General features: G+C 60.3%; 52 protein-coding genes, 2 tRNA genes and 1 pseudogene (2 of these 55 only partly in view). 40 read left to right on the forward strand and 15 right to left on the reverse strand.

All coding sequences use genetic code 11. The annotated features are described in order from the left end of the window. Window positions 1–220, reverse strand: the 5' end (the start) of a protein-coding gene (locus tag ACST81_RS00295; protein ID WP_438750815.1) for an MFS transporter. It extends 1,409 nt beyond the left edge of the window; the window shows 220 of its 1,629 coding nt (coding positions 1–220); it begins with the start codon at window positions 218–220; the stop codon falls past the left edge of the window. A gap of 259 nt (window positions 221–479) precedes the next feature. Between ACST81_RS00295 and rimP the strand changes: the two genes are divergently transcribed. The 4 genes from rimP (at window position 480) to infB (ending at window position 6,312) form a co-directional block, all read left to right on the forward strand. Next, window positions 480–1,097 carry a ribosome maturation factor RimP gene (gene rimP, locus ACST81_RS00300; RefSeq protein ID WP_438750817.1) on the forward strand — a complete coding sequence of 206 codons (618 nt, stop codon included), beginning with the start codon at window positions 480–482 and terminating at the stop codon, window positions 1,095–1,097. Between the two features lie 57 nt (window positions 1,098–1,154). Beyond that, window positions 1,155–2,762: a transcription termination factor NusA gene (nusA, locus tag ACST81_RS00305; RefSeq protein WP_438750818.1), complete on the forward strand. Its 1,608-nt coding sequence runs from the start codon at window positions 1,155–1,157 to the stop codon at window positions 2,760–2,762. Between the two features lie 50 nt (window positions 2,763–2,812). Further along, window positions 2,813–3,499, forward strand: a complete 687-nt coding sequence (locus ACST81_RS00310; RefSeq protein WP_438750820.1) for an RNA-binding protein — start codon at window positions 2,813–2,815, stop codon at window positions 3,497–3,499. 104 nt (window positions 3,500–3,603) lie between these two features. Next, entirely contained in the window at window positions 3,604–6,312 is a 2,709-nt protein-coding gene (infB, locus tag ACST81_RS00315) for a translation initiation factor IF-2 (RefSeq protein ID WP_438750821.1), read from the forward strand. A gap of 218 nt (window positions 6,313–6,530) precedes the next feature. On the opposite strand, the gene ACST81_RS00320 is transcribed toward infB, so the two are convergent. Beyond that, window positions 6,531–6,947, reverse strand: a complete 417-nt coding sequence (locus ACST81_RS00320) for a DoxX family protein (protein WP_438753306.1) — start codon at window positions 6,945–6,947, stop codon at window positions 6,531–6,533. Between the two features lie 209 nt (window positions 6,948–7,156). Between ACST81_RS00320 and ACST81_RS00325 the strand changes: the two genes are divergently transcribed. Continuing rightward, entirely contained in the window at window positions 7,157–7,438 is a 282-nt protein-coding gene (locus tag ACST81_RS00325) for a SelT/SelW/SelH family protein (RefSeq protein ID WP_438750822.1), read from the forward strand. Between the two features lie 4 nt (window positions 7,439–7,442). Beyond that, window positions 7,443–7,880: a YqaA family protein gene (locus tag ACST81_RS00330; RefSeq protein ID WP_438750823.1), complete on the forward strand. Its 438-nt coding sequence runs from the start codon at window positions 7,443–7,445 to the stop codon at window positions 7,878–7,880. A gap of 42 nt (window positions 7,881–7,922) precedes the next feature. Here ACST81_RS00330 and ACST81_RS00335 read toward each other — a convergent pair whose 3' ends face one another. Beyond that, window positions 7,923–8,441, reverse strand: coding sequence for a BA14K family protein (locus tag ACST81_RS00335; RefSeq protein WP_438750824.1), 519 nt, complete (start codon window positions 8,439–8,441; stop codon window positions 7,923–7,925). Between the two features lie 212 nt (window positions 8,442–8,653). On the opposite strand from ACST81_RS00335, the gene ACST81_RS00340 reads away from it, so the two are divergent. From ACST81_RS00340 to ACST81_RS00350, 3 genes are all read left to right on the forward strand, one after another. Beyond that, window positions 8,654–10,087, forward strand: a complete 1,434-nt coding sequence (locus ACST81_RS00340) for a phosphomannomutase (protein WP_438750825.1) — start codon at window positions 8,654–8,656, stop codon at window positions 10,085–10,087. Between the two features lie 146 nt (window positions 10,088–10,233). Further along, window positions 10,234–10,320 (forward strand) — tRNA-Leu (locus tag ACST81_RS00345). A gap of 381 nt (window positions 10,321–10,701) precedes the next feature. Continuing rightward, window positions 10,702–11,217 (forward strand): RrF2 family transcriptional regulator, encoded by a 516-nt coding sequence (locus ACST81_RS00350; protein ID WP_438750826.1) that lies wholly within the window; start codon window positions 10,702–10,704, stop codon window positions 11,215–11,217. Between the two features lie 151 nt (window positions 11,218–11,368). Here the strand turns inward: ACST81_RS00350 and ACST81_RS00355 are convergent, their stop codons facing one another. The 3 genes from ACST81_RS00355 to ACST81_RS00365 form a co-directional block, all read right to left on the reverse strand. After that, a complete protein-coding gene (locus tag ACST81_RS00355) occupies window positions 11,369–12,394 on the reverse strand; it encodes a porin (RefSeq protein ID WP_438750827.1) in 1,026 nt (341 codons plus the stop codon). Window positions 12,395–13,708: 1,314 nt separating this feature from the next. Then, window positions 13,709–16,096, reverse strand: a complete 2,388-nt coding sequence (locus ACST81_RS00360) for a glycosyltransferase family 29 protein (RefSeq protein WP_438750828.1) — start codon at window positions 16,094–16,096, stop codon at window positions 13,709–13,711. 1,042 nt (window positions 16,097–17,138) lie between these two features. Beyond that, window positions 17,139–17,357, reverse strand: a complete 219-nt coding sequence (locus ACST81_RS00365; RefSeq protein ID WP_438750829.1) for a hypothetical protein — start codon at window positions 17,355–17,357, stop codon at window positions 17,139–17,141. Window positions 17,358–17,395: 38 nt separating this feature from the next. On the opposite strand from ACST81_RS00365, the gene pseF reads away from it, so the two are divergent. The 10 genes from pseF (at window position 17,396) to pseC (ending at window position 29,889) form a co-directional block, all read left to right on the forward strand. Further along, window positions 17,396–18,103, forward strand: coding sequence for a pseudaminic acid cytidylyltransferase (pseF, locus tag ACST81_RS00370; protein ID WP_438750830.1), 708 nt, complete (start codon window positions 17,396–17,398; stop codon window positions 18,101–18,103). 56 nt (window positions 18,104–18,159) lie between these two features. Continuing rightward, window positions 18,160–19,149, forward strand: coding sequence for a PseG/SpsG family protein (locus ACST81_RS00375; RefSeq protein ID WP_438750831.1), 990 nt, complete (start codon window positions 18,160–18,162; stop codon window positions 19,147–19,149). Next, window positions 19,146–20,261 (forward strand): ATP-grasp domain-containing protein, encoded by a 1,116-nt coding sequence (locus ACST81_RS00380; protein WP_438750832.1) that lies wholly within the window; start codon window positions 19,146–19,148, stop codon window positions 20,259–20,261. The genes ACST81_RS00375 and ACST81_RS00380 overlap by 4 nt, the downstream gene beginning before the upstream one ends. After that, window positions 20,258–21,160, forward strand: coding sequence for an NAD-dependent epimerase/dehydratase family protein (locus ACST81_RS00385; protein ID WP_438750833.1), 903 nt, complete (start codon window positions 20,258–20,260; stop codon window positions 21,158–21,160). The genes ACST81_RS00380 and ACST81_RS00385 overlap by 4 nt, the downstream gene beginning before the upstream one ends. Before the next feature lie 43 nt (window positions 21,161–21,203). Then, window positions 21,204–22,277: a pseudaminic acid synthase gene (gene pseI, locus ACST81_RS00390; protein WP_438750834.1), complete on the forward strand. Its 1,074-nt coding sequence runs from the start codon at window positions 21,204–21,206 to the stop codon at window positions 22,275–22,277. Next, complete coding sequence (locus tag ACST81_RS00395) at window positions 22,274–25,435, forward strand: hypothetical protein (RefSeq protein WP_438750835.1); 3,162 nt, start codon at window positions 22,274–22,276, stop codon at window positions 25,433–25,435. Before pseI ends, ACST81_RS00395 begins: the two co-directional genes overlap by 4 nt. Before the next feature lie 24 nt (window positions 25,436–25,459). Next, window positions 25,460–26,791 carry a DUF4910 domain-containing protein gene (locus tag ACST81_RS00400; RefSeq protein ID WP_438750836.1) on the forward strand — a complete coding sequence of 444 codons (1,332 nt, stop codon included), beginning with the start codon at window positions 25,460–25,462 and terminating at the stop codon, window positions 26,789–26,791. Between the two features lie 21 nt (window positions 26,792–26,812). Beyond that, window positions 26,813–27,571, forward strand: coding sequence for an AAC(3) family N-acetyltransferase (locus ACST81_RS00405; RefSeq protein WP_438750837.1), 759 nt, complete (start codon window positions 26,813–26,815; stop codon window positions 27,569–27,571). A gap of 165 nt (window positions 27,572–27,736) precedes the next feature. Beyond that, a complete protein-coding gene (gene pseB, locus ACST81_RS00410) occupies window positions 27,737–28,738 on the forward strand; it encodes a UDP-N-acetylglucosamine 4,6-dehydratase (inverting) (RefSeq protein ID WP_438750838.1) in 1,002 nt (333 codons plus the stop codon). Then, window positions 28,735–29,889 carry a UDP-4-amino-4,6-dideoxy-N-acetyl-beta-L-altrosamine transaminase gene (gene pseC / locus ACST81_RS00415; RefSeq protein ID WP_438750839.1) on the forward strand — a complete coding sequence of 385 codons (1,155 nt, stop codon included), beginning with the start codon at window positions 28,735–28,737 and terminating at the stop codon, window positions 29,887–29,889. Before pseB ends, pseC begins: the two co-directional genes overlap by 4 nt. Before the next feature lie 8 nt (window positions 29,890–29,897). Here pseC and ACST81_RS00420 read toward each other — a convergent pair whose 3' ends face one another. Beyond that, entirely contained in the window at window positions 29,898–30,968 is a 1,071-nt protein-coding gene (locus ACST81_RS00420; protein WP_438750840.1) for a LacI family DNA-binding transcriptional regulator, read from the reverse strand. Between the two features lie 105 nt (window positions 30,969–31,073). Here ACST81_RS00420 and ACST81_RS00425 point away from each other — a divergent pair, with 105 nt between their 5' ends. The 10 genes from ACST81_RS00425 (at window position 31,074) to ACST81_RS00470 (ending at window position 40,877) form a co-directional block, all read left to right on the forward strand. Next, window positions 31,074–31,910, forward strand: a complete 837-nt coding sequence (locus ACST81_RS00425) for a phytanoyl-CoA dioxygenase family protein (RefSeq protein ID WP_438750842.1) — start codon at window positions 31,074–31,076, stop codon at window positions 31,908–31,910. Between the two features lie 156 nt (window positions 31,911–32,066). Then, window positions 32,067–33,599: an acyl-CoA carboxylase subunit beta gene (locus ACST81_RS00430; protein ID WP_438750843.1), complete on the forward strand. Its 1,533-nt coding sequence runs from the start codon at window positions 32,067–32,069 to the stop codon at window positions 33,597–33,599. 9 nt (window positions 33,600–33,608) lie between these two features. Then, on the forward strand, window positions 33,609–33,845 hold the full coding sequence (locus ACST81_RS00435) for a DUF4160 domain-containing protein (RefSeq protein WP_438750844.1): 237 nt from the start codon (window positions 33,609–33,611) through the stop codon (window positions 33,843–33,845). Further along, window positions 33,826–34,104 (forward strand): DUF2442 domain-containing protein, encoded by a 279-nt coding sequence (locus ACST81_RS00440; RefSeq protein ID WP_438750845.1) that lies wholly within the window; start codon window positions 33,826–33,828, stop codon window positions 34,102–34,104. The genes ACST81_RS00435 and ACST81_RS00440 overlap by 20 nt, the downstream gene beginning before the upstream one ends. 69 nt (window positions 34,105–34,173) lie before the next feature. Further along, window positions 34,174–35,094, forward strand: a complete 921-nt coding sequence (yghU, locus tag ACST81_RS00445) for a glutathione-dependent disulfide-bond oxidoreductase (protein WP_438750846.1) — start codon at window positions 34,174–34,176, stop codon at window positions 35,092–35,094. 10 nt (window positions 35,095–35,104) lie between these two features. Beyond that, on the forward strand, window positions 35,105–35,482 hold the full coding sequence (locus ACST81_RS00450) for a hypothetical protein (RefSeq protein WP_438750847.1): 378 nt from the start codon (window positions 35,105–35,107) through the stop codon (window positions 35,480–35,482). Between the two features lie 300 nt (window positions 35,483–35,782). Beyond that, a complete protein-coding gene (locus ACST81_RS00455; protein WP_438753308.1) occupies window positions 35,783–37,786 on the forward strand; it encodes an acetyl-CoA carboxylase biotin carboxylase subunit in 2,004 nt (667 codons plus the stop codon). Between the two features lie 243 nt (window positions 37,787–38,029). Next, on the forward strand, window positions 38,030–40,171 hold the full coding sequence (scpA, locus tag ACST81_RS00460; protein ID WP_438750848.1) for a methylmalonyl-CoA mutase: 2,142 nt from the start codon (window positions 38,030–38,032) through the stop codon (window positions 40,169–40,171). A 171-nt stretch (window positions 40,172–40,342) separates the two neighbouring features. Then, a complete protein-coding gene (locus ACST81_RS00465; RefSeq protein ID WP_438750849.1) occupies window positions 40,343–40,531 on the forward strand; it encodes a hypothetical protein in 189 nt (62 codons plus the stop codon). A gap of 139 nt (window positions 40,532–40,670) precedes the next feature. Continuing rightward, window positions 40,671–40,877: a hypothetical protein gene (locus ACST81_RS00470; protein ID WP_438750850.1), complete on the forward strand. Its 207-nt coding sequence runs from the start codon at window positions 40,671–40,673 to the stop codon at window positions 40,875–40,877. 191 nt (window positions 40,878–41,068) lie between these two features. Here ACST81_RS00470 and ACST81_RS00475 read toward each other — a convergent pair whose 3' ends face one another. Continuing rightward, the gene (locus ACST81_RS00475) at window positions 41,069–42,100 is read right to left on the reverse strand and encodes a hydroxyacid dehydrogenase (RefSeq protein WP_438750851.1); all 1,032 of its coding nucleotides are present in this window, start codon (window positions 42,098–42,100) and stop codon (window positions 41,069–41,071) included. 87 nt (window positions 42,101–42,187) lie between these two features. Continuing rightward, window positions 42,188–42,511, reverse strand: a complete 324-nt coding sequence (locus ACST81_RS00480; protein WP_438750852.1) for a hypothetical protein — start codon at window positions 42,509–42,511, stop codon at window positions 42,188–42,190. A 134-nt stretch (window positions 42,512–42,645) separates the two neighbouring features. On the opposite strand from ACST81_RS00480, the gene ACST81_RS00485 reads away from it, so the two are divergent. After that, window positions 42,646–43,272, forward strand: a complete 627-nt coding sequence (locus ACST81_RS00485) for a ribonuclease D (protein WP_438750853.1) — start codon at window positions 42,646–42,648, stop codon at window positions 43,270–43,272. A 109-nt stretch (window positions 43,273–43,381) separates the two neighbouring features. Further along, complete coding sequence (locus ACST81_RS00490; protein ID WP_438750854.1) at window positions 43,382–44,668, forward strand: hypothetical protein; 1,287 nt, start codon at window positions 43,382–43,384, stop codon at window positions 44,666–44,668. On the opposite strand, the gene ACST81_RS00495 is transcribed toward ACST81_RS00490, so the two are convergent. Both ACST81_RS00495 and ACST81_RS00500 read right to left on the reverse strand, forming a co-directional pair. Continuing rightward, a complete protein-coding gene (locus ACST81_RS00495) occupies window positions 44,669–45,004 on the reverse strand; it encodes a DUF6665 family protein (RefSeq protein ID WP_438750855.1) in 336 nt (111 codons plus the stop codon). Between the two features lie 59 nt (window positions 45,005–45,063). Further along, window positions 45,064–46,446: a nicotinate phosphoribosyltransferase gene (locus ACST81_RS00500; protein ID WP_438750856.1), complete on the reverse strand. Its 1,383-nt coding sequence runs from the start codon at window positions 46,444–46,446 to the stop codon at window positions 45,064–45,066. 381 nt (window positions 46,447–46,827) lie between these two features. On the opposite strand from ACST81_RS00500, the gene ACST81_RS00505 reads away from it, so the two are divergent. After that, a complete protein-coding gene (locus tag ACST81_RS00505; RefSeq protein ID WP_438750857.1) occupies window positions 46,828–48,909 on the forward strand; it encodes a hypothetical protein in 2,082 nt (693 codons plus the stop codon). Window positions 48,910–48,990: 81 nt separating this feature from the next. Here ACST81_RS00505 and rpsA read toward each other — a convergent pair whose 3' ends face one another. Both rpsA and cmk read right to left on the reverse strand, forming a co-directional pair. Further along, window positions 48,991–50,694, reverse strand: a complete 1,704-nt coding sequence (gene rpsA, locus ACST81_RS00510; RefSeq protein WP_438750858.1) for a 30S ribosomal protein S1 — start codon at window positions 50,692–50,694, stop codon at window positions 48,991–48,993. A gap of 115 nt (window positions 50,695–50,809) precedes the next feature. Beyond that, entirely contained in the window at window positions 50,810–51,442 is a 633-nt protein-coding gene (cmk, locus tag ACST81_RS00515) for a (d)CMP kinase (RefSeq protein WP_438750859.1), read from the reverse strand. 322 nt (window positions 51,443–51,764) lie between these two features. On the opposite strand from cmk, the gene ACST81_RS00520 reads away from it, so the two are divergent. The 5 genes and pseudogenes from ACST81_RS00520 (at window position 51,765) to ACST81_RS00540 (ending at window position 54,105) form a co-directional block, all read left to right on the forward strand. Next, the gene (locus ACST81_RS00520) at window positions 51,765–52,154 is read left to right on the forward strand and encodes a TIGR02300 family protein (RefSeq protein ID WP_438750860.1); all 390 of its coding nucleotides are present in this window, start codon (window positions 51,765–51,767) and stop codon (window positions 52,152–52,154) included. Between the two features lie 201 nt (window positions 52,155–52,355). Beyond that, a tRNA-Ala gene (locus tag ACST81_RS00525) sits at window positions 52,356–52,431 on the forward strand. 244 nt (window positions 52,432–52,675) lie between these two features. Continuing rightward, a pseudogene (locus ACST81_RS00530) lies at window positions 52,676–52,837 on the forward strand (type II toxin-antitoxin system RelE/ParE family toxin); the annotation flags it as partial. A gap of 71 nt (window positions 52,838–52,908) precedes the next feature. Next, a complete protein-coding gene (locus tag ACST81_RS00535; protein WP_438750861.1) occupies window positions 52,909–53,187 on the forward strand; it encodes a helix-turn-helix domain-containing protein in 279 nt (92 codons plus the stop codon). Between the two features lie 138 nt (window positions 53,188–53,325). After that, complete coding sequence (locus tag ACST81_RS00540) at window positions 53,326–54,105, forward strand: SDR family oxidoreductase (protein ID WP_438750862.1); 780 nt, start codon at window positions 53,326–53,328, stop codon at window positions 54,103–54,105. A 61-nt stretch (window positions 54,106–54,166) separates the two neighbouring features. Here the strand turns inward: ACST81_RS00540 and ACST81_RS00545 are convergent, their stop codons facing one another. Then, window positions 54,167–54,496 (reverse strand): DUF6894 family protein, encoded by a 330-nt coding sequence (locus ACST81_RS00545; protein WP_438750863.1) that lies wholly within the window; start codon window positions 54,494–54,496, stop codon window positions 54,167–54,169. A 76-nt stretch (window positions 54,497–54,572) separates the two neighbouring features. Between ACST81_RS00545 and ACST81_RS00550 the strand changes: the two genes are divergently transcribed. Both ACST81_RS00550 and ACST81_RS00555 read left to right on the forward strand, forming a co-directional pair. Continuing rightward, window positions 54,573–55,292 (forward strand): Crp/Fnr family transcriptional regulator, encoded by a 720-nt coding sequence (locus ACST81_RS00550; RefSeq protein ID WP_438750864.1) that lies wholly within the window; start codon window positions 54,573–54,575, stop codon window positions 55,290–55,292. A gap of 61 nt (window positions 55,293–55,353) precedes the next feature. Beyond that, window positions 55,354–55,779: an OsmC family protein gene (locus tag ACST81_RS00555; RefSeq protein WP_438750865.1), complete on the forward strand. Its 426-nt coding sequence runs from the start codon at window positions 55,354–55,356 to the stop codon at window positions 55,777–55,779. 4 nt (window positions 55,780–55,783) lie between these two features. On the opposite strand, the gene ACST81_RS00560 is transcribed toward ACST81_RS00555, so the two are convergent. Beyond that, on the reverse strand, window positions 55,784–56,365 hold the full coding sequence (locus tag ACST81_RS00560) for a DUF1349 domain-containing protein (protein ID WP_438750866.1): 582 nt from the start codon (window positions 56,363–56,365) through the stop codon (window positions 55,784–55,786). Window positions 56,366–56,564: 199 nt separating this feature from the next. Between ACST81_RS00560 and ACST81_RS00565 the strand changes: the two genes are divergently transcribed. Next, a protein-coding gene (locus tag ACST81_RS00565) for a UDP-glucose dehydrogenase family protein (protein WP_438750867.1) crosses the window boundary here: on the forward strand, window positions 56,565–57,671 show its 5' portion. 201 nt of this gene lie beyond the right edge of the window; only the first 1,107 of its 1,308 coding nucleotides appear in the window; the start codon lies at window positions 56,565–56,567; its stop codon lies off the right edge, out of view.

The raw sequence follows: 57,671 nt of genomic DNA on the forward strand, positions 1-57,671 counted from the left end.
CGGCGAGCGCGCCGGACACCAGCGAAAAAAGCATGATCGGCAGCGAGGTGGAAGCCTGCACCAGCGCCACCATGTTGGCCGAGGACGTGATAGACGTCATCATCCAGGCCGCACCGACCGCCTGGATAAGGCCGCCGAAATTGGACGCGAGGCTTGCCACCCAGATGACGCGGAATGTGTCATGCTTGAACGGCGCCAATGGCGATAGTCGATGCGGCAACGCTGTCCCACCCTGTCTGTGTTGGATTGTTCTTGTCGGTCCAATCTAGGCCAGATGATCCGCCGGGCAAGCAAAAGCGACCGCCCGGCGGGATTTTGCCAATTGGCCGCATCGTTCGCCATTTTGAATGCCAAGCGGTGATATCTTGCATTTGCGGATAATCGAGCGTATATGACCCTCAAATTCTTGATCGGTTGATGAAGAGTGGGCCCGTCAGGACCCGCTCTTTTTTATTACCGATGTTTTGGGAGAGCATCGTTTGTCCGATACGACAACGGCAGAAAATACGCAGGAACCGCGCCTGGTCACCGAGACGGGGATTGACCAGCGTATCGCCGACATCATCGAGCCTGTGCTCGTTCCGATGGGATATCAGCTGGTTCGCGTCCGCCTGTCCTCGCAGAATGGCGCCACGCTGCAGATCATGGCGGAACGCCTTGACGGGACGATGACCGTCGAAGATTGCGAGACGATCTCGACGGCCATTTCGCCGGTTCTCGATGTGGAAGATCCGGTCGATCGGGAGTATCATCTCGAAGTATCGTCGCCCGGCATCGACCGTCCGATGGTGCGAAAGTCGGATTTCAGCCGCTGGGCCGGTCATCTTATCAAGTGCGAGACGTCGGTTCTGGTCGATGGTCGCAAGCGGTTTCGCGGCAAGATCCTGTCGGCCGACGGCGAAGGTTTCACGATCGAGCGCGATCAGCCGGCCTATGGCGAAGAGCCCCGCGTGGTTATCCCGTTCACGGCATTCGCCGAAGGCAGGCTGATCCTGACGGACGACCTGATCCGCGATGCGCTGACGGCAGACAAGAAGGCGAAGGCAGCCCAAGCTGCCAACGAAAACTTCGAAGACGAAGATTCGCCGATCAATTGAGTTCATGGGCGCGGGAAGCCTCGATGAAGGCCCCGGCAATCAGACGGAGACTTTAATATGGCAGTGAGTGCTAACCGGCTCGAACTTCTGCAGATCGCGGATGCCGTCGCGCGCGAAAAGGTGATCGACCGCGAAATCGTTCTGGCCGCCATGGCCGATGCGATCCAGAAGGCGGCCCGCTCGCGCTACGGTTCGGAAAGCAATATCCGCGCCGACATCAATTCCAAGACCGGCGAAATCCGGCTGCAGCGCCTTCTCGAAGTGGTCGAGCACGCCGAGGATTACTCGACGCAGATCCCACTCGAACTGGCCCGTGACCGCAACCCCGACGCTGTGCTCGGCGACTTCATCGCCGATCCGCTGCCGCCGATGGATTTCGGCCGCATCGCCGCCCAGTCGGCCAAGCAGGTCATCGTCCAGAAGGTTCGCGAAGCCGAGCGTGACCGCCAGTTCGACGAGTTCAAGGATCGCATCGGCGAAATCGTCAACGGCACGGTCAAGCGTGTCGAATACGGTAACGTCATCGTCGACCTCGGCCGTGGCGAAGGCATCATCCGCCGCGACGAAATGATCCCGCGCGAGAACATGCGCTACGGCGATCGCGTCCGCTCGTATGTCTATGACGTCCGTCGCGAACAGCGCGGCCCGCAGATTTTCCTGTCGCGTACCCATCCGCAGTTCATGGTGAAGCTGTTCACCATGGAAGTCCCGGAAATCTACGATGGCATCATCCAGATCCGCTCGGTTGCCCGTGATCCGGGTTCGCGCGCCAAGATCGCCGTGATCTCGAACGATAGTTCAATCGATCCGGTCGGCGCCTGTGTCGGCATGCGCGGCTCGCGCGTCCAGGCCGTTGTCGGCGAGTTGCAGGGCGAGAAGATCGACATCATTCCCTGGAACGAGAACCCGGCGTCGTTCATCGTCAACGCGCTGCAGCCGGCTGAGGTCACCAAGGTGGTTCTCGACGAGGATGCCGAGCGCATCGAAGTCGTGGTTCCCGACGAACAGCTGTCGCTGGCCATCGGCCGCCGCGGCCAGAACGTCCGCCTCGCGTCACAGCTGACCGGCTGGGACATCGACATCATGACGGAAGCCGAGGAATCGGAACGCCGCCAGAAGGAATTCAACGAGCGCACCAACCTGTTCATGGAAGCGCTCGACGTCGACGAAATGGTCGGTCAGGTTCTCGCATCGGAAGGCTTTGCCGCGGTCGAAGAGCTTGCCTATGTCGAACTCGACGAAATCGCCTCGATCGAAGGCTTCGATGAGGACACCGCCAACGAACTGCAGACTCGCGCGCGCGAATATCTTGAGCGCCTGGAAGCGGAAATGGATGCCAAGCGCGTCGCGCTCGGCGTTTCCGACGAGCTGCGTTCGATCAACGGCATGACCGGCCAGATGCTGGTTGCGCTGGGTGAAGACGGCATCAAGACGATGGAAGACTTCGCGGGCTGCGCCGCCGACGATCTGGTCGGCTGGTCGGAGCGCAAGGACGGCGAAACCAAGAAATTCGAAGGCCTGTTTTCCAAGCTTGAGGTTTCGCGCGTCGAAGCCGAACGCATGGTCCTGCAGGCGCGCCTTGCCGCCGGCTGGATTACCGAAGAGGATCTGGCGCGCGAGGAAGAGGCTCTCGAAGTCGTGGAAGGCGCGGAACAGGACGCCTGAAAAGGCGTTGCTGACCGTGATCGGGCTGATGATGCTGCTTGAAAACCGCCATGCTGGTTGAGGACAAGGACCCTGTCGGGGACATCGATGGTGAAGCAGTGAACGGCCGCATGTGCATCGTGACACGGCAGGGCGGGACGCCGGAAACGCTGATCCGCTTTGTCGCCGGGCCTGATGGGCGGGTGGTCGCAGACCTGAAAAAGCAATTGCCGGGTCGCGGTTGCTGGGTGAGCGCCGAAAGGACGGTGCTGGAAAAGGCGATCGCCAAGAAGCTGTTCACGCGCGGCCTGAAGAGGGCCGACGTGACAGCGGGACCGGAGCTTGCCGACGAGGTCGACCGTCTGCTGGCGATGCAACTCGCCGGCATGATGAACATGGCGCGCAAGGCGGCCCAGTTCGTCAGCGGTGCCTCGAAAGTGGAACAGGCCGTACGGGGAATGGCAGCACTTGCCACCTTCCACGCGGTGGATGCCGCCCCCGACGGGGTGCGGAAAATAGACCAGGCGCGCAAGGCCATGAGCTTTGTCGCCGATGATGGACAGGAAATACCCTCCTTCCGCTTCTTCACCGAGGCTGAAATGGAAGGGCTTTTGGGCCAGAATGCTTTTATCCATGCTTGCGCGCTTGCAGGGCAGGCGGGTGAGGGTGTAGTGAAGCGCGCAAACATGCTCGAACGATATCGGGGAACCGTCCCCGCTCGAGCCGTTGGCGCCGAATCTGGCTTGCCGACACAATGACGCGGGTCACCGGCGCAGGCCGGCAATACCGCGATTGCAGAAAAGAAATCGAACGGCGGGGTCTGGTGATACGCATCCGGCCCTGATCTTAGGAACGGAACGGAATGACCGACAACAACGACGACAAGACATTCGGCGGAGCCAAGAAGACGCTGACCCTGAAGCCCTCCGGGGTCAGTCAGGGAACTGTTCGGCAGGACATGGGTCGCGGCCGGACGAAGGCAGTCGTGGTCGAAACACGCAAACGGCGCCCGATGCGGCCGGAAGACGAAAAGCCGGTCACACCGATCGCCGCAACGCCTGCGCCCGTCGCACGCGCTCCCGAGCCTCGGCCGGCGCCCGCGCAGCAGCATCAGCCGTCGCGCCCTGCTCCGCAGCAGCAACAGCCGCGCCAGCAGGACAACCGCCAGGACAACAGCAATCGCCCGCGTGTCGGCGTGGTTCTCAACCAGCTTTCGGCCGGTGAGATCGACGCCCGCCGCCGTGCGCTGGCCGAAGCCCAGATCCGCGATGCTGAAGACGCCAAGCGCCGCGCCGCCGAAGAAGCACGCCGCCAGGCCGAAGAGGCCGAGCGCCTGAAGGCCGAGCAGGCAGAGGCCGCACGCCTCGCAGCCGAGGAAGCAGCCCGTACGCCGGCTGAACGCGAAGCCGAAAAGGCCGCAGCGGAAGCAGCACAGGCCGCTGAAGCACAGGCTGCCGCCGTCGCGGCCCGCAAGGCCGAAGATCAGGCCCGCGCACAGCAGACTGCAAAGCCTGCGACCACGACGACCGCGGTACCGCCGGCTGGTGTCCGCCGCAAGTCGGAAACGGAAGATGACGACGCGCGTCCAAACCGTGGTGGCGCCGCGGCTCCGGCACGTGGCAAGGTCGTTCGTCCGGAACCGGCCAAGGTTCCGGCACGTCCGAAGACGGAAGAGGAACGCCGCAAGGGCAAGCTGACATTGACGGCTGCCCTCGACGATGACGGCAATCCGCGTGGCCGCTCCATGGCTGCCATGCGTCGCCGGCAAGAAAAGTTTCGGCGCAGCCAGATGCAGGAAACCCGTGAAAAGGTTGTCCGCGAAGTCATCCTGCCGGAAACCATCACCATTCAGGAACTGTCGCAGCGCATGGCCGAACGGGCCGTCGATGTGATCAAGTACCTGATGAAGGAAGGCCAGATGATGAAGCCGGGCGACGTCATCGACGCCGACCTCGCGGAACTCATCGCCAGCGAATTCGGCCACACGGTCAAGCGCGTTTCGGAATCGGATGTTGAAGAAGGTCTCTTCAACAATGCCGACAACGACAACGCTATGGTATCGCGTCCGCCGATCGTCACGATCATGGGTCACGTCGACCACGGCAAGACCTCGCTGCTCGACGCCATCCGCCAGACGAGCGTCGTCTCGGGCGAGGCCGGCGGCATCACGCAGCATATCGGCGCCTACCAGGTCGAGCAGAACGGCAACAAGATCACCTTCATCGACACCCCCGGCCACGCGGCGTTTACCGCGATGCGTGCCCGTGGTGCGCAGGCGACCGACATTGCCGTCCTCGTCGTCGCGGCCGACGACAGCGTCATGCCGCAGACGATCGAATCCATCAGCCACGCCAAGGCTGCCGGCGTTCCGATCATCGTCGCGATCAACAAGATCGACAAGCACGAAGCAAACCCGGACAAGGTGCGCCAGCAGCTGCTCCAGCACGAAGTCTTCGTGGAATCCATGGGCGGTGAAGTGCTCGACGTCGAAGTTTCGGCCAAGACCCGCATGAACCTCGACAAACTGCTCGAGGCCATCCTGCTGCAGGCGGAAATTCTTGATCTCAAGGCCGATCCGGACCGCTCCGCCGAAGGCACCGTCGTCGAAGCCCAGCTCGACCGCGGTCGCGGCTCGGTCGCAACCGTACTCGTCCAGAAGGGCACGCTGTCTCCCGGACAGATCATCGTTGCCGGCGACCAGTGGGGCCGCGTGCGTGCGCTGGTCAACGATAAGGGCGAGCATGTGAAATCCGCCGGTCCTGCGACCCCGGTCGAGATCCTCGGTCTTTCCGGAACGCCGCAGGCGGGTGACCGGTTCACTGTCGTCGAGAACGAAAGCCGTGCCCGCGAAATCTCGGAATATCGTCAGCGCCTGACCCGCGACAAGGCCGTTGCCCGTGCATCGGGCCAGCGCGGTTCGCTCGAACAGATGATGATGACGCTGCAGAATACCGGCCTCAAGGAATTCCCGCTGGTGATCAAGGGCGACGTGCAGGGCTCGATCGAAGCCATTGCCGGCGCACTCGACAAGCTGGGAACCGACGAAGTTCGGGCCCGCATCGTGCATTCGGGCGCCGGTGGCATCACCGAATCCGACATCTCGCTGGCGGAAGCCTCGAATGCGGCGATCATCGGCTTCAACGTCCGCGCAAACGTGCAGGCGCGCACAGCGGCCGAACGCGCTGGCATCGAGATCCGCTACTACAACATCATCTACGATCTGGTGGATGACGTGAAGGCGGCGATGTCGGGCCTGCTCTCCCCAGAGCGTCGCGAAACCTTCCTCGGCAATGCCGAAATCCTGGAAGTGTTCAACATCACCAAGACCGGCAAGGTCGCGGGTTGCCGCGTCATCGAAGGCAAGGTCGAGCGTGGCGCGGGCGTTCGCCTCGTGCGCGACAACGTCGTCATTCACGAAGGCAAGCTCAAGACCCTCAAGCGCTTCAAGGACGAAGTCTCCGAAGTGCCGATGGGCCAGGAATGCGGTATGGCCTTCGAGAACTACGAAGACATCCGCGCCGGCGACACGATCGAGTGCTTCCGCGTCGAGCATATCACCCGCACGCTGTAATGGCCTCCGGGTTGAAACTCACAATTTTCAGAATGGCGGCTTCGGCCGCCATTTTGCTATGTGGTGTTCGGACGGCCTCGGCCGAGGTTTGCGACAAGTTCTATGGCTTTGAGTATGGCGATCTCGCGCCGGTCAACGCCGCGACGGAATTGTTGTTACAAGCCGTTGAAACTCTCGATCGGCAATAGCGAAGCGACATCGCCGCGGCGCCGAAAAACTCAGATCTGCCGGCCGAGCTTGGCGTCCACCGACTGCGAATTCGAGCCGCGAATGGCGAAGAACAGGAAGATCGCCGCCCAGAGGATGGATTTTTCGGCGCCGCCGAGACCCTCGCCCTGCACGATGCCGTGGAAATAGACGGTCACCAGCAGCACGATCATCGCTGCGAAGGATGCGGGGCGGGTGAACAGGCCGATGGCGACGAGGATGCCGCCGAAGAACTCCGTGGCCGCCAGCAGCGGCGACCAGAAGACGCCGGGATAGAAGCCGAGACCTTCCACCATGCCGACCGCGCCGAACGGATTGACGATCTTGCCATAGCCATGCGTGACGAGCAGGGCGCCGGCGATCACGCGCAGCAGTGTCTCGGCGGTCGTGTCGAACGGCAGATAGAGCCGTTGCAGGGCGGGAATCATCGCCGGCGGGCGGGTGGATGTAATGTCGGTCATGGTGCGTCCTCTGAGCGTTTGCAATGCAGCGTTCTTGCCGCGAAACCAGCGAGGGACAAGGCACGGCGGGCTGGAACCCGATAAACTTAATTGACATTCTCGTGAGGGATTCGTGGGGTTGCGGCTCCTTTCCCCGGTCGTTAACGTCCGCCCGTTCGAAACCACGGAAACAGACCATGAGCGAAAAGCCGCGCATCACGATCCTCTACTGCACCCAGTGCAACTGGCTGCTGCGCGCCGCCTGGATGGCCCAGGAACTGCTCTCGACATTTGGTGATAGCCTCGGCGAAGTGGCGCTCATTCCCGGTACCGGTGGCAATTTCGAGATCCATGTGGATGCCACGTTGATCTGGGAGCGCAAGCGCGACGGCGGCTTCCCCGGGCCGAAGGAACTGAAGCAGCGCGTACGCGACATCATTGAGCCGGATCGCGATCTCGGCCACACGGACCGGACCTGACGCCTTGACCCCAAGCCTGTTGTTCGGCGTCTTCAGCGCCGCCTTCCTGTCGGCAACCCTGCTCGTCGGCGTATCGGAGGCCGCCCTACTTGCAGCCGCCAGCCTTCCGGACGCGCCTCTCCTGGCCTTGTTCCTCGCAGCCACGGCCGGCAATGTGCTCGGCGCCGTCGTCAACTACGCGCTCGGCCGTTCCCTCACCCGCTTCGAAAACCGTCGCTGGTTTCCGGTCAGCCCTGCGAACAGGCGAAAGGCGCAAACGCTGTTTGCACGCTTCGGCCGGCCCGTGCTGCTGTTCTCCTGGCTCCCTGTGGTCGGCGACCCGCTGACACTGGCGGCGGGTCTCCTGCGCACGCCCTTTGCCGTTTTTCTGCTCTTTGTAACAGCCGGCAAAGCGGCGCGTTACGCCGTGATACTCTGGATCTGGGATACCGCATTTACATGACAAACAGCGGGGAAGCCCCGCCGTTTGCACGTGGCGCACGGTTCAGCGATACGGCGAAATGCAGACTTTCGCGACACCGCCATAGGTAACGAAGCGGTCGGTCGCCGGATTGTAGGAGCGGTACCGGGCAAGGCACCAGTCCACATGTGAATTGCCGTAGGATTGATCGGCATAATAGGTGTCATCGTAGTAGCGCCGTGGCGTGACATAAACATTGACGCCCGGACGATAATACGGGCGGTAGCCATAATACGGTCGATAGGGCCGATACCCGCCATAATAGGGGCGGTTGTAGTAGGGCCGATATCCATGGCCTGGACGATAGCCGTAATAAGGCCGGTTGCTCGGCCGATAATTATAACCGGGTCGATAGTGGCGATTGTATCCGCCGCGATATTCGGGAACCCCGCCACCGCGACGGGCAACCGTCTGAACATCCGCTTGCCGCTCGATCTTCACGCCGGCGGCGGCAAGTGGCACCGCGTGGCTCTGCACCACAGGCATCATGATGGAGGCCGCGCTGAGCACGCAACCAATAACGAAACCTCTGAATCCCGCCATTTGTGTCCTCATTTCTCCCAAAAGGGTTTGCTTCGGCTGCTGTCCCTGCTTCATATGACGATCAGTGTTTTTGTTTTATTCGTGATTTTTCCCGACTGCGCATTTTCGCGTCTGATGACGTCCAATCCTTGCTGAAAATCCAGAATGCTCCACTATTTCGATTGAGTCACGCAAATCCACACCTAAAAACTGTCAGCCTGACGGAGAATCCATTGAGCTTGAAATTCGGAACAAGCGGCCTGCGCGGCCTGTCCACGGACCTGAATGGTCCGGCCGCCGCCCTCTACGCAACCGCCTTCGCGCAATATCTTTTGTCCTCCGGCCAAGCCAGCCCCGGCGATCCCATTCTGCTCGGCCGCGACTTTCGTGATTCCAGCCCATCGATCTCGGCAATCTGCGCCGGTGCGCTCGCCCGCGCCGGCCTGACGGTTCTGGATTGCGGCACAGTTCCGACCCCGGCGTTGGCGCTCTATGGTCTTGAAAAAGGGGCGGCCGGCCTGATGATCACCGGCTCGCACATCCCCGCCGACCGCAACGGCATAAAATTCTACCGCCCAGACGGCGAGATCGCCAAGATCGACGAACAAGCGATCGGCGCTGCCGCCGACGCGCTCAAGGCGCAGGCATCCGCGATCGATGCGACGCCGGGAGAGGCCGAGGATCATGCGGCGCAGGCCGAAAGCCTGTTCCTTGCCCGCAACAAGGCGATCCTGGCGGAAGGCGCCCTGTCCGGCCTCAAGGTCGGCGTCTACCAGCATAGCACGGTGGCCCGCGACATGTTCGTCGAGGTTCTCGCCCATTACGGCGCCGACGTCGTTCCGCTCGGGCGCTCCGCAGAGTTCATCCCCGTCGACACGGAAGCGGTCTCGCCCGCGACCATCGACCTGCTCAAGGGCTGGGCCAGCGAATACAAGCTCGACGCGATCGTTTCGGCCGATGGTGACGGTGACCGGCCGCTCGTCAGCGACGAGACCGGCCTGCCCCTGCGCGGCGACCTGCTCGGACTGATCGCCGCGCAATTCGTCGGAGCAATGGTGGCCGTGACGCCGATCACCTCCAATTCCGGCCTGGAGCGCCAGGAGGGGCTTTCGGTGCTGCGCACCCGTGTTGGTTCCCCGTTCGTCATCGAGGCGATGCAGGAGGCCGTACGCGACGGCAAGACGGGTGTCGTCGGGTTCGAGGCCAATGGCGGCACGCTGACGGCGACGGACTTCATACTCAACGGTACGATGCTGAAGGCCCTGCCGACGCGCGACAGCTTCCTGCCGGTGCTGGCGGTGCTTTCGCGCGCCGCACATCGCCAGCGACCTCTCTCGTCAATCGTGGCAGACATTGCCCTGCCGGTGGCGCTCAGCGACCGTATCGAAAATTTCCCGCTGGAAACGAGCGCAGCGTTGATGGCCCATCTGCGTGCAGGCATGGACAATCTTTCCGCTTTCCTGAAGCCGATCGGTACGCCGCAATCGGTGAGCGACATCGACGGATTGCGCGTGACGCTGTCGGATCTCAGCATCATCCACTTCCGACCGTCCGGCAACGCGCCGGAAATGCGTTGCTATGTGGAGGCCGAAACCGCCGGCAAGGCCGAGTCATTGCTTGAGCAAGGCCTCGCCCGGATCCGCGCATTCGAATCGCAGCGGGGATAACAGTGTACAGGGCCTTTCCAGCGGAAATGATTTCTTGAAAATATCCTTTCCATACAGTGCTTAACGCCACTTTCGACGGCATCTTCAAGAAAAGTTCGAAAACCCTGTTGACACCTGCGCGTGAGCCCCGTACATCCCCCTCCGTCGCCCAGATGGCGGAATTGGTAGACGCGCCAGCTTCAGGTGCTGGTACTCGAAAGGGTGTGGAGGTTCGAGTCCTCTTCTGGGCACCAAATTCCTAAAAAGCTCTGCAATCCCAAAAGGATGCGGAGCTTTTTCGTTTCTGGTCCCGACGTGGCGTTCGGCCCAGACGGCGCGCCTGAGGCAGCGTAGCGCGATCTTCATTCGCTTTCGATTCTGAGCCGCACAGCAGCTTTTCTCCCATACCACATAGTCCGGCACCAATTTCAGTCGATATCGTCAACTGAGAAACATAAAATTACAAACGGGCCCTCAATATGAGGATTTGCCTTATTGAAACAGGACGTGGAAACCCTCATATTCGGATCAGTTTCGCCGCGATGCAATGCAGCAAAACCTGGTCAGCGAATAAAGTGGACCTTGCTCTATCGACGATTGTCATCTCTGGCGGAAAAATGCTGGAGAGTTTCGTCATGTCTGCATTGACCATCTGGTGTTTTCAAAAGTCTGCATTAGTATGTCCTATCATGATGGACACGCGCTTCTCGTCGGCCCTGCAAATTATTATTACAGTGGCCGTCAATGAAAGGAACAATACTCGCTCGACGAGTGATGCGCTGGCAGCGAAGCTCGATGCCAGGCCCAGCCTCGTGCGCAAATTGGTTGCGCCGCTGATGCAGAAGAACATCCTCGTCTCGTCGGAAGGATATCAGGGCGGATACAGGCTTGGCCGGCCCGCCAAGGCGATCTATCTGAGCGAAATCTATCTTGCGGTGATGCCGGACAAGAAGATCTGGGCGACGCGCGGGGATATTCCCGCCGAATGCTTCATCTCCAGCAATATGAGCGAATGGTCGACGAAGCTCGGCAAGGAGGCAGAGCAGGCTCTGCTTGGCCTGCTGGGCGAAAAATCCGTCGAGGACGCAATCTCGGAATTGGTGACCATCGATGGCGGCAAATGTCCGGTAGGAAGGACAATGGCGTCCTGACGCCGTTTCCGGGCTGATCCGGCTTGCCTGTCGTGTGGGACGGCCGGTGGGAAACGGCCGCCCCCGTCACTGATCGGAGGTCAATCAAATCCGTGACGAACCTTTGGCCGGCCGCGCATGTCCGCGGCCAGCCGGCGCATTGCGACGTGACTTAGAAATCGCGCTGCAGACGGAGGAAGCCGAAGACTTCGTCGTCGGAACCGTCTTCGTCGTGGTACTGGACGCTCAGCTTGCTCCTGAGACCTTCCGTGATGGCGTAGTCAACGGTCACGCCGGCGGTCCAGGCATCGCCTCCGCCAAAGCCTTCGCCATTACGGCTGAGCGCGATGTTGTCGAAATACTGGGCACCGGGAGTGATCGCCCACTTGTCATTGATCTTCAGTTCGTACTGAGCGCCAACAGTCCATTCGGACTCTTCATAATAGTAGTTGGCACCAGAAGCGTAGGCGCCATAAACGCCGAGCTGACCCGGGCCGAGATCGGCATAGACGATGGCGCGGACAGCGCCTTCTTCCGTATCGACGTCATAGCCGCCGAGCAGATAGGCGGAGAACACGCCAGCCGTGCCGGAAATCTGGCCGGTGATGCCGACATTGTTCGCGTGCTCGCCCGGCTTCGTGGCATAGGCGTCTTCCAGCTCTTCGACAGCGATGCCGGCCTTGAAGGTATCGGCTTCATACTGGTAGCGGATCGCGTTGTGACGGGTCTCGTTGCTGGCGATCGCATCGGTTTCGCCGCTCAGATCGTCATCCCACCAGCTGTACTGCATGCCGACGCGGAAGCCGGCGATGTCGAAATAGCCTTCGTCGAGGAATGTCTTGTTGCCGACATCATCGGACGAATCATCGGCATTCGTCCGCAGAGAGATCTTGCTCGACAGCGTGCCGAATTCAGTGTCGTTCTTCGCTTCGAACTCGAGCTGCGCACGGGTGTGGAAGTTCCAATCCGACGTACCGGACAGATCGCGGCCGAAACGGTATTCGGTGCGGATATAACCGCCGATCTTCAGGCAGGTTTCCGTGCCCGGGATGTAGAAGTAGCCGGTACCGAACGCGTCGCAGACGCGCACATATTCCATCGGCTCCGGCTCTGCGGCGACGATGGCATCGGCGGCAAATGCGCCGCTTGCCGTGCTCAAGGCCGCGGCAGATGCAAAAAGAAAAGCTTTGATAGTCATTTCGGATCCAATCAAGTTTCGACTGGGCACAGGTTCGCGTGGCTGTCTCGTCAGCATTCCAAGCCCAAAATGTCGATTCAAGCCCCAATGGCAGCGGTCGAAACCGCATCCCGAAATGACACGCGAACCAAACTGTAACAATCAAAATTACAGTTCTCATTGTCGATTTTTGAGGTTGGGATTTTGACTGTTGCTGAAACGCAACGACGGGGGGGTGCAGGGTTGCGGCCCATCGGGCCGCCTCAACCACGTCATCGAACCGTCAGATACGGGGACAGGGTGTGACCGGTAACATAGGACGTTGAAATAGGGAGAACGCGAACGAAGCGCAAGATGGGCGCGCGCAAGTTTTTGTGACGCGATCCGGCTGGCTGGGATCACTTAAGGAGAAAGGACCCAGCGGCCAACGTGAACATGGCCGCGCGAATGCTGTTTGGATTACAGCGTGCATACATCCAACACATCCTTGGAGACTCGTGCATTGGCAGAAGGCCAGCGCGTGTCGTCACCGCCTCGTCGGCAAAGCAGTCCTCAAAACAAATGTGGCCCCGTCATCGCTCGCAATAGCCTCGGCTGCGATCTTACGGACCGAATGCACGAGGTGATTGATGCTTGGACAAACGCTGCCGTGACCGCCGCACGAGGAAAGTGACGAGCAGCACCGGCCACAAGAGACAGCCGGCAAGGCCGGCAAAACGAGCGGAATTCCACGGACTGCGATAACCTTCGATACAGGTTGCGGTCAGAAAACCTATCGTTATCGAAACGTATATTATTTCAAAAAAGTAAAAGGGCGTCACGTCATCAGTCCCGATAGCTGTGTCCGTGCAAATCTTGAGGCAGGTTTCGGAAGAAATCAACAATTCCCGGCCTTCCGGCGTGCTTAATTACCGATATCCTTAATGTGGCTCGGCGAGATACAGTCAAAACTTTAGCGTGAACAAGGCCGGCGTCACGGTGGTATCAGTATCCAAGCCCGGAAGACGCTTTTCAGCATCGCGATACACAGCAGGTCGAGGTAAAATCACCCGCCGCCAGCTGACTGTCCTGACGGACGGTGGCTAGATATTTCGGCATGTCGAAGTTTTCATCGAGGATCGTCGAACCGGACACGATCTCCAGAACCGGTTCGAGATTACCGATAAGGAACGGTCCTGCCCGCCAGCAAAACCCTGCTTCTGTCGCCCCGCCATAACCGCAGCCCGAACGCACCTCACCATTGACCATTCGAATGGCGAGGAACGCGCGGCGGAATGGTCGGGGCCGCCACGCGCCAGCATATCCGTCGCCCGCAGCTCTCGCCAACCTCGCGCCTCAGGCGGCCGCGCTGGCCATCTCACTATCGGTCCGAAAGAGTTTTTCGAACTCCATGGCTTCCCGCTGCCAGTCATGAATGAAGGACGGGCGCTCGTCGCTGAAATAATGCGCCTTCTGACTGCCGGACAACTGATCGACGAAGGAAAAGCCGAAAAAGTCGGAACGATCGAGGAAACCGCGCAGATGTTTCATGTAATTGGCAACCGCAAATCCCGCACTCGGCGTCGCCTCCAGAATCTTTGCCGCGAGAATATAGGCGTCACGCGGGAAATAAGCGAAGCGCTGCCCCGCCTCCGCCATTTTCAGGACCGGCTCCCAATCCCGCGATTCGAACACGTGAAACGCATGGCGTTGAACCAGAAGGCCATTGTTCGCCTGAATTTGGTCGTTGGATTCGGACGAAATCGCATAGGTCTGGAACAGGATATCCGTCCTTGATCCGTAATCCTCGTCGAACGGCGGATCGACGACGAAATCGTTGAAGCGGATCACGATATCATGCGTGTCGATCTGTTCTCCATTCCGGCTGCCCAGTTCGACCGGTGAATTGCCGACGACAGCGACACTCTTGCTGGTATCGGCGAGAAGCTCCGCCAACTCCTTGCGCCCGCGCTGGAACGCCGTGAACAGGTTGGCGCGCGCCTTGAGCCTGGGCGATGTCGACAGGCCGTTGCGCACCAGAAAATACGCCAGCGGCAGAAGCCCGAGCGCATCGCGCTCGATCATGGCCTTTTCCTTGGCAAAGCGCTTCTTGACGAAATCCAGTTTGCCGAGTTCACCGGCAACGGAATAGAACAGTTCCCGCAATTCCGCGTGCTTGGGGAACTCCCGGCAGTGCTGGTTCAGTTCCCGCACCAGCTCGATGGTCGGGCCGGAAAAAAGCGTACGATAGCGGATGACGATGGCGCGGAAAGCCGGATCGCTCCAGCATTCCTGGGCCTGCACCGCATCGAGAAGTCGCAAGGCATCTTGGTCGAACTGGCGGCAGAGCGCGTTGAGGAGGACATCTTCCTGATCCCGAATCCAGTCCGGAACCCCTTCGATCGCATTCCGATCACGAAATTCGAAGGCATGGCTATGATGATTGAGATGGACGAGCTTGCAGGCGAAGAAGAAGCTGACGCTCGAGGCCATCACCGGACCATGGTCCTCCAGCACTTTTTGCAAGGCGTGCGCGGCAAGGGTGTGAGAGGTTTCCATCTCTCCCCACTGAGCCTGGTAGGCGGCTTCCTTCAGCCATGGCCACCAGCCTTCGGTTTCCTCGCGCCCGCTCCAGATATGCTGCTGGCGCGCAACCTGCATCAGGAGCTTGGCAAAGATGATGGAAGCAGGCTTGTTCAACCGCGTCCTGGCAAGGATTTCCATGCCGACCTCGACATCGCCATTTCCGAAAAAGGCGATGCAGGCATTGCGGGCATAAGGCAGGCGGTCGCCGTGCTGAGCAAGCAGTTCCTTCCAGAGAAGGGAGGCCTCGGCACAATTGCGCCGTGTCGTTGCATCGTTCGCACGCTGCAGCAAAGTACGACGCGGCGGAATGGTGTACGTCGAGGCCGGCGGCATGACGTCCGTATCGTTGAAAGTCCAGTGCGGCTGCTCGTCCATCCAGGCGAACAGTTTCTCATACTCGCCCCGATTGGTCAGTGCCCATTTGACGAGCGTGTTCACGTCGGCCAGATCCTGCGCGATCGGGATTTCCACCCCGGCGCTTTCCAAGAGGTCCTCGAATTTGTGGCAATTTCCGGCGATGGGAACAAAGGGGATGCGGGCGCGGCAGGCCGCATACATTCCGTGGTGCCGCCCGGTAACCAGCAGCTTTGCCGTACGCAGGCTGCGGACGAATGACGACCACGAATGCTTGCGCATGTCGATATTGATCCAGCCCTTGGTCTTCGACTTGGGAAGCCACACGAAGCCGAACTGCGGCGCATAGACATCGGTCACGACAATGGACTGCTTGAGATCGGCGGCGGCGACCGACTCGTCGATCTCGGCGAAATAGCTCAAGTCGATGAAATGGGGGACCTCGAGATTGTGCCGCTCCAGGAGATCGCGCGAACTTGCCACGCCGCGTACCCAGAAGCCGTCGAGATTGGCGAGGCAATCATCGTAACCACGCGGATTGGTATCCCAGACCGCATTGATCAGATAAGTCTGCTTGCCGCGTTCCTGCGCCAAGCGGATTTCATGCATCTTGCTGAGGAAGGTCTTGCGGCCATGATGCATCGAGCCTTCGCCGTTGACGACGAGCGCATCGAAGTCATCCTTCGGGCCGACGATGACACCCCGCTCGGCGATGAGGGTCTGGATGACATCCGTGACAGCCTCGCAGCCGCAATGTTCCTCGCTGTGGTCGCCCAAAAAACGAATTCGCGTCGGAACCTTCATCAACCAAACTTGCCTTTACTTGGGTCTTCCCGTCCTGACTGTCCGACCGCCGCGCTGCTTCGACCAATCACACCAAAGCACCGGTAAATCAGGCCTGTGTCACGTTCAATTGAAATCATATGTTCCGGCACGCCGCTTGAACATGCCGGGGGGTTATACAACACACTTTTGAGCTGATTGTTCCCCAGAAATAAATCGCCTGCCTTACATTTACTGCATCTTTGCCAGGTCGCACGGACGAAATTGGACTGATCGACCCCGGGAGAACCAGCCCGAGCAGATGGCAAGGCGGCGCAGATGAGGCGTCGGGGCGCGCGGTGACACCGTGCAGCGGATGATGGGCGCTGAGCATGACCACGAATGTATTGGTGCGCACTTGATCAGGCCCACCTGCTCGGCATCGTTCTGATCCGCCTTGGCGATCCATGGGGTCCGGCGCTGCCCCGTCCTTCCAGCGATAGGTGGCAAGGTCACCACCTTGCGAATCGTCACCGGGATGCCGAACATTAGAGAACGCCGCCTTAGGCCTTGCGCGGCGAATCCACATGCGGGCCGCGAACGCTGATTTGCTCCGTCACCGGCGTGTTGACCAAGCGTCACACGCCCGACAATATCCGCATCGGCAACGGGTCCGGCGAGGCCAAGCTTTTCGACAAGGCCCTTGCCATAAACTTCGGTGCGCAGCCAGCGGGTATCCTCATCGGAGCCCGGACCGCGGTGTCCGCCATTTCATCTCTCCCGTGCAATCCATGGCAGCATACCGAGCGGCACTCTAGAGCATCGTTGCCTTAATACGACCCATTCTGCTGGAAGGAATTTTGGCCAGAACCAAGGCGGCTGGCGAAAAGCGCAGCAAAAGCTGCGGTTGAGACGGCCACCGCCGGTAGTGGCCAAAATTCATCCAGCCCTTTGGGTTGGCTGAAAACGGTCGCCCACTGCGGCGGATGGCTGGACCGATGGATGTCGCATCGCTCTGCGCCATCCTTCTTGTGGATCGGCCGTTTTGAGCCAACAGAATGGATCGTATTAAGGCAACGATGCTCTAGTCGTTGGCCTTCTGGCGAGCAAGCATGCGGCGTCGGTCGGTGATAGCCGTTTTTTTGGTGCATTCCGGCCAATTTTCAGGCAGCTCACCTTCAGTCTTCAGCCGGTTTTTCCGGGGCAGAAAATCCTGAAACAGCCTTTGCCGAGGGACGGAAATACCTTCCGCATCGAGGATTTTTACAACGCAAGACTTTACAGCGCGATTCTTTTCTATCATTAACCACGCTCCGGCAGGAGGCCAGGGCGGACGATTGCATGCAGATAGCTATCATTCCGGCGCGTGGTGGAAGCAAACGCATCCCGCGAAAAAACATCAAGCTGTTCGGCGATCAACCGATGATCGCCTGGCCCATTCGCGCCGCCTTGTCGAGCCGGCTCTTCGACCATGTCATCGTCTCGACCGATGATGACGAGATCGCGGAAGTTGCAGTCGCCGCAGGCGCAAGCGTACCTTTCCGGCGCCCGGCCGAGTTCTCCAACGATCACAGTCCTGCCCGCGACGCGATCAACGACACGATTTCGCAAGCCGAATCGTTCTACGGTAAACGGGTCGTCTCGGCTTGCTGCATCTACGCCACCAGCCCGCTGATCGAGGCTGAAGACCTGGTCGCGGCCCGCGCCCTTCTCGACGAGCCGCCGGTCCCGAATTTCGTCTTTGCCGCCGCGACCTATCCACATCCGGTACAGCGCGCCATGCTGCGCGATGGCGCGCTGGGTGTCACCATGCTGCACCCTGAGCACCAGAAGACCCGCAGCCAGGATCTGCCCGAGGCGTTTCACGATGCCGGTCAGTTCTATTGGGGCTGGCGCGATGCCTTCATGGACCGGCACCCGATGTTTTCGCCGCTATCGCGCCCCTACCTCCTGCCGCGCAGCCGCGTTCAGGATATCGATACGCCAGAGGATTGGGAGTTCGCCGAACTGCTGTTTGCCGTCAAGAATGGGGCAGCGCACACCGGATGACCTTGCCTGTCGTATTTCGTTGCAACGCCAGTTCGCGTGTTGGTCTGGGGCATCTGATGCGATGCCGGGAAATGGCGCGCCTTTTGACGGAAGCGGGCCATGCCTGCACCATCGTCGGACCGTCCGAGGATCTGCGTGAACCCAACGACGACCTTCTTTTCGTGCGCTGGATCCCGATGTCGGGCGAGCAAGGCCCCGAGCAGGACGCCAGGGATTTCCTCGCCATCTGCCGTGAGGCCGGCGCCGTGCACGCGGTCATGGACGACTACAGAGTCGATCCCGGCTACCAGGCCAGCCTGAAGGCGCACGGCATCCGCTTCATGCAGCAGTTCGACGCGAGCAAGCCCTGGGACTTTCATGCCGACATCATCGTCAATTCGAGCCCCTACGAGCGGGCCGAGGACTATGCCGGCTATGTCAAGAATCCGAACGCGCAACTGCTTCTCGGGCCGAAATACGCAGTCCTGCGTCCTGAATTCAGCGAACTGGACATCCGTCCTGCCGGCCGGCCGGTGCGGCGTATCCTCGTCTCCTTCGGCGGTGGCGATGACCTCGGCGCAATTCGACTGACGCTGGATGCGATCGCCGAAACGCCGGGCGCCGAGGGCGTGACCGCCGTGATCGTTTCCGGCAACAGCAATCCCCGCAATGCAGAGCACGCGGCACATATCGCGACGCTGCCGCCGGGCAGAGCGGAATTTCATATCCACCCAAAAAATGTCGCCGAGCTCATGAATTGTTGCGATCTTGTCATAATTGCGGGCGGAACCATGAGCTATGAGGCCGCTCTGTGCACCTTGCCGATGGTGTTGATCGCGCTGGCGCCCAACCAGTTGCGCCCATGCCGCGGCTGGGCGGAGCAGGCCGGAGCCGAGATGCTCGGCACGGTCGATACGGTTACGGTGGAGATGATTCGCGACACCCTGGAGCCCTTGCTGTCCGACACGGCGCGGCGGACGGACATGGCGCTTCGCGGGCAGGCGATGGTAGATAAGTCCGGCGGGTTGCGCCTGGTCTCGGCCCTCCTTGAGAGAGATGGAATATGACGAAGACGGCTCTTGTTCTCGGTACCAATGCAGGTCAGGCGGATCTGATCCGCCATCTGAAGTCGATCGGCTGGACGGTGATCGGCTGCTCGCCGATCATCGGCGAAGTCGGCCAGCGGTTCTGTGACGTCGTCGAACACGTCAATATCGTCGATATCGATGCGCTCGAGGCCGTGGCGCGCAAGCACAAGGTCGATATCATCTATTCGATCTCCTCCGACGTGGCGATCAAGTCGGTCGTGGCGCTGAGCGAACGTTTGGGCCTGCCGCACTTCTTCGATAGCGCCTTTATCGACCTGCTCGACAACAAGGCAGCCCTTCGCGCGTTCCTGAAACAGCATGACCTGAGCCCTGTCCCCTTCATGCAGGTGTCGTCGGTCGAGGAAGCCGCCGGCTGGACCGATTTCCCTTGCGTCGTCAAACCCGTCGACGGCCAAGGTCAGCGCGGCGTCCTCAAGGTTTCCAATGCGGCCGAACTCAATGCTGCCATCGCCCAGGGACTGGAAATTTCCCGGTCGAAGAAGGCGATCGTCGAAGCCTATCTGGACGGCGTCGAAGTCTCCTGCAACGTGTTGATCAACAACGGCAAGACCGAAATGAAGGTCCTGTCGGAGCGTCTCGTGCACAAGGATCTGGCGCTCGGCCTGCCGGCCGGCCATCTCATCCCACCGATCCACATCACCGAAAAGCAGCAGCGGGAAGCGCTGGCGCTGGTCGACGCGATCCTGGCCAGGATGAACCACAAGGCCGGCGTGCTCTATTTCCAGATGATCATCACCAGGGAAGGCCCGCGTGTCGTCGAAATCGCGCCTCGCCTCGACGGCTGCCATATGTGGCGACTGATTAAGGCTTCCTATGGCGCCGATCTGATTGAAATGGCCGTGGACACCCTGACGGGCAAGCCCGTCCACCATGTCTCGCCCGAATATTCCGGCCCGAACATGGAACTGATGTTCCAGCAGATGCCGCCGGGCGGTGGTCTGGACAGAGGCAGGTTCCCCAAGCCTGCCAACGCGGTCTATCACGAGTATCGCTACGATGACGGCGAGGCCGTGCGCGCCGTAAACGGCACGCTGGAAGTCGTCGGCTATTATGTGCGGGAGTCCGCATGAAGATCGAAACCGGCACCATCGCGGTCACCGGCGGTTCAGGCTTCATCGGCCGATATCTCGTCGATGACCTGAAGGCGGCCGGTTACAAGCCCATTGTGCTGGGCCGCGATGGAGTGGACGGTGGCGACCGTCGCCAGACGGATTACAGCCGCGACAGCCTGAAGGCAGCACTTCAGGGTGTCGATGCCGTCGTGCATCTCGCCGGCCGCCGCATGACCCGCGAGGACGACCCGAACGACGTCACGCCGTTTCTCAGTCCCAATGTCGAGGCCGTTGCCGATCTGATGACCACCTGCAGGGCGGTGGGCGTCAAGAAGGTCGTCTACGCCTCGACGATCGCCGTCTATTCTCCGTCGAGCGGCCTGCCCTATCGCGAGACTTCGCCCACGCGGCCGATCAATGCCTATGCCCTGTCGAAACTGATGGGCGAATCCTGCGTCGAGATGATGGGACGGATTCATGGCCTCGCCGCCCTGTCGCTGCGCTTTGCCGCCGTTTACGGCCACGGCGAAAAAGGCACGCCCGCGCTGATGAAATTCGTCGATCAGGCGAGCCGGCGCGAAACTCTCGTGCTCAAGGGCAATATGGACTACCGCATCGATCAGGTTTACATCCGTGATGCGACTGCCGCAATTTTGTCATCCCTACGTGCACCTTGCGCGGCGGGAGTTTTCAATATCGGCGGCGGCCGGGCTATGCCGGTGCTGGAAATCGCTGAAACCGTCAATACCGTCTTCGACAATGCCGGCAATCTTTCTGTCGAAGATGAAGTGAACAAACAGGCGCCCCGAACCGTCATGGATCTGGAAGCTGCCCGCGCAGAACTGGGATGGGAACCGCGCTACTCCTTGCGCAGTGGTCTCGAAGATTTTCGCAATACGCGCCATCGCGCGGCCTGACAGGCTGAAAAGCCGCGATATTTCATTTGAAAGGTATTTTCGCATGCTCACATTGAAGGACGAACTTGGCGCTGCGCATGGCTTCAAGGTGGATGGATCACCCTTCATCATCGCCGAAATGTCGGGCAATCATAACGCTTCCCTGCAGCGCGCCCTGGAGATCGTCGATGCGGCAGCCGCCACCGGGGCGCATGCGCTGAAGATCCAGACCTTCACAGCCGACAGCATGACGCTCGACATGGACGAGGGCGAATTCTCCATCAAGGATCCGAAGTCGCTCTGGGCCGGACGCCGTCTCTATGACCTCTATGAGGAAGCCAAGACGCCTGCAGAATGGCACAAGCCGATCTTCGATCGCGCAAAGGAAAAGGGCATTCTCTGCTTCTCGACCCCTTTCAGCGATGATGCGGTCGAACTGCTCGAATCCCTCGATGCACCCTGCTACAAGATTGCATCCTTCGAATTGACCGACATTCCGCTGATCAAGACCGTCGCGCGTACCAAGAAGCCGATGATCATGTCCACCGGCATGGCGACGATCGCCGAAATCGAGGAAGCTGTCGAAGCGGCGCTTTCCAATGGCTGCACCAACCTGACGCTGCTCAAGTGTACCTCGAGCTATCCGGCATCACCCGAGAACACCAACCTCGTGACGATCCCGCAGATCCAGAAGACGTTCGGCGTCAATGTCGGCCTCTCGGATCATACGCTCGGCATCGGCGCGTCGGTTGCCGCGATCGCGCTCGGCGCCAGCGTCATCGAGAAGCATTTCATCATCGACCGCAGCGAAGGCGGCGTCGATTCCGCCTTCTCGCTGGAGCCGGACGAATTCAAGAGCCTGGTCGACGAAACCGAACGTGCCTACCTGGCGCTCGGCCACATCCATTTCGGCGGCACCGCGTCCGAAATGGCCGGTCGCAAGAAACGCCGCTCGCTCTATATCGGCGAGGACCTGAAGGCCGGCGACGTCCTGACGGAGACGTCGCTGCGCCGTATCCGCCCGGGCTCGGGCCTTGCGCCGAAATACTACGAAATGCTGCTCGGCCGCCGCATCGGCCGTGATGTCAGCCGTGGTACGCCGATGAGCTGGGACCTGCTGGAGAGGAACGACGTTTGACACAGAAAATAGCACACGCCAAAACCGGCCTCCTTTCGCGCATCACACACGATCTTCTCTACCACACGCCCCGCGTGGTGGGTGGGTGGCTTGCCGACCTGAAAATGTCTCGCCTTGCCCTACCCGCGCTCAAGATCGCGGACAAGAACGGCCCGGCTACACTTCGGATGCTCCGCCAACTTGAAAGGATGAGCCGGATCACCGGAAATTTTGACGCGGCTGAAGATTACAAGGTGCGGCTGGCCAACGGCAAACTGCTGAAGCGTATCAGGCTCAAGGACTTTCACAGGATTTTCGTCCGTCTCGCTCAACTGGAGAAAATGGAAAAGACCGCGCCATTCGAAGTGGGTCGGCTGATCTCCCGGGAAATCGTACAGGAAAGCGGACGGCGCCGGCTGCTGAAGGCCGCGCTGGCGGTTCGGAAAAAATATCCGCGCAGCGTCTATCTCATTCACATCGTCACCATGTGTGAGGCGATGAAAGGGGAATACCGCAAGGCAAGCCAGACGGTTGCCCGTGAATTGAAGAGACCTCATCTGGCGGATAACCCGAAAGAAAAGCGCCGTTTCACCGCCCTGCGCAACTGCTGGCGAACCGTCGATCAGATCGCACGCGATCAAATGGATTTCGTCGATGATTCAATGAATTACGGCAATATCGTCGATAAGGGCGAGCTCAAGGCGGAACAATTAACCGCCGATTCCGTCGAGAACGGCCAGCAGCTCGATTCCACGAATTACAAAGAAGCGCTCGTCGACAAGGAGGTGCTCGAACAGGAGGCCGCGACGACGCAGGATGTCGAGCAGCAGGCGCTTCCAGAAGTGACCCAACAGCTCCTTCGGTTCAAGGAGCATTATCTCCAGGGACGTCTGCACGCAGAATATCTCGATGCGTGTGACCGCGACTTCCATGAAGCGCCGACATTGCAGGCGAAGCTGAACGTGATCGGAGAAATGCTCCGTCAAGGCGTGCGACGCGTCGCCAGCTATGCCGACGCATATGATCTTGCGAGAAAGCGGGTGCTTGAGCTTATCGAGGAAAACCCCGACATTTTCCAGCGTAGCGACAAGAAAGCCGGCGGGCCGAGACAGGTTGTTTCCGAACTCTGCGCGATGCTCAATCTCACCCGGAAGCTGGGGCTCACGCACGAGAGCGAGCAGATTATCCGCAGATGCGTCAGCCTCTCCCGCAAAGTCATGTATCAGCCATCGATCTGGGCTGCCGCCGCGGAAATTTCGTCCGAAATGGCTGATATCAAGCATGCCAACACGATCATCGCTCATGTGGCTCACCTGCAGCCGACCAGGGCGCTGGACGTGAAAAGCTACTTCCGCTGGGCAAAAAGCTCAGGCCGCTACAAGGACGCGGTCGCGATGTTCAACGCATTGCCCCAGCGGTTCCGACTGATGCCGTGCTCGCTCGAATACGTCAATATCGTCGAGCGGCAGGGCAGGTTCAAGGACGCCGTCAAGATCGTTTATAACATCTATGGCCAGTTGCTGTCCGAACCTGGCCGTTTCTCGCCGACATTGAGCTATCAGCTCATCAATCGTATCGGCGAACTGAAATTCCTCGAGAAGACGGCGACGATCTTTTCAAGCGTCCCGCAGCCCAGGAACCCCAAGGGCGTCGTTCTGGTATCGCCCCGCAATATCAGCCAGTTGCGGCTTTATCCTATCCAAGTCCTGATGGAGATGAAGCGGCAGGGCTGGGCCGTCGTCCCGACGGTCGAGGGGCTTCTTCCAATCGAAAAGACCGGGATTGCCGCGATCGACGCCATGAACGGCGCCGTCATGCGCATGAGTTCCATTCACCCCAGCCGTGCGAAAATCCTGCCGGATGTCGCCGACTTTACGTTCGAGCCGGCGACTGGCCGCCTGCGGTGGGGTGATCTGGATCTGTCGCATCCGATCTGGGAGGACGCGGCGATCAACCGTCGTTGCTACAATGTCGATTACGGCTGCCCATCCCTGCAGCGCTATATCAGCGGACTGGCGAGCTGGACACGATGTACGGCCCGGGTTCTGGACTATGCTCTGGGCGTCCAGCAGCAGACGGGCCTGCGTTTTGCGACCATGTCCCTTTACAACAATCGCCTGCCGGACTCCCTGCATCGTTTCTTCTGCGACCGGAGGGGCAATTCCGAGACCTTCTTCTTCCTGCATGCCGCCAATGGTTATCAGAACTACTTCACGAACTTTTCCACCAACGTGTCCCAGCGCCTCGTGCTGCGAAACATGACGCGCTACAAAAACGTTCGCTCCGCAAGCTTTCCCGTGCCGGAGAATTTCGAGCGCTATTATGAGGAGCGCCGCCTCGAGGCGCCGGAAATGCTGGAACGCTTCGAAAACGTCACGCGGGTGAAGCGTTCGACAAGCGGCGTCAAAATACCGCCGCCGGAGGCGCTGGAAGCCAGGGAGAAAATCGCCGCATGGCGCGCGAATGGGGGCAAGGTTGCCTGCGCCTTCGGCAAGGTGGTCTGCGATTCAGGCCTGCCGTTCGACGGCGGCCCGGCTCATGCCAACATGCAGGACTGGATTAACCATTGCGTCGATGCCGTCGATGGCAGCAATACGCTTCTGCTGATCAAACCGCATCCGCATGAGATGAACAACGAGATCGCGACCTTCCCGAATGAGCTTTTTACGGATCTCATCAAGAATCCGTCGAGCGAAAACGTCATGATCCTGGGCCACCGCTGGTTTGATATGCATGACATGGAGCAACTGATCGATATCGGCCTCATCTATAACGGCACGACGACGATCGAGCTTGGCATCATGGGCATTCCCTGTATTCTTGCCGGACATTTTGCCCCGATCGACTACCCGATAGGACATCCCGTCCCCAAGGACCGTGCGGATTTCGAGTGCATGCTTCGCTTCGAGAAGCCGATCGTGATGGCGGAAGACATTCGCGAGCGGGCAGCCTGCTGGCTGAACTACATGGCCAGCGACAACTTCACCTTGCCATACCGCTACCACACGCGTCCTGTGACCAATAAAACGCTGTATCCACCAACATGGTACAGCGAAGATTTGAAGAAAAAGGACGATCCGGCCGTAATGGAATTGACCGCGCGTGCGCTTGGAACCGGAAAGGAACCCGGCGCCGAAAATAGCAATATATTTGTTCCTCCGATGCAATTGAGCGCTTAGGCGATAACGAGAAGTTTTGAACCGATGTTTGATCTTTCTTCCATTTTCGACAGGTTATTTCCGATTTGCCGAAGCATAACGGGGCCTGGCCTACGGGAAAGCCTTGAAATTCTTGGTGAATACATGCCGCTGGAAATGCATGGCGTTGCCAGCGGCGAAACCGTCCTGGACTGGACGGTTCCCGACGAGTGGTCTGTCGAAAGCGCGAGACTGATTGGACCGGATGGAAACGTCGTTTGCGATTTTGCGCAAAACAATCTCCATCTCGTGAACTATTCGATCCCGCACTCGGCCACCCTGTCCTTGGCCGATCTGCAGCCACATCTGCATTCCCTGCCGCATCTGCCGGATGCCATTCCCTATGTCACCAGCTATTACAGCCCTCGCTGGGGTTTCTGCCTCACCCATCGCGAGCGCGAAAAGCTGCAGGAAGGGCAATATGTGGTCGACATCCGCACGAAACTGCAGCCGGGAGCGGTGAATTTCGCCACATCCGTGCTGCCGGGCGAATCCGACGAGACGATCCTGATATCGTCCTATCTCTGCCATCCGAGCATGGCGAACAACGAACTGTCCGGACCGCTGGGCCTGCTGCGCATGTACGAGCGGATCAAGGCGATGCCGTATCGGCGTCACACCTATCTCTTCCTGCTCTGCCCGGAAACAATCGGATCGATCTGCTATCTCAGCCGTTTCGGCGAGGAGATCGGCAAGCGGCTCGTCGGCGGCCTGGTGTTGACATGCCTTGGCGGTCACCGCGATACGCTGAGCTTCAAGATGTCGCGACAGGACTGGGTGGGCACGCCGGGTCCCATCGACTCGCTCGCAAGAACCTTTGCAGACTGGTATCCGAAGAAATTCGAGATTCGCGAATTCACGCCGATATCCGGTTCGGATGAACGACAGTTCTGCTCTCCGGGCTTCAACCTTCCGGTTATCCAGGCGGCCCGCACGGTCTACGGCCAGTTTGTCGAATATCATACCTCCGCCGATGACAAGCGGTTCATGCGCATCGAACAGGTCGAGCGCGCCGCCGATGCGCTTGCCGAATTCATCGAAGTGTTCGATCTCCACGACAGCCATCTGGAAAACACCCACCCTCACGGCGAGCCTCAACTCGGCCGGCGTGGACTCTATCCGACCATCAACTCACCGATGAACCGGGGAAGTTCCAGCGATGGCTTTACCGATCATCGCACGACGCTGAATCGTCTTCTGATGATGTTGTCGCTCGCCGATGGAAAACGCGGCCTTCTGGAAATTGCCGCGAAAATCGGCTGCGGTGCCGATCAACTGATGCCCATTTTGCGGGAACTGCAGAAGATGGACATGATCAAGACGGTGGCGAAGGTTTAAAGGCAAAAGGGGGAAATTGCCGTGACGGAAAATTTGACGCGCCATTGGCGGGACGCCGGAATCAATGAGAACGACATCGTTCTCATCCACAGCAGCATCAAAAGAACATGTGGCCTCGGTTATACGCCGGCCCAGATTCTCCAGTCGTTCATCGATGCCGTCGGGCCCGGCGGCACGGTGATCTTTCCGTTGTTCAACTTCGACTTCTGCAAGGGCGCCGATTTCGACATCCGCGAAACGCCATCCCACATGGGCACGCTGACCGAAGCCGCGCGCGCCTATCCCGGTGCCGTGCGGACAGGTCATCCCGTCTACTCCTTTGCGGTCATCGGCGCGGCGAAGGACCAGTTTGCTGGGATCGTCAACAAGAGCGCCTATGGCAAGGATTCTCCGTTCGCAAAAATCATCGACCTGGACGGCAAGGTTGCCGTTCTGGATATGCCTGGCCAGAACAGCATGACGTTTTACCACCACGTCGAGGAAATATGCGACGTACCCTACCGCTATCACAAGGATTTCACCGGGAACTACACGGGGTGGGATGGCAAGACGGATACCAGGACCTTCTCGATCTTCGTCCGCAACCTCGAAAAAGGCGTTTTGACGGATGTCGAAGGCATGGAGAAGCGGTTGTGGGAAGAAAAGATATATAGTGGAGACAAGCCGAAGGAAGGGAACGGCCTGCGCGTTGCCAGGACATCCGAACTCTTCAAGGCCGTAAAATCGGTCATCGATGCCGGACAGGCGGAGGGCGTTCTGTTCAGCTACAGTAAAACCTGAGGAAAGCTCGAGATCGCGATCGCGATCCACCTCACAGGACTTACGCACTTCAGGGGTATTGTTTCCGTTTTTACACCCAGATGGATAACAGGGACGCTATAGGGCAATCGCTCATGCGGACAACCCATGTGACGGGTTATGCAATAAATCAAAAGAGTGAGAACGATGTTTAACGATAAGAATATCCTGATTACCGGTGGCACCGGAAGCTTTGGCAAGAAATATGTCAGCACACTTCTTTCCCGTTACACCCCCCGCAAGATCATCGTCTATTCGCGCGATGAACTGAAGCAGTACGAAATGGCGCAGACCTACAATGCGCCGCAGATGCGTTATCTGATCGGCGACGTTCGTGACGGCCAGCGCCTGGCGGTTGCCATGGAAGGTGTCGACTACGTCATTCACGCAGCTGCTCTCAAGCAGGTTCCGGCTGCAGAATACAATCCGCTCGAATGCATCAAGACCAATGTCGACGGTGCGCAGAACGTCATCACCGCGGCATTGCACAACAATGTCACCAAGGTCATCGCGCTATCGACCGACAAGGCAGCGAACCCGATCAACCTCTACGGGGCCAGCAAGCTTGCCTCGGACAAGCTCTTCGTCGCCGCCAACAACATGACCGGCTCGAAGAAGACCCGCTTCGGCGTCGTGCGCTACGGTAACGTCGTCGGTTCGCGCGGTTCGGTCGTTCCGTTCTTTGAAAACCTGGTTGCCCAGGGTGCCAAGAGCCTGCCGATCACCGATGCCGACATGACCCGCTTCTGGATTTCGCTGCAGCAGGGCGTCGATTTCGTTCTGAAGAACTTCGAGCGCATGCATGGCGGTGAAATCTTCGTTCCGAAGATCCCGTCGGTTCGCGTCACCGATCTCGCCACCGCAATGGCACCGGATCTTGAGCACGAAATCATCGGCATCCGCCCGGGCGAAAAGCTGCATGAAGTCATGTGCCCGGCCGACGACAGCCACCTGACGCTGGAATTTGCCGATCACTTCGTCATCCAGCCGACGATCAAGTTCCACGACCGCGACGTCAAGTTCAACGTCAACGCGCTGGGCGAAAAGGGCGTTCCGGTCGAGCGCGGCCATGGCTACGAGTCGGGCAGCAACCCGCACTTCCTGACCGTCGAAGAAATCCGCGAATTCAACAAGATCGCCCAGCAATGATCCCTTACGGCCGTCAGGATATCAGCGAAGCGGACGTCGAAGCCGTCCGCACCGCCCTTCTGAGCGATTTCATCACTCAGGGACCGGCGATCGCGGCTTTCGAAGCCGCGATCTCGGGCTATTGCGGCAGCGCCTTCGGCGTTGCCATGAGTTCTGCGACGGCCGCATTGCATGTGGCGTGCTTGGCGCTTGACCTGGGGCCAGGTGACTGGCTCTGGACGTCGCCGATCACCTTCGTCGCCTCCTCGAACGCCGCGCTCTATTGCGGCGCTCAGGTCGATTTCGTCGATATCGACAAGATCACCTACAACATGTGCCTCGATACGCTGGAAGCCAAGCTGCAAGTGGCCGAGCGCGACGGCAAGCTGCCGAAGATCGTCGTTCCCGTTCATTTCGCCGGACAGTCCTGTGACATGATCCGGCTCGGCAAGCTGCGCGACAAATATGGCTTCCGCATCATCGAGGATGCCAGCCACGCGATCGGTGGCAGCTATCACAATGCGCCTGTCGGCAATTGCGCCTATAGTGACATCTGCGTGTTCTCCTTCCATCCGGTGAAGATCATCACCACGGCGGAAGGCGGCCTTGCCACCACCAACGATCCGGAACTGGCGCACCGCCTGTTCACCCTGCGCACGCACGGCATCACTCGCGATGCGTCCCGCATGGAAAACGGATCGGAGGGGCCTTGGTACTACGAGCAACTGGAACTCGGTTATAACTACCGGATGACCGACCTGCAGGCGGCCCTTGGGACCAGCCAGTTTGCCCGGCTGGATTCGTTCATCGATGCCCGCCACGAGCGCCGTGTGATTTATGACCGCGCGCTGGCCGACCTGCCGCTGACCCTGCCGCATGAGCCGGATTTCCAGCGGTCGGGCCTGCATCTCTATCCGATCCTCTTGACGGACGAGGCGCCAGTCAATCGTCTCGAAGCCTTCAACGCGCTGCGCGCCGCCGGCATCGGCGTCAACGTGCATTACATCCCCGTCTATCGCCAGCCGTATTATGTCCGCATGGGTTTCGACCGCGCGGCTTTCCCGAACGCGGAAGACTACTACAGCCGAACGATTTCCATCCCGATGTATGCGCAACTCAGCGAAGCCGACCAAAACACGGTCATTTCGGCGCTGAAGACCATCCTCGGATAAACTGCTTCTTACCTGGCCGGAACCGCATAGACGGTTCCGGCCAGCGACCCCCGTTCGATGAGATTGCAATCCATCTTGGTCAGCGGATAGGTCTGCGCCATCAGCGGCGTCATCGTTTCCAATTGTCCGATCGCCCATGCGCCCATCGCCCGATGCGGCAATATCAGCGTGGAAAGCTGCGGCCGAACATGGCGGCAGAGTTCGTCATCGTCATACCCGATCACCGAGACATCCAGCGGAATACGCAAGCCCGCATCCCGCAAGGCGTTGTAGCAACCGGACGCCATCTTGTCGTTCTGGCAGAAGAACGCCGTCGGCCGCTCCTTCAGCGCCAAGAATCGCTGCGTTGCCTCGAAGCCGGATGTCGGCGACCAGTTTCCTTCCGCCACCAGATCCGCGTCATAGGCGATGCCGGCCTTGGCGAGCGCTTTCCTGTACCCCTTTAACCGGTCCTGCGCCGCCGACATGAAGGGTTCGCCGATGATGGTGGCAATGCGGCGATGGCCAAGCCGGATCAGGGCATTGGTCGCATCGAAGCCACCGGCCGTTTCATCGGGCACGACGGAGGCAAACGCATGATCGGCCGAGAAGCAGTTGAGCAGGACGATCGGCACCGGCAGATCGTGGAGAAACTCCGGCGGCGTGACCTGACGGGTGAAGATGGTCATGTAGATCAGCCCGTCGATGCCGCTGCGCAGCATGGTCTCGACCGCCTTTTTCTCCATCTCCGCATTGCCCATGCTCTGCGCGACGAGGATGGTCACGCCCTCCTCCCAGCAGGCCTGCCGCGCGCCCTCGATCGCGTTGACCGCTTCGGGACTGGTGGCGAGCTGGTCACACAGGAAGCCGATCGAGCCGCTGCGGATATTCTTCAGGAGCGGACGATGGATGAGCGAGGCGGCACCATATCCGAGACCGCGGGCGGCCTCGATCACCTTGCCGCGCGTTTCGGCGGAAATCTTCACGCCGGTCGCATTGTTCAGCACGAAGGACACGGTCGCCTGCGAGCATCCTGCGAGCCGCGCCACATCGGTCATTGTCACGCGACGTGGTGGTTTTTCATGTTTCGTTTTCGTCACGGGTTGCTCCTGAATTCCGCCTCAGGCTACTTTATTAATTCTCATAAGCATATTGACTAATAATTATTAGTTGAACTATCCTCACCTCATCAAGGAGGACAGGTCATGAACATCAATGCACCGGTGCAGTTCGACATAGAGGCCAATCTGAAGACCCTACAGGCGGACGGTATTACCGGTTTGAAGGGCGCGTTCACCACCGAATGGGCGGATGCGATGAAGGAGGACATGATGAATGCCTTCTGGTCGGCCATCCAGCGGCCGGGAAGTGCTGTCGGACGCGGGCCGCGTCGATGGTATGTGGAAATCCATCCGCAGGATTTTCGCGGCTTCGTCGACCTCATCATGCATCCCTGGGTGATCGCCATGTGCGAGAATGCGCTGGGACCGGATTACCAGATTGTCGAGATCGGTCTCGACGTGCCGTTTGAAGGCGCGCGTTACCAGCCCTGGCATCGCGACTTTCCTTCGCCGTCAGACACATATGTCGATCACCGCATCACCTCGCTCGCCTTCAACCTCACCGGAGTCGATGTCACCCCCGACATGGGACCGTTCGAGGTCGCCCCGGGCACGCAGTGGGACGACGGGCGGGAATGGAAACATGAAATGTTTCCCGACAAGGCACTTTGGGGCCGCTACCAGGAGCGGGCGGTGCGCAAATTTCCGCAACGCGGCGACATTTCCTGCCGTTCGGCGCTCACCATGCATCGCGGAACAGAACACTTGTCCCCGATCGCCCGGCCGGTCATGGTTCTCGGCGTCGATGCGCCCGGCGCCGGCCATGCCGAGCTGCACGACATGATGGTGACGCAGGATTATTATAATGCCCTGCCGGAAAAGGCGCGCAAGCACCTCGTCTGCCGCGTTGTCGAAAAACTCGAGCCGATCGTGCAGAAGCACGATATCGAAGGCCTCGTCATGGGCGCGGATCCGGCCTAACCGCCCCGAAACCGGGTCTGCGGCGGGACCTGACCGGCGCTCGCCGCGCCTCGCCCTCATACCAAAGTTTTCGCTGATCACGCTTGCGCGCGCGATCGGCGATTTCCTTCAATCCCGTTTCCGGCTAAGCAAGATGCAAAGACGACGGGAGGCGGCATGCGCGACATTATCGAGACCGTGGAAACCAGGCGCGCCGAGGCCCGTCTTGGTGGCGGCCAGAAGCGCATCGACGCCCAGCATGCCAAGGGCAAGCTGACGGCGCGTGAGCGCATCGAGGTGCTGCTCGACGAAGGCTCGTTTGAAGAATACGATATGTATGTCACGCACCGCGCCGTCGATTTCGGCATGGCCGGGCAGAAGGTGGCTGGCGACGGCGTCGTCACCGGCTGGGGCACGATCAACGGCCGGCAGGTTTACGTCTTCTCCCAGGATTTCACCGTGCTCGGCGGCTCCCTCTCCGAGACGCATGCACAGAAGATTTGCAAGGTCATGGACATGGCGGTGCGCAACGGCGCGCCACTGATCGGCCTCAACGATTCGGGCGGCGCGCGCATCCAGGAAGGCGTCGCCTCGCTGGCCGGCTATGCCGAAGTCTTTCGCCGCAATGCCGAAGCGTCCGGCGTCATCCCGCAGATTTCCGTCATCATGGGGCCTTGCGCCGGCGGCGCGGTCTATTCGCCTGCCATGACCGACTTCATCTTCATGGTCCGCGACTCGTCCTACATGTTCGTCACCGGCCCCGACGTGGTGAAGACGGTGACCAACGAAATCGTCACTGCGGAAGAACTCGGCGGCGCGGGGACCCATACCCGCAAGTCCTCGGTTGCCGACGCGGCCTATGAGAACGATATCGAGACGCTGGAGCAGGTGCGCCTGCTGTTCGACTTCCTGCCCCTCAACAATCGCGAAAAGCCGCCGGTTCGGCCGTTCCACGACGAGCCCGCCCGCATCGAAAACCGGCTGGACACGCTGATACCCGACAGCTCCGCCAAACCCTACGACATGAAGGAACTGATCCTCGCCATCGCCGATGAGGGCGATTTCTTCGAGCTTCAGGAAGCCTTCGCCAGGAACATCATCACCGGCTTCATCAGGATCGAAGGCCAGACTGTCGGCGTCGTTGCCAACCAGCCGATGGTGCTGGCCGGCTGTCTTGATATCGACTCGTCCCGCAAAGCAGCCCGCTTCGTCCGATTTTGCGACGCCTTCTCGATCCCGATCCTGACGCTGGTCGATGTGCCCGGCTTCCTGCCGGGCGTGGCGCAGGAATATGGCGGCGTCATCAAGCATGGCGCCAAGCTTCTGTTCGCCTACAGCCAGGCAACCGTGCCGATGGTCACGCTGATCACGCGAAAGGCCTATGGCGGCGCCTATGACGTCATGGCCTCCAAACATATCGGCGCCGACATCAACTATGCCTGGCCGACGGCCGAAATCGCCGTGATGGGCGCCAAGGGCGCCACCGAAATCCTCTACCGTTCGGAACTCGGCGACCCGGAAAAGATTGCCGCCCGGACGAAGGAATACGAGACCCGTTTCGCCAATCCCTTCGTCGCCGCCGAGCGCGGCTTCATCGACGAGGTGATCATGCCGCATTCCTCCCGCCGCCGCATCGCCCGCGCCTTTGCATCGCTCCGCAACAAGCGCAAGGAACAGCTGTGGCGCAAGCACGACACGATCCCGTTGTGAGGATGGCCGGTGCCCAAGGTTTTCGAATGGAAAGGCTGGCGGTTCGAATTCTATAGCCTTGATCGCGTCGAGCCGCCGCACGTGCATATTCGCAAAGACCGCAAGGAAACAAAAATCTGGCTTGAACGTCTTGAAGTGGCACGCAACAAGCGCTGCACGGACAAAGAACTCAACGAACTTCTCGATGTGGTAAAACATCACCAGCACGCCTTTCTGGAGAAATGGAATGAGCACTTTGGAAATTGACGAGGACCTGCTTGAGCCGACGGCTGCCCATTGCACCGAGACGACCCTCGTCGTGCAGCTCGCGGACGGCGCCAGCTTGGTCACGCCGCTATGGTGGTACCCGCCGCTTCTTGCCGCGTCTTCGGAACAGCGAAACAAAATCGAACTTTCGCCTTATGGAATCCACTGGCCGGGTCTCGACGAAGATTTGAGCATCGAAGGCATGCTGCGGGGCCGGAAGTATCCCGATGCCAAACCGCCGGCGGAGGCCGCGGAGTGAAAGATGAAATCTTTTCCATCGTCACGTTCGTTCCCGCACTGACCAACCCGCATAGACAGGACCACCCTCATGACCGAAAAATCCCCCGCCGACAATTTTCCCACCGGTTACGAACCGCCCAAGGTCTGGACCTGGGACAAGGGCAATGGCGGCGCCTTCGCCAATATCAACCGGCCGATCGCCGGTCCGACGCATGACAAGGAATTGCCGGTCGGCAAACATCCGCTGCAGCTCTATTCGCTGGGAACACCGAATGGCGTCAAGGTGACGATCATGCTGGAGGAGCTTCTGGCCGCCGGCCACACGGACGCGGAATACGATGCCTGGCTGATCAGGATCGGCGATGGTGACCAGTTCGGATCGGGTTTTGTCGGCGTCAATCCGAACTCTAAAATTCCGGCACTTTCCGACCACGCCCCGAAGGATGGCGGCGAACCGGTGCGGGTGTTCGAATCCGCCTCGATCCTCGTCTATCTCGCGGAGAAATTCGGCGCCTTTCTGCCGACCGATCTTCGCGCCCGCACGGAGACAATGAACTGGCTGTTCTGGCAGATGGGTTCGGCCCCCTTCCTCGGCGGCGGCTTCGGGCATTTCTATGCCTATGCACCGATGAAGATCCAATATGCGATCGATCGTTATGCCATGGAGGTCAAGCGCCAGCTCGACGTGCTCGACCGCCATCTCGCTGATAGCCGCTACATGGCCGGCGCCGGCTACACGATCGCCGATATGGCGATCTGGCCCTGGTATGGCGGCCTTGCGCAGGGCAAGCAATACGGTGATTCCGGTGCCTTCCTCGACGTGCAGAGCTACAAGAATGTTCAACGCTGGACGGCGGAGATCGCCGACCGTCCGGCCGTCAAGCGCGGCCGCATGGTCAACAGGATGAGCGGCGATCTGTCGGAGCAACTGCACGAACGCCACGACGCCTCCGACTTCGACACGAAGACGCAGGACAAGATCGCCCCGGCCGATCCGGCAAAGGCGTAAGGAGACGGTAATGGCCAATCTGCCCGACATGACCAAACACCGCGGATTTCCCGGCGGCATGCCGGGCACCGGCATCCAGTTCACCATCCGCCGCGCCAATCCGCGCGGCGTGACGCCGATCAAGGCTATTCCCCGCCGCGGCCGGCCCGGCACCGCCGAACACCGCATCGACGCAGCCTTTCTGCATGCGCTCTGGCACCATTTCGGGCCGGAGCCCTTCGAGCGCGGCAATCTCGATGCTGCCCGCCTCAGCCTGCTTTTCGGCCGCGAAGTCATCGCCGCCGAAAAGGAGTTCGACCCCTTGTCCTATGAGGCCATGCTGGTCATCGATGAGACGGTGGCGCGCAAGAACTTTCCGGAATCGTTCGATGATGTGTTTGAGGTGTGAGGATCGGCAGATGGCAGCGGTTTTTGACAAGGACGACAGGTATCGCGAATGGATCGAGGCAAATCCGTCAGGTTTTGTGCTTAACATAACAAGTGGCTTCTCACCTGATTATGCGGTCGTCCATTCCGCCGGATGCAAGTCCATTACGAGAGGCACCGTAGTCCCCGGCGCGTTTACAGAGCGAAGTTATCGCAAGGTCTGCGCCCTCTCCGAAGCAGACTTGTCCAATTGGATCAGACAATCTTTGCGCCGTGATGGCGCATTCACGAAGCGCTGCACCTGTCTGGGAAAATAATCGTGATGCTCTCCAAAATCCTCATTGCCAATCGTGGCGAAATCGCCTGCCGGGTCATTCGTACGGCGAAGAAGATGGGCATCGCCACGGTCGCCGTCTATTCCGATGCCGATGCTGACGCGCTGCATGTGACGCTCGCGGATGAAGCGGTGCATATCGGGCCGGCGCCGTCGTCGCAGTCCTATATCGTCATCGAGAAAATCCTCGATGCGATCCGCAAGACCGGGGCCGATGCGGTGCATCCGGGCTACGGCTTCCTGTCGGAAAACGCAGCCTTTGCGCAGGCGCTGGAAAAGGAAGGCATCGCCTTCATCGGCCCCCCGGTTGGCGCCATCGAGGCGATGGGCGACAAGATCACGTCGAAGAAGCTTGCGGCGGAAGCCGGCGTTTCCACCGTGCCCGGCCATATGGGCCTGATCGCGGATGCCGACGAGGCGGTGAAGATCGCCGGCGAGATCGGCTATCCCGTGATGATCAAGGCCTCTGCCGGCGGCGGCGGCAAGGGCATGCGCATCGCCTGGAACGACGCGGAGGCGCGCGAAGGCTTCCAGTCCTCGAAGAACGAGGCGAAGAACTCCTTCGGCGACGACCGCATCTTCATCGAGAAATTCGTAACGCAGCCGCGCCATATCGAAATCCAGGTGCTCGGCGACAGCTACGGCACAGTGCTCTATCTCGGCGAGCGCGAATGCTCGATCCAGCGGCGAAACCAGAAGGTCATCGAGGAGGCGCCCTCGCCCTTCCTCGACGAAAAAACCCGCCGCGCCATGGGCGAGCAGGCCGTCGCGCTGTCGAAGGCGGTCGGCTACCATTCCGCCGGCACCGTCGAGTTCATCGTCGATGGAACCAAGAATTTCTATTTCCTCGAAATGAACACCCGCCTGCAGGTCGAGCATCCCGTCACGGAACTGATCACCGGCATCGACCTCGTCGAGCAGATGATCCGGGTCGCGGCCGGGGAAAGGCTCTCCTTCGGCCAGGAGGATATCCGGCTCAATGGCTGGGCGATCGAAAGCCGGCTCTATGCCGAGGATCCCTATCGCAACTTCCTGCCGTCGATCGGTCGCCTGACTCGCTACCGTCCGCCTGTCGAAGGCACGGGCGCGGATGGCACCATCGTGCGCAACGATACCGGCGTGTTCGAGGGCGGCGAAATCTCGATGTATTACGATCCGATGGTCGCCAAGCTCTGCACCTGGGCGCCAGATCGACTAGCCGCCATCGATGCGATGAGCCGGGCACTGGACGATTTCGAGGTCGAAGGCATCGGCCATAACCTGCCGTTCCTCTCCGCCGTCATGCAGCACGACCGGTTCCGCGCCGGACGGCTGACGACGGCCTTCATCGCCGAGGAATTTCCCGATGGCTTCCAGGGGGTCGAACCGGATATGGCTTCCGCGATCAAGCTGGCGTCCGTCGCCGTGCTCGTCCATCAGGCGCTGCAGAACCGGGCCGTGCAGATTTCCGGCACGATCGGCAATCATCGCCGCGTCATCGGCAAGGATTGGGTCGTCAGCTTCGGTGATCGGACCTTTGCTGCCACGCTCGATGCTTCGGCGGACGGCGGCTATATTCGCTTCGGCGACGCCGAGCCGATCACGGTTGCCAGCGACTGGACGCCGGGCCGAAGCCACGCAACGTTCAACATCGACGGCACCGCCATGGGCGTGAAGATCGACTTGGTCGGAACGGCGATCCGCCTGCGCTGGCGCGGCATGGACGTAAAAGCCCATGTCCGCAGCCCGCGCGTCGCCGAGCTTGCCCGCCTGATGCCGGTCAAGTTGCCGCCGGATACATCGAAGATGCTGCTCTGCCCGATGCCCGGCGTCATCACCATGGTCACGGTCGAGGCCGGCGAAACCGTGGAAGCCGGCCAGGCCTTGGCAACGGTCGAAGCGATGAAGATGGAAAACATTTTGCGCGCCGAACGGCGGGGCGTGGTCAAGCGCATCGCCGTCCTAGCCGGGTCGAGCCTGGCGGTGGACGAATTGATCATGGAGTTCGAGTGATGCTGTGCCGGATGGAGATTACCCCCGTGCCGGCCCCCCTCTGTCGGCTACGCCGACATCTCCCCCACAGGTGGGGAGATTATTCATTTCCCTTACCTGCGTTCATTCAGCACGGTAAGGTTGACACGAAGGTTGGCGGTGATCTCCCCCCTTGTGGGGGAGATGTCCCGGAGGGACAGAGGGGGGTGACTTTCCCCGCGCAACGGCGCAAACGCAAACACAGGATTCAACGGATGCTGCGCCATGTCCGATAAAAACCCCCGCGCCGACTGGCAGGCCCTCGCCGAACGCGAGATCAAATCCTCGCCCGACAGCCTCACCTGGCAGACGCCGGAGGGCATTGCGGTCAAGCCGCTCTATACCGAGGCCGATCTTGAGACGGTCGAACATCTCGACTCGCTGCCCGGCCTTGCGCCGTTCACACGCGGGCCGCGTGCCACCATGTATGCCGGCCGACCCTGGACCATCCGCCAATATGCGGGCTTCTCCACCGCCGAAGCGTCGAATGCCTTTTATCGCAAGGCGCTCGCGAGCGGCCAGCAGGGTGTCTCCGTCGCCTTCGACCTCGCCACTCATCGCGGCTATGACAGCGATCACCCCCGCGTCGAGGGCGATGTGGGCAAGGCGGGCGTGGCGATCGATTCGGTCGAGGACATGAAGATCCTGTTCGACGGCATCCCGCTCGAAAAAATCTCCGTGTCGATGACCATGAATGGCGCGGTCATCCCGATCCTCGCCTCCTTCATCGTCGCCGGCGAGGAACAGGGCGTATCGCGGGCCGATCTGTCCGGCACCATCCAGAACGACATCCTCAAGGAGTTCATGGTCCGCAACACCTATATCTATCCGCCGGACCCCTCGATGCGGATCGTCGCCGACATCATCGACTATACGGCGCGCGAAATGCCGAAATTCAATTCGATCTCGATTTCCGGCTACCACATGCAGGAGGCCGGCGCGACGCTGGTGCAGGAACTGGCCTTCACGCTCGCAGACGGCCGCGAATATGTCCGCGCGGCCATCGCCAAGGGTTTGAACGTCGACGATTTCGCCGGCCGCCTGTCGTTCTTCTTCGCCATCGGCATGAATTTCTTCATGGAGGCGGCCAAGCTCAGGGCCGCCCGTCTGCTCTGGACGCGGATCATGGAAGGTTTTGCGCCGAAGAAACAATCCTCGCTGATGCTGCGCACCCATTGCCAGACCTCCGGCGTTTCGCTCCAGGAACAGGATCCCTACAACAACATCGTTCGCACCGCTTTCGAGGCGATGTCGGCCGTGCTCGGCGGCACGCAGTCGCTGCACACCAACTCCTTCGACGAGGCGATTGCGCTGCCGACCGAGTTCTCCGCCCGGATCGCTCGCAACACCCAGCTCATTCTTCAGCACGAGACGGGCGTGACCAAGGTCGTCGATCCCTTGGCCGGCTCATATTATGTCGAGAGCCTGACGGCGGAACTGGCCGACAAGGCCTGGGCGCTGATGGAGGAGGTCGAGGCATTGGGCGGAATGACCAAGGCCGTTGCCGAGGGTCTGCCGAAACGCCTGATCGAGGAGGCAGCCACACGCCGACAGGCTGCGGTCGACAAGGGCGAGGAGGTCATCGTCGGCGTCAACAAGTACCGCCTTGAGACGGAGGACGAACTCGACATCCTTGATATCGACAATGCCGCCGTCCGCATCGCCCAGATCAGGCGCATCGATGAGGCCAAACGCCGCCGCGACAGCGCCGAGGTCGCAAGGGCCCTTGAAGCGCTCCAAGAGGTCGCCCGCAACGGCCAGGGCAATATTCTCGAGGCCGCCGTCACCGCCGCCCGGGCCCGCGCCACGGTCGGCGAAATTTCCGACGCTTTGCGCGCCGTCTTCGGCGATCACACCGCCGTTCCGGACGTGGTGAGCGACATCTATGGTGATGCCTACAGGGACGAGCCTGAGCTCGTAACGCTGGCCGCGCGCCTCTCCGGCGTCGCCAAAACGATCGGCCGCAAGCCGAAGATCATGGTCGCCAAGCTCGGCCAGGACGGCCATGACCGCGGCGCCAAGATCATCGCATCGGCCTTCGGCGACATGGGTTTCGACGTGCTCGCCGGCCCCTTGTTCCAGACCCCGGATGAGGCGGCCGACACGGCGTTGGCGGCCAATGTCCATGTCGTCGGTGTCTCGTCCCTGGCGGCCGGTCACAAGACGCTTCTGCCGCAACTCGTCCGGTCGCTGAAGCAAAAGGGCGGCGGTGATGTCGTCGTCGTCTGCGGCGGCGTCGTGCCGCGACAGGATTACCAGTTCCTGCTCGACAATGGCGTCGCGGCGGTCTTCGGCCCCGGCACCAATGTCATGGAAGCGGGCCGCGCGGTGCTCGATCTGCTTGAAGGGAAGTTGCGCAACGCCTGAGCAAATACTCACAGCTGCACCACCCCTAAAAGTCATCGTGGAAAAGTTGTGGTTCCTAAATAGCGGAATTGTCGCATTCTGATGTCGTGCTCAGGTGATTCGCCCCGTGTGCCGAAGTTCAGGCCGAATTGAGAGCGCGATGCTAAATGATTTAGCTATGGGGGAAGCGCCATGCGGAAGCGCGACGAAGTCGAAAACTGGGCAGTCAACAGGGCACAACAAATTCTGATGCGTGAGGGGATGGATCTCGCTCTTTCCGCACGTGAGTTTGACAGCGGAATGGTCCGCGCCAAGGGCAAGCAGCTCGCCATGGCGATTGCCGCGTCTCTGGTCGAGGCTTCCGCCGTCCGGGCGGACTAAGACGAGACGGCGACCAGGGACAGCCTGTGTGGGCAACAGTACCTGCTCGCCCCCCTAGATTTGGGAGTTGCACCCGTATCGAACGGCCTTAGACTGCCGATTCAGATGAACAGATGCCTTCTCGCGAATGGGGTGAAAAATGTCATTTCTATCCGATATGGCCCTTGAACAGGGCGAAATCGAAGTCGTGTGCGGCGCGCTGGAAGAATGGTGCGAAGAGACCCGCACGACGCTGGACAGCGATGATGGCCGCGACGCAGCCACGGTGATGCTGGGCCTCTACAAGACCGGCCACGAAACGAAAACGTCGATTCTCGAAGCCATGCGCCGAGTCAACGGCAACTGATCCGACGAACAGGGGTCACACGCAATCTGCTTCTGGTGATTTGCATGGTGCAAGTACAGGCCTTATCCTTGAGCCATGCAGCGCAAGAATTTTGACGAGATGAACTGCCCCATCGCCCGCACCCTCGACCGGTTCTACGTCCCAGCATCTCGGCCGGAAAAAGGCCAGTATGGTGTTTGGCTGGGCGCGGATCAGTTGACGCTGACGGGCTTGGAGCGCATGCGGGAGACCGTTTCGCGCTCCGCCCGTTTGCAGCGCATCGGCGGCAGACTGCGGTCCATCAGGTCCATGTCTTCCAGAACCATGTCGCCCATCTTCTTGAAGGCGCTGTCGAGCGCGCCGGCCCGGTGGGCGGAGCGCAGGAAGCCTTTGAGGCCGCGGACGGGATGATCAAGCGCAAGCGGCTCGTCGGGAAAGACATCGCTGGCGGCCACGATATGGCCGCTTGCCACCGACGCCATCAGCGCATCGAAATCCACGACATTGGCGCGGCTGAGCAGGATGAAAGCGGCGCCCGGCCGCATCTTCGCGAAAGCATCCGCGCCAAGGAAATGCTGGTTCTCGCTGGTCACGGCCGCGACGACGAAGACGAAATCGCTCTTTGTCAGGACATCCTCCAGGCTTGCCGGCTTGACGCCATTGTCGATGAGGATCGATGCCGGCATCCAGGGATCGTAGACCCGCGTGTTGGTGCGAAAGCCGGTCAGTACCCGGTTCAGCGCCTTGCCGAGATCGCCGAAACCGATAATACCGACATCGGCGCCCGAGAGAAGCCGGGCCTTCGCATTGCCTTCGCCACCCCACAATTCCTTGCCCTCGCGGAAATCGAGATCGGCATCGACAATGCCGCGCGCGATGTTGAGCGCCATGGCAAGCCCCAGCTCGGCAACCGGCTCGGCAAAGACCTGACCCGTCGTCACCACGTGAATGCCACGGGCGAACAGGATGTCGTAGGGCATGTTGTTGATCAGATTGCTCTCGACATTAAGAATTGAGCGCAACTGCGGCATGCGCGCCAGCGTCTCGGCGCTGAGCGGCGGCTGGCCGATGATGTAGCGCGCCTCGCCGAGGACGTCATCGCCGAGCCCGGCAACGTCCTCCGGATCGGCTTCGATGATGCGATACTTGGTCTTCAGTTCGTCGAGCGCCTCGGGCGTGAAAATCAGATCCAGCGTGCGCGGCTCCGGCGCGCTGATGACCAGGGGTCGTTGCGAAACGGACATAATTTTCACTCCCATACCAGGCCATGGCGGCCCGCTTCCTCGTGGAGCGAAGTTGTATTGATCATACAGCAATTTGCAAGGATGGGATCAGTAATTGAACCCGCGCAGTTGACGCTCGATAGAGCGCGGGGAATTACGCGACTGGAACACGGGACCATTGCCCTTGCGGCAATTGTTGATCGTTTCGTATTCCTCGCCGTGAGTCGGATGGTTCTCATGATGGACGACGGTCTGTTCGCAGACCACGACCTTGGCCTGCTCCGCCTCTTCCGGCGTCTTTACACCCGGCAGGTCGAAATAGGGTTGCGACGGCTGCACTTGCTGCGCCGACGCTGCAGGGGCATTGGCGATCATACACGATGTGACAACGACCACGGCCAGGAGAAGAGACTTGGCGATCAGCATCTGCATTCCATTCATCGCCCCTCGCTCAGATCGTCACGCACCGTCGGGCGTCAGGAGACGGTATCGCTTCCGGCAAACATGCGCTATAGCCCAACGCACTGAGGAAACGCGGCGCCTGCCCGGTTGATGTGGGGATTTCGATGGCGAATACAATACGGGTTCACGAAGGCGATATCTCGCGTGAAGACGCGGCCCGCTACCGGGGTGCGATCGCCGTCGATACCGAGACGCTGGGCCTCGTCCCGCGTCGCGACCGGCTCTGCGTCGTCCAGCTTTCGCCCGGCGACGGCACGGCCGATGTCATTCGCATCGGCAAGGGCCAAACGCAGGCGCCGAACCTCGTTGCCATGCTCGAAGACCCGGCCCGCCAGAAAATTTTCCATTACGGTCGCTTCGATATCGCCGTGCTGTTCCACGCCTTCGGCGTGACGACGACGCCGGTGTTCTGCACCAAGATCGCCTCGCGGTTGACGCGGACCTATACCGATCGTCATGGCCTGAAGGACAATCTGAAGGAACTGCTGGACGTCGATATTTCCAAGCACCAGCAATCCTCCGACTGGGCAGCGGAAAAGCTGTCCCAGGCGCAGATCGAATATGCCGCTTCCGATGTTCTGCACCTGCATGCCCTGCGCGACCGGCTGACCGATCGACTGCTACGCGATGGCCGCGCCGACCATGCCGATGCCTGCTTCGCCTTCCTGCCGACCCGCGCCAAGCTGGACCTGTTGGGCTGGGAAGAAACCGACATTTTCGCTCATAGCTGATGTCATCGGATGGCAGCCGCGCCTGAAAATGGCACACGGTTAAGGTCAGGTTAACGGTTGCGCCCTATCGTTGGGCCACAGCCCCGACGATCATGGACCCGATAGACCGATGATGCTGCTCCCGACCCAACAAGCCTCCGCGACGCTTGTCACCTCGATGGTGCAATCGATTGTCGATGACATCGAGAAGCGCCGCGTCGAGGAAGAAGAAAAACTCAGCGGCAAGGAAGACAAGGTCGTCAAGGCGCAGGTGCGCTCCGACGATGTCTCCAAAGCCGCCAATGCCAAGATCAACGAGCATTTCTTCGGCGCCCTGAAGCGCGACGAAAACCCGCTGGCGACGCTGATTGCCCGCTTTACCGGCGCGGTGGGCCTGTCGCAGGAAACCGGCGAGAGCAGCGACGACTTCGCCACCCGGCTGCAGGATGCGCTGGTCTTCGTCCAGATGATCGACAAGGATGCTGTCTCGGGCAAGATGGTAGAGCCCGTGTCCCTGGCGCGTTTCGGCGTGTCCGCCACGGAAATCGCCGAGATCAACGCCGGCACGGCGGAAAACCCGAGCGACATGGCGCTGACGCTGGCGCGGTTCGCCAAAGAGAATGGCCTGGAACAAGCCAGCGACGAAACGGATGATGCGTTCAGCAGCCGTATCGGCGCTTCCCTCACCGCCTATCGCAAGACGCTGGCGGAAAGCATCCCGGCGATCGAGAAGAAGACCGGACTGACGGAACTCGGCATCACCGCCGAGCAGATGATCGAGGCCATCCGCCGCCCTTATGGCGCGCAGGCCGAAGCGATCGAGGCGATCCTCGACGACAAGGCGACGGAAGAAAAGACACTGACCGCCGATGTCAGCAAGGTGCTGCAGCGGCTGGAAGACATTGCCGATCCGAAGACGATCGAGGAGTTGAAGGCCGAACGGCTGGCGAAGGACCCGACCAAGGTCGAGGACGCCGAAACCCGCAAGGAGCGCGAGGAAACGATCGACGCGCTGGAGGCCGGCGAAAAGCTGGAAGACGTGCAGGACCTGCACGAAGCCATCCGGAAAGGGAACGAGGCGGCCACGAAGAACGGCGGTGCCAAGGACACCGTGACCGGCGAGACGGCCGAGACGATCGCCATCGAGGCGATCCAGGTTCTCGCCGCCGGCGCCGAAATCGCGCAGACGCAGGCCGAGGCGCCGAAGGGTGACGCCAAGACATCGGCGCTGTCGCAGAACGACGAAAGCACCGGCGAGGTCGAGCCGCCAAGCGACACGGAGCAGGCGGTCATGCTGGCGCGCGCCGGACAGGCCGACGCGACTAAGCGCGACGAGGAAGCCCAGAAGGGCATTCTCTCGGTCACCATCGACGAGAACGGCATTTACGATCTGTTGGCAAAGAAGGAAGCGGCCTGATCAGCCCTTGCGCCGGACGATTCCCAGTCGCGCCATGACTTCCTTCGGGATACCATATCGCTGGACGGCATCGCGATTCGACCGCAAGCCGCAGATTTCCCGCTGTATGAAGAAAGCCCAGACCACATCGGCGGCATCATCGAGCAACTGCTCGCGCCGCTCCGGCGAGATGGCTGGATCCTTGAGCGCGGACAAGGCCCCGATCGCCTTCTCCACTTTCAGGCCGTGACGGCCGAGTGAATCTGCCCGCTCCGACATCAACTCATATTCGAGCAGGTTCAGGCCGGTATCCCTGGTGAAGGCCGGGGCGAGGGCTTGGGGCGGACGAACCGTCATGTTTTGCTCCAACGACAACCAAGCCCAAGATGGGGTCGCCATCGCGTCGCGACAATATCCTATTTGGCGCGGCCGCGAATTTCCTCGAAACTCCAGTCCTTGAGAAGGTCGCCGTTTTTCCAGATCGTCTCCAGATGGTTGTGGCGATCCTTCAATTCGTCGAGGCGTGCGGCTTCAAGTCCACCGAGACCGTCAACAACGGCCTGCCGTCCGGCCTTCGAGGCCTTCACGTTCATGGTCGCGGGTCGCTTGAAGACATCGTGCCAGCGGCCACTGTCGTCCTGGCGGGCATTGGCTTTCATGGCGAAGGAATAGGTATCGCGGTTGACCTTCTGAAGCAGGCCACCGCCGACGCCGAAGGCGATATTTTCGGCCGAAAAGCCGAAAGCCTCCAGCCGGCCGAGGATCTGGCTGATGTCCGCATTGGACAGGCCATCGCCCTGGATGACGCGGACGGACTTGTCGAGCACCTTGTAGCCCTTGCCGTTCAGCGTCGAGCCGAAATGATAGTCGAGCTGCTTGACGACATGCACCGGCGTCTCGATCGGATCGCCGCTATCGGGACGGATGACCACCGTGCCGCCACTGGCCTTGATCTTGTCGCGCAATTGTCCGCCCCAGATTTCAGAGACGGCATAGTTGATGTCGTAGCTGTCGGAGACAACAGCGAACATGCCGCCGCCGGCGAAACGGTCGATCATATTGGCATAGGCTTCCGCCTCGCGCTCGACACCCCAGGCAGTCATGGTCGAATGTTCGGACGCCGGGATGGAGAATCCGGCCATGTCGGCGCCGTAGTAACGGCGCGCATGGAGAATGCCGGTTACCGTGTCGGTTCCCATGAAATGGACAAGATGAGCCGCACCGCCGATGCCGGCCTGCTCAAAAGCGCCGACACCGCGCGCGCCAAAATCATGCAGGCGGAAGGGCAGTACCGCCGCCGGATCATCGCAGGTCTTTTCAAGGATTGGCCGGATGATCTCGCGAATCTTGCGGGCGTTGCTGGCGACCGAGGACGGATACCACACGGCGCGCAACAGGGCGGTCTCGATATAGGAGGTCAGCCAGAAGCATTGCGAATCCGTATTGACCACCTGCACAATCGGCACGCCGCGCCGCAGCAGCGTGCCTTCCGGCAGCGCCTGGATTTCGAGCGGCAGATAACCGCCGAAATGCTCGACGACCCGCATCCAGCCGGCGCGGTTGAACGGCAGGCCATGGGCAAGAACGATCGCCTCGGCCTCATCGACATCGGCACGCGTCACCGGCTTACCGAGATATTCCTTGAGAAACATCTGCAGGCCGAAGAAGACCACGTCGGGCTGGTCCTGATGGCCACGGGTTTCGATATAGGCCGAAATGGCCCGGGTGCCCGGCGGATACTGGAGAAAATGGCTGAATTTGTAGCTGTCGGTGTTGAGGATCAGATTGGCTGGATTCATCGCATTCCCCCGAAAGCATTCCAATTCCGCCACATGGAATGGCGGCAACACCGTGGCCATGATGTACGCGACCGGCAAAAAAGCAGCAAGTGCAAAGGCAGGCGCCAAGGTCTCGCAAAGCCACCCTCCGCACCGGATGTATGGTTAATATTCTGTCAATCTTTCCGGCCTAATATTGGGATGTAAATGCTCGGCCCACCCCATGGCTCCGCAGCAGCCTTCGCAGTCTGGTTTGGCCATGAACGAGCCGTCGGGCATGCGCATGAAGCGCCTTCACTCATCCAAGGCATTTGCTTGGCCGGGCCTCTTTCATGAAAGGCGGGCCGCGAACCGAACCCTGTTTCTCGTTTCAACCCTGATCTGACGGAGATTGCGATGCTGATGCCCATTCTCACAGTCAAGACGGTTACTGCCCCGACGGCGCACGCAGCAGCCGTGGTCGAGACCCCGAAGGACCGTGCCCCCCTGCCCCCCATACGGGTTTCCGGCAGGCAATCGGACGTCATGCTGAAAATCCTGGAGACGCTGAACCGGCATCTGGTCGGCAGCGAGCCCTTACCACGCGAAGCGCTGGTCCGACTGCTCGAAACGTTGGCGAAGGTTCTGAAATTCCCGCCGTTACCGCAGGAAAGCCTGCGCGATTTCAGCAAGCGCCTGGCCGTCTTCCTCGAAACCCTACCGCCGGCCGTGCGCCAGGCGGTCGAAAGGCAGTTGGGGCAGCGCAATCTCGCCGTATCCATCCGGATCCTGACCGAAGCGCTGAAGATGCCGTCGATCCTCGACGCATCGCGTCTGCCGGAGCGGGCTTTCACGCCCCTGACACCCGGCCGTCCGCTGCTCACGCAACCCGAGATCCGGCCGGCAACGATCTCGTCGATCCAGCAAAAACCTAACCAGCAAGGGTTGGTCCAGCAACAGCCAACCCAGCAACAATCGGCTCTGCAACAGCCGGGTCAAGGCAGATCTGCTGGCCAACAGCAAGCCTTGCCGGCGGCGCAGCCCCTGCAGCAGACTGTTTCGAGCTCCATTCTCGCGAGCGCGACCTTTGTCCCCGATCCCGGCATCCTGCAAGCCGTCCTGAAAAAGGCCTTCGGCAATGATGACGAGCCGGTCTCCGTTCCTGTGATTGCGACTGAAGAGCACGAGGCCGGACAGGACGCGGTGGCCACGGTCTCTCGACAGGATGACGGGGCAAAGCGCGAAATGCCCCGCAGCGGCGATGCCACCGCGGCCGGCGCTTCGGCCAGGATGCCGGCCAAGGCGAATTCGGAGACTATCCCGCTCCTGCGCGCGGCCGCCGCTTTCCTCGCAGCCGATCCTGAGGCACTGTCGCTGGTTACCGCGCTCGCTGGCGGCGATATCGATAGCCGGCTCACGACCTCTGTTGCAGAGGAACTGGGACTCGATCTTTCCGAGCCTGTGGACGTGGCGGAACCCGCTGTCTTGCCGGAAACGATCGAACTGCCGGACGGTGAAGATTCGACGGAACAAATGCCGCAGCGCCCTCGTGAGAACGAGGAAAAGCCGGCGACCCGCGCCACGGTCGAAACCCGGAGCGACCGGCCAGTTGAACCGGTCAAGGAAAGACCGGCCGCCACAATCGCCTCCGAGACTGCCGCGAAGCCATCACGGGCGGAGCCGCAACAGACCGCCCCCTCCATCACCAGGCCGGAACCGGTTCTGCAAAACGCGGTAGCTCAGATCCGGCAGGCCCTTGCCCGGGACGACGTTGCGGGCTTCACGGGCCATGATCTCGGCGAATGGGAATTGGAACACGGGTCAACGCCCCAGACGCAGGTCGCGACCGAGGAAGCTGAGACAGGTCGGTTCGAGCCAAGCGACGACGAGAAAGTCTTTTCCCAGACGCTGAAGGCGCTGGTCGAGGCAAGCCTTCCCCTGCCAGACGGTAAGATCGACTGGAATGCCCCCGAAACGCTGTTTGGCGCCCTTGCTGGCGAGGCGGCCGACATGGAGGCAGACGTTCTTTTTGCGGAACTCAAAGCGGCCGATGACGCGATCCTGCCGGACACGACGCTGCTGACCGGAGACATCGGCGAAACTGCCGGGACCTCCACCTTCGAAGCCGATACGTTGAGTGCGCTGCTTGAGCCACCGGAGGACGGCAACACCGCTCGTTCGCCTCTCAACCACGCATCACCCATGGACGAGCCGACGCGCGACGCCCAGACGCCACGACAGCCCGAAACCGGCATCGCCCGGGACGCCGTTCCCTTCACCATGATTCCTTACCTGCCGGCCAAGACCGAAGGTATCAAGGCGAAGAAAGAAGAAGACGAGGAACAATCGCCCTCTGCCGCTCATGACGAGCACGGCGACAACCGCGAATCACCCGAGGATCAGGAAAACGGCTCGAACGCTGCTCCCACCGTGGGTGAAGAAGACGCCACGGACGAGGCCGGCGACGCCTATGATCTCTATCGCCGCATGGGTGGACTGGGCTGATCCACAACCACCCGATTTGATGACAACAAAAAACCCGCGGAAATCACTTTCCGCGGGTTATTTCATTCCAAAGGCAGAGGCTTATTCGCCGCTACGGTTCTTCAGGGCTGCGCCGAGGATGTCGCCGAGCGAAGCGCCACTGTCGGACGAACCGAACTGTGCGACGGCTTCCTTCTCTTCAGCGATTTCAAGCGCCTTGATCGACAGCATGACCTTGCGGTCCTTCTTGGAGAAGTTGGTGACGCGGGCGTCGACAACCTGACCAACGGAGAAACGCTCCGGACGCTGTTCGTCGCGGTCACGCGACAGATCGGCACGGCGGATGAACGAGGTGAGGTCTTCGTGGTTGACGAGCTTCACTTCGATGCCACCGTCGTTGACGGCCAGGACTTCGCACGAGACAACGGCGTTCTTGCGCAGGTCGCCGGAAGCAGCGGCGTCGCCGACCGCATCCTTGCCGAGCTGCTTGATGCCGAGCGAGATGCGTTCCTTTTCGACGTCTACATCGAGAACGACAGCCTTGACGACGTCGCCCTTGTTGTATTCCTCGATGACCTGCTCGCCCGGACGGTTCCAGTCGAGATCCGACAGGTGCACCATGCCGTCGACGTCGCCGTCGAGACCGATGAACAGGCCGAATTCGGTCTTGTTCTTGACTTCGCCTTCAACTTCGGTGCCAGCCGGATGGCTGTGCGCAAAGGCCTGCCACGGGTTCTCGAGCGTCTGCTTGAGGCCGAGCGAGATGCGGCGCTTGGTCGGATCGACTTCGAGAACGACAACGTCGACTTCCTGCGTCGTGGACAGGATCTTGCCGGGATGGACGTTCTTCTTGGTCCAGGACATTTCGGAGATGTGGATCAGGCCTTCGATGCCCGGCTCCAGCTCTACGAATGCACCGTAGTCGGTGATGTTGGTGACGGTACCGGAGATCTTCTTGCCGACCGGGTACTTGGCACCAATGCCATCCCACGGATCCGACTCGAGCTGCTTCATGCCGAGCGAGATGCGGTGGGTTTCCTGGTTGATGCGGATGATCTGAACCTTGACCTGCTGGCCGATGTTCAGGATTTCCGACGGATGGTTGACGCGGCGCCATGCCATGTCGGTGACGTGCAGCAGGCCGTCGATGCCGCCGAGGTCAACGAACGCACCGTAATCGGTGATGTTCTTGACGACGCCGTCAACAACCTGGCCTTCTTCGAGGTTCTGGACGATTTCCGAACGCTGCTCGGCACGCGATTCTTCAAGAACCGTACGACGCGACACGACGATGTTGCCGCGACGCTTGTCCATCTTCAGGATTTCGAAGGGCTGCGGGTTGTGCATCAGCGGGGTGACGTCGCGGATCGGACGGATGTCGACCTGGGAGCGCGGCAGGAAGGCAACGGCACCATCCAGATCGACGGTGAAACCACCCTTGACCTGGTTGAAGATGACGCCTTCGACGCGTTCACCGGCTTCGAACTTGACTTCGAGGCGGACCCAGCTCTCTTCGCGGCGAGCCTTTTCGCGCGACAGAACAGCTTCGCCCATCGCATTTTCGATGCGCTCGACATAGACTTCGACTTCGTCGCCGACCTTCAGCGTGCCGTCCTTGGCCTTGGCGCCGAATTCCTTGAGAGCGATGCGGCCTTCGACCTTGAGGCCGACGTCAACAATGGCGACGTCTTTCTCGATAGCCGTTACAATACCCTTGGTGACGTAGCCTTCGGCAAGATCCTGCGAGGCAAAGGATTCCTGCAACAGCGCGGCAAAATCGTCGCGGGTGGGGTTAGCTTGAGACATGAATACTCCTGAAGTGCCACGGATGAGGCACAGGCGCCGGGGGTTAGCGTTGACACGTCCGAAAACCATCCGCTCTCTCAGGGAGAGCAAATCCGGCGCGGGATGGTTGCTCGGACTATTTGTTCAGGGCAGCGTCGATGATGCTCTTGGCCGCCTGGAAAGCGGCCTCTATACTCATTTCGGACGTATCTAGCAAGTGCGCATCCGCAGCCGGCCGCAGCGGGCTGTCGGCCCGACCCATGTCGCGCTCATCGCGCTTGGTGATATCAGCCAGAATCTCCAGGAAATCGGCGGGAACGCCATTGCCGACGATCTCATCGAACCGGCGGCGGGCCCGAACCTCGGCCGAAGCCGTCACGTAGAGCTTTACCGGCGCATCCGGGCAGACGACCGTGCCGATATCGCGTCCGTCGAGCACGGTGCCCGGTTCGCGCACGGAAAAGGCGCGCTGCGCCTCGACCAGCGCCTGGCGCACCAAAGGCATCACGGCGATCGAGGACGCCGCCTCGCCGATCGCATGGGCCGAGAGCACCGAACGATCAAGCCCGGCAAGCTCGACATTGCGGGCAATACCTTCCGCCAACGTCTCATCATCAAGCGGCTGGCCGGCATCGAGAAGCGCCTTGGCTGTGGCACGGTAGGTCAGGCCGGTATCGAGATGGTGGAAGCCATAGATCTCGGCGATCTGGCGCGAGAGAGTCCCCTTGCCGGCAGCGGCCGGTCCGTCGATGGCGATGATGAAAGTCATGGAACTACCTGAAAGTGGGTATGATCGTCGTGGCGGGCCGCACGACAGCCATGAAATCTCACACTATCGTTCTCGTCGGCAAGCTTTTTTGCGAGATAATAAAGACTGATCTCAACGCCTCGTATCAGGATGCTGCCCGCCCTATGGTTCGCCAGAGTCGCAGACTGCCTCTCTCGCAAACAAAAGCCAGCCGGGCATCCCCAGAAGTTAGGCTTTGACAGAACAGGCCAAGACCATTATGGGGACCGGCTAATTCATTTCACGTTCAACGCCGGTTTTCCGGCAAAAGCCGGTTCGTCCGGCCATTCAAGAGGCTTTGACTGTGGCAAAAGCGGAACTTGGAACAAAGCGCATCGATCCGGAAACAGGCCGTAAGTTCTACGACCTGAACAAGGATCCGATCGTTTCTCCCTACACCGGCAAATCCTATCCGTTGTCCTTCTTCGAGGAGACATCGGTCGCCAAGGTGATGGAGAAGGCTGCCGAGGAAGACGAAATCCAGGAAGTCGATACCGAGAGCACGGAAGTCGAACTGGTCTCGCTCGAGGATGCCGACAGCGAAGCCGCCGGCGGCGACGACATTCCGGACATGGGCGACGACGATGTCGAAATCGAAGGCGATGACGACGACACCTTCCTGGAAGCCGACGACGAAGACGAAGACGGCCTTTCCGACCTGATTGGCGTCTCCGACGACGACGACGAGGTCTAAACCTCTCATATCGCACAGAAATGCGTCCGCGCGGGGTTTCGACCGGCACGCGGACGCCGGGGGTCGGGGCTCATATCAGAAAATCTCACCCCTTTGTCTTTTTCGGCTTGCCATCTTCAAAAAGCAGAAGTATGAAGCCGCCACCCCACCGGACAAACGGTTCGACGGGGTACCCGGAACCGGCATCGCCGGACCCATAATGGGGCTATAGCTCAGCTGGGAGAGCGCTTGCATGGCATGCAAGAGGTCAGCGGTTCGATCCCGCTTAGCTCCACCAAATCTTTCCTGAACACAGAGCATTGCAGATGGACGACTTCGCTGAACCTTGCGTTGCCTGTTTTTCATCACGCGGCGACATGACAGGGCCTGAAATAACACGCTCCTCATGATCTGCCGTCATTGTGCGATTATCGCATATCTGCTATATAGTCTTTATGCGATGGACGGTTGAAACCCTCGATATTGTGGATTCAGAAATCGAGGCCTTACCGCCCAAGCTACAGGCTCGGCTTATTCGCCTCATGGAAGCGGTCGAGAACGTTGGCCTCGATCAATTGCGGGAACCGCATGTGAAACATCTCGAAGGCAAACTTTGGGAATTGCGCGCCAAGGCTTCCGAAGGCATCGCGCGCGGGATTTACGTAACTGTTACGGGGCGACGATTGATCGTTCTGCATGTTTTCGTGAAGAAGTCGCAGAAAACCCCACAGACCGCCCTTGAGATTGCCAGAGCGCGAATGAAAGAGGTAAAGCCATGACAAAGATTTCAGATTTGAAAAAAAAGTTGATGGACAACCTGGAATTCCAACAGGAGTATGAGAAAGCCGATGCGGAATTCCGGCTTATCGAAACCCTCATCGCGGCCAGGACCAAGGCAAAGCTTTCCCAGGCCGAGATTGCGAAGCGCATCGGGACGACACAATCAGCCATCGCCAGACTTGAAGGCGGTGGGATATCCCCTTCCGTCTCCACCTTGCGCCGGTATGCAGAAGCGACGGGTGCCAGGCTCGAGATCAACCTGATAAGCCCTTGAACGAAGCTGCTTAGCGGCCGGTATTCTTTGCTATTGACGGGTTTATTCTTCTGCGAGAAGCATCTGAGCCGGTAGCGCAATCCATACCCGTTATAGAACATCTCCACGCTACGCCTTCGCCTAAGAATAGGACAAACCATGGATTTCGGCATCAGCGACAAACGCGCCCTCGTGCTCGGCGGCAGCAAGGGGCTTGGACGGGGGATTGCCGAGGCGCTGGCCGGTGAAGGTGTTTCGGTTGCATTGACGGGACGCGATGAGGGCAGGACGGCAAGCGTGGCGGCGGAACTTCGCGATTCGGCGCGCGGGTTCGGTCTCGATCTTTCCGATCCGGATGCCATCGATCCCTTCCTCGATCGGCTGACTACGGAGTTCGGTGATATCGACATCCTCGTGCTGAATGGCGGCGGACCGCCGCCGAGTGTTGCGGCGGAGATCGATCCGGCCGTCTGGCGCAAACAGTTCGACACGATGGTGCTTTCGGGCATGCGAATCACCGGCCGGCTGCTGCCATCCATGCGGCAGCGCGGCTGGGGCCGGATCATGGCAGTGGCTTCCACCAGCATTCGCGAGCCCATTCCGGGCCTCACTGCCTCCAATGCGCTTCGAAGCGCTGTTGCCGGTTGGATGAAGACGCTGGCCGGCGAGGTGGCGGCTGACGGCGTCACCGTGAACATGCTGCTGCCCGGCCGGCTGGCAACGGACCGGACGTTGAGTTTCGATCGCATGGACGCCGAAGCGGAAGGGCTGAGCATCGAAACGGTGGCGGCCCGCAGCCAATCGGACATACCCCTCAAGCGCTACGGCACACCGGCCGAATTCGGCGCGGCGGCGACCTTCCTGGCGAGCCGTCAGGCTGGCTATATCACCGGCGTGGCGCTGCCGATCGACGGCGGCTTCAGCCGGTCGATGCTGTAACCACATGGCCTGAACCAGATGGCCTGAGCGCCGACGCCGTTGCCGGATCGGCGGCGGCGATCTATCGACGAGCTATATCGTCGAGCCACAAATTGCTGAAGGTGAGGTTGGCGACCGAAACGGCCTTGCCGTTGTCATCCCTGACGACGATTGAAATGGCTCCGCGCATCCGCTCCGGAATTTCGTCTTGCGCTATATCCAGCAGGATACGGCTTATCTCCCGTGCAACTCCCGCCCGCGAATCGAGTTCCATCCCGTCATTGTCGCGAACCGGTCCGTCTCCATTCTGCAAATCGAAAAAATATCGGCCCATGTGCATTGATCCTGTTGAATGATCAAGGAATTCGCCGCCGTGAAAATTGTTCCTGAAAACAAGAGATTCGACATCCATGTGTCAATGTTAAATGAGCCGCGGCCATTTGTGCGATAGTTGGAAGCCTTCTAAACTTCTGATGGCATGCCGTACATTGATCGATTCCCTGCTCCTCAATCTCCAGAGTCATGACGTGGTGACGCCGCACGAGGTGTCGTTGCTCAGAAACTTGATCTGGCGCGACCGCCGATTCAAGGTAGACGAGGAAATCGTGGTCGAGGGTTCGCGGCCGGGTTACAGCACCCTGCTGATCGACGGTTTCGCGGCGCGCTACAAGTTCCTGGCGGACGGCACAAGGCAGATCACCGCCCTTCATATCGCTGGCGATTTCGTCGATCTGCATGCCTTTCTGCTGAAAACCATGGATCACGGCATCGTCGCCATGTCGCCCTGCCACGTCGCTTTCGTCGAGCACAGCGATCTGAAAGCCATCACCGAAACCCAGCCGCATCTCAGTCGGCTGCTCTGGCTGGATACCTTGGTAGACGGTGCCATTCACCGCGAATGGATCGTCGCCATGGGCCGTCGATCGAAGAAAGCGCATCTCGCCCATCTCGTCTGCGAACTATATATGCGGCTGCAGGTCGTCGGCCGCACAAGCGGCTACAGTTTTCACTTTCCGCTGACCCAGGTCGAACTCGCCGATGTGCTGGGCATTTCCCTGGTTCACCTCAACAAGACCCTGCAGATTCTCCGCAAGGCGGAACTGTTGACCTGGATCGGCCAGATGATCACTATCCTGGACTGGACGCGCCTGCAGGAACTGGCGCAATTCGACCCGACCTATCTCAGCCAGACCGTCGAACCCCGCTAGACATTGCATCCGGTCGCTGAACGCTTCATGTTTTGGCTTTAAAGCCGGATATGGGGATCGAATGGCGGAACTGATGACGAAGACAAGACCAACCGGCGCCAGCGCTGTTCTCGGCCGGCATGGATTTCCACTCGTCACCTCCGCGACCGGCGGCGAAATCCAGATCGTCACCGGGCCGTCACAAGCCGGTTTCAACCCGATCGACCTGCTCTATGCCTCGCTCTCGGCATGCATGGCCATGAGCGCCCGTATCGCCGCAAATCAGATGGGACTTCTCGACCGACTGACCGACATCCGTGCCGAGGTGAGCGGCGAAAAGGCCAACGATGGCCTGTCGCGAGTCATGCGCTTCGATATCACGCTGACAATCCGTGGCGATATCGATGACGCGGCGCGCCAGATGATCGCCGGGGCGGCGGAAGAAATCTGCACGGTCAACAACACGCTGCGCGGCGGCGCGGATTTTTCCCTCAAGATCTCGGATTAGCTGCCTAATCCCCGTCGTGAAGAGACCGGCTGATCGGTTCGCCGATGGCAATATCGCGAAACGTCGCCTCGAAACCTTCCCGTTCCGGCGAACAGGCGGTCACGCCGATCTCCGCATCGGCGGATGGAAACGGACAGAGCCGCGCCATCTGCCATGGTCCGCCGGCATCGAAGCGGAACTGTACACGCACGGCTGCGTCATGCCGGGTCAACCGGACGAACAGCGGAGCGGATGGCGCAATGCCAAGTAATGGAATGACCGACCAGTCGGAAACGTCGCGGGTCGTCACCACGCTGAAATGCATGAGGCCATCGGTATATTCGATGCCGCACTTGATCCAATTGTTTTCGTCCAGCCGAAGCATCAGCCCTGCCTGATCGTAAAGGGTCTCATACCGCCCGGTGATCGTCGCGGAGGCGGTGAAATCGCCGGACACCCGGCGCAGGTAGGCGTGGCCGCTGTCACGGATGAAGCCATAGAAGGTCTCGCGCCAGAAATCCGTCCTGGCGTCCGTCTTCAGCGTCAGCGACGTCGCATCGCCGCTCCATTCGGACGGCTCGTTATGCCAGCGAAACACCTCGTCCACGCGTGATCCCTTCCCGCCATCCACTTCAGATCCAACCGAAAGGTGAGCCATGACCGGCTGGGTGGCAAGCCCTCGGTCGAGGCACGTTGACATGGCCATTGGCAAGGCGTGTCTGTTTGACTATGGATGCCGCCACGCGTGCCTGAGTACCGCTTTCGAAACAGGATCGCGTGTCCGCGAAGCCATTCTGGAGTCTGCCATGAAAATCACGATGATCGGTGCCGGATATGTCGGGCTTGTTTCCGGCGTCTGCTTTGCCGATTTCGGCCACGAGGTCACCTGCCTGGACAAGGATGCGGCCAAGATCGACGCGCTTCTGGCCGGACGCATCCCGATCTTCGAGCCGGGGCTCGAGCAACTGGTGGCCGACAATGTCAAGGACGGCCGCCTGAGCTTTACGACCGATCTGGCGACAAGCGTCGCGCAGAGCGACGTGATCTTCATCGCCGTCGGCACCCCGTCGCGACGCGGCGACGGTCATGCCGACCTTTCCTATGTCTATGATGCCGCCCGCGAGATCGCCACCCATGTGAGTGGCTTCACCGTCATCGTCACCAAGTCGACCGTACCGGTCGGCACCGGCGACGAGGTCGAGCGGATCATGCGCGAGACCAATCCGAACGCCGATATCGCCGTCGTTTCCAACCCGGAATTTTTGCGCGAAGGCGCCGCGATCGACGATTTCAAGCGACCCGACCGCATCGTCATCGGCCTTGACGACGAACGCGCCCGCGCAGTGATGACCGAAGTCTACCGGCCGCTCTATCTCAACCAGTCGCCGCTGCTGTTTACCACCCGGCGCACGTCCGAACTCATCAAATATGCCGGCAATGCCTTCCTCGCGATGAAGATCACCTTTATCAATGAAATGGCGGATCTCTGCGAAAAGGTCGGCGCCGATGTGCAGGAAGTGGCGCGCGGCATCGGGCTCGATGGCCGCATCGGCGGCAAATTCCTGCATGCCGGGCCGGGTTACGGTGGCTCCTGTTTTCCCAAGGACACGCTGGCGCTGGTCAAGACCGCGCAGGACCATGACAGCCCGGTGAGGCTGATCGAAACCGTCGTCTCCGTCAATGACAACCGCAAGCGCGCCATGGGCCGCAAGGTGATCGCGGCGGCCGGCGGCGACGTGCGCGGCAAGAAGGTCGCCGTGCTCGGACTCACCTTCAAGCCGAACACCGACGACATGCGCGACAGCCCGGCCATTGCCGTCATCCAGGCGCTGACCGATGCTGGCGCTGTCGTCACCGGTTATGATCCGGAAGGCATGGACAATGCGCGCCAGGTGATCGACGGCATCGCCTAT

Origin of the sequence: Pararhizobium sp. O133, assembly GCF_051669845.1 — a bacterium.
GTDB lineage: Bacteria > Pseudomonadota > Alphaproteobacteria > Rhizobiales > Rhizobiaceae > Pararhizobium.

Coding starts and splice junctions, on each gene's coding strand:
- nusA (WP_438750818.1), top strand. CDS start 1,155: ATGGCAGTGAGTGCTAACCGGCTCGAACTTCTGCAGATCGCGGATGCC.
- ACST81_RS00310 (WP_438750820.1), top strand. CDS start 2,813: ATGCTGGTTGAGGACAAGGACCCTGTCGGGGACATCGATGGTGAAGCA.
- infB (WP_438750821.1), top strand. CDS start 3,604: ATGACCGACAACAACGACGACAAGACATTCGGCGGAGCCAAGAAGACG.
- ACST81_RS00320 (WP_438753306.1), bottom strand. CDS start 6,947: ATGATTCCCGCCCTGCAACGGCTCTATCTGCCGTTCGACACGACCGCC.
- ACST81_RS00325 (WP_438750822.1), top strand. CDS start 7,157: ATGAGCGAAAAGCCGCGCATCACGATCCTCTACTGCACCCAGTGCAAC.
- ACST81_RS00335 (WP_438750824.1), bottom strand. CDS start 8,441: ATGGCGGGATTCAGAGGTTTCGTTATTGGTTGCGTGCTCAGCGCGGCC.
- ACST81_RS00350 (WP_438750826.1), top strand. CDS start 10,702: ATGTCTGCATTGACCATCTGGTGTTTTCAAAAGTCTGCATTAGTATGT.
- ACST81_RS00355 (WP_438750827.1), bottom strand. CDS start 12,394: ATGACTATCAAAGCTTTTCTTTTTGCATCTGCCGCGGCCTTGAGCACG.
- ACST81_RS00360 (WP_438750828.1), bottom strand. CDS start 16,096: ATGAAGGTTCCGACGCGAATTCGTTTTTTGGGCGACCACAGCGAGGAA.
- ACST81_RS00365 (WP_438750829.1), bottom strand. CDS start 17,357: ATGATAGAAAAGAATCGCGCTGTAAAGTCTTGCGTTGTAAAAATCCTC.
- pseF (WP_438750830.1), top strand. CDS start 17,396: ATGCAGATAGCTATCATTCCGGCGCGTGGTGGAAGCAAACGCATCCCG.
- ACST81_RS00375 (WP_438750831.1), top strand. CDS start 18,160: ATGCGATGCCGGGAAATGGCGCGCCTTTTGACGGAAGCGGGCCATGCC.
- ACST81_RS00380 (WP_438750832.1), top strand. CDS start 19,146: ATGACGAAGACGGCTCTTGTTCTCGGTACCAATGCAGGTCAGGCGGAT.
- ACST81_RS00385 (WP_438750833.1), top strand. CDS start 20,258: ATGAAGATCGAAACCGGCACCATCGCGGTCACCGGCGGTTCAGGCTTC.
- pseI (WP_438750834.1), top strand. CDS start 21,204: ATGCTCACATTGAAGGACGAACTTGGCGCTGCGCATGGCTTCAAGGTG.
- ACST81_RS00400 (WP_438750836.1), top strand. CDS start 25,460: ATGTTTGATCTTTCTTCCATTTTCGACAGGTTATTTCCGATTTGCCGA.
- pseB (WP_438750838.1), top strand. CDS start 27,737: ATGTTTAACGATAAGAATATCCTGATTACCGGTGGCACCGGAAGCTTT.
- pseC (WP_438750839.1), top strand. CDS start 28,735: ATGATCCCTTACGGCCGTCAGGATATCAGCGAAGCGGACGTCGAAGCC.
- ACST81_RS00425 (WP_438750842.1), top strand. CDS start 31,074: ATGAACATCAATGCACCGGTGCAGTTCGACATAGAGGCCAATCTGAAG.
- ACST81_RS00430 (WP_438750843.1), top strand. CDS start 32,067: ATGCGCGACATTATCGAGACCGTGGAAACCAGGCGCGCCGAGGCCCGT.
- ACST81_RS00440 (WP_438750845.1), top strand. CDS start 33,826: ATGAGCACTTTGGAAATTGACGAGGACCTGCTTGAGCCGACGGCTGCC.
- yghU (WP_438750846.1), top strand. CDS start 34,174: ATGACCGAAAAATCCCCCGCCGACAATTTTCCCACCGGTTACGAACCG.
- ACST81_RS00450 (WP_438750847.1), top strand. CDS start 35,105: ATGGCCAATCTGCCCGACATGACCAAACACCGCGGATTTCCCGGCGGC.
- ACST81_RS00455 (WP_438753308.1), top strand. CDS start 35,783: ATGCTCTCCAAAATCCTCATTGCCAATCGTGGCGAAATCGCCTGCCGG.
- scpA (WP_438750848.1), top strand. CDS start 38,030: ATGTCCGATAAAAACCCCCGCGCCGACTGGCAGGCCCTCGCCGAACGC.
- ACST81_RS00465 (WP_438750849.1), top strand. CDS start 40,343: ATGCGGAAGCGCGACGAAGTCGAAAACTGGGCAGTCAACAGGGCACAA.
- ACST81_RS00470 (WP_438750850.1), top strand. CDS start 40,671: ATGTCATTTCTATCCGATATGGCCCTTGAACAGGGCGAAATCGAAGTC.
- ACST81_RS00475 (WP_438750851.1), bottom strand. CDS start 42,100: ATGTCCGTTTCGCAACGACCCCTGGTCATCAGCGCGCCGGAGCCGCGC.
- ACST81_RS00480 (WP_438750852.1), bottom strand. CDS start 42,511: ATGCAGATGCTGATCGCCAAGTCTCTTCTCCTGGCCGTGGTCGTTGTC.
- ACST81_RS00485 (WP_438750853.1), top strand. CDS start 42,646: ATGGCGAATACAATACGGGTTCACGAAGGCGATATCTCGCGTGAAGAC.
- ACST81_RS00490 (WP_438750854.1), top strand. CDS start 43,382: ATGATGCTGCTCCCGACCCAACAAGCCTCCGCGACGCTTGTCACCTCG.
- ACST81_RS00495 (WP_438750855.1), bottom strand. CDS start 45,004: ATGACGGTTCGTCCGCCCCAAGCCCTCGCCCCGGCCTTCACCAGGGAT.
- ACST81_RS00500 (WP_438750856.1), bottom strand. CDS start 46,446: ATGAATCCAGCCAATCTGATCCTCAACACCGACAGCTACAAATTCAGC.
- ACST81_RS00505 (WP_438750857.1), top strand. CDS start 46,828: ATGCCCATTCTCACAGTCAAGACGGTTACTGCCCCGACGGCGCACGCA.
- rpsA (WP_438750858.1), bottom strand. CDS start 50,694: ATGTCTCAAGCTAACCCCACCCGCGACGATTTTGCCGCGCTGTTGCAG.
- cmk (WP_438750859.1), bottom strand. CDS start 51,442: ATGACTTTCATCATCGCCATCGACGGACCGGCCGCTGCCGGCAAGGGG.
- ACST81_RS00535 (WP_438750861.1), top strand. CDS start 52,909: ATGACAAAGATTTCAGATTTGAAAAAAAAGTTGATGGACAACCTGGAA.
- ACST81_RS00540 (WP_438750862.1), top strand. CDS start 53,326: ATGGATTTCGGCATCAGCGACAAACGCGCCCTCGTGCTCGGCGGCAGC.
- ACST81_RS00545 (WP_438750863.1), bottom strand. CDS start 54,496: ATGGATGTCGAATCTCTTGTTTTCAGGAACAATTTTCACGGCGGCGAA.
- ACST81_RS00555 (WP_438750865.1), top strand. CDS start 55,354: ATGGCGGAACTGATGACGAAGACAAGACCAACCGGCGCCAGCGCTGTT.